The following is a 52292-nucleotide window of genomic DNA, read 5'->3' as shown; positions in this document are numbered from 1 at the left end:
ACAAGGGGCAACCAGTGTCGCGGGATGGAGCAGCCCGGTAGCTCGTCAGGCTCATAACCTGAAGGTCGTAGGTTCAAATCCTACTCCCGCAACCACAGGTCGCTGTATCAAACCGTTCCGGATCATCCCGGGGCGGTTTTTTTATGCTCTTTTTGGCGGATTTGCGCCGTTTCCTGAGATCGCAATGTCGCTCATTGGATCGCGGCAAATCCCAGGACGTCGATTTGCATTTGGGGGTATTTTCTGGGGTAATAGCCTGCGTCCAGCAGGAGATACCCCCATGCCCCTCAAGGAACTCGAGGTCCGTTACGCTACCAAGCGATCTAGAGATTATAAGCTGGCCGATGGCCAAGGCCTTTATCTGCTGGTCCGTCCTACCGGCTCGCGCCTTTGGCGCATGAAATATCGGTTCGACGGTAAAGAGAAGCTGCTTTCGTTCGGACGCTATCCTGAGGTTAGTCTCGCACAGGCACGTCTGCGTCGCGCTGAGGCCAAGCTCGCCATTGCCAGGGGCGAATATCCTGGACCCAGGGCGGCAGTGCCGATCGTCAGCTTTGAGGTTGCCGCACGGGCCTGGCATGCCAATCGGGTGAGCGCGCTGGAGCCTGGCCATGCAGCACGCATCCTTTCGCGTCTGGAGCGGGACGTATTTCCTGTATTGGGGCACCGCGATATCAAGCAAATCTCGGCCGCCGATATATTGGAGATGCTCCGGGCGGTCGAGGCGCGCGGGGCGCTCGATGTAAGCCGCCGGCTGCGTCAGCATGTCAGCCAGGTCTATCTCTTCGCTATCCCGCAGGGCTGGGCCAGCCATGACCCGGCTGCCGGACTGGCGACTTTGCTACGCCCCAAGCCACGGGTGCGCCATATGCCGCGGGTCGGGGCAGGGGAGTTGCCTGCGCTCGTGAGGGCAATCCACGCCTACGATGGTGATGAGAACCCCCGGCGCCGGGCTGTGACGCGCGATGCCCTGCTATTCACTCTGCTGACATGGGCGCGAACCAATGAGACCCGGGTTGCCACCTGGGAGGAATTTGAGGGGCTTGATGGGCCTGCCCCAATCTGGCGGGTGCCTGCGGAGCGTATGAAGATGGGGCGCGAGCATATCGTGCCGCTTGCGCGCCAAGTGGTGGTGCTTTTGAAGACCGTGCGGATCTATAGCCAGGGCCGCTACGTCTTTGCCGGCGATAAGCCGGCACTGCCCGTATCGCAGAACACAATGATCTATGGCTGCTATCGCATGGGCTATCGCGGGCGGCAGACGGTACATGGGTTTAGGGGCATCGCCTCGACCTGGGCGAACGAAGCGGAATGCTATCGGCCTGACTGGATAGAGATGGCCCTTGCTCATGCCGATCGTGATGAGGTGCGTGGTGCCTACAATAGTGCCCTCTATCTCACACCGCGTCGGCGCATGCTGCAGCAATGGGCGGATTATGTGTTGAGCATGATCGAGGTGCCGCAAAAGGCTGCGGCACCCGGTTGATCAATCAGTCTGCAGCAGGGTGTGGGGATGGTCGCTCACAATCCCCACACTCCTTATATCAGGTAGGTTCGACCACCTTCTTGGCGCGGGCAGGGCGGGGCGCCTTGACTGGCGCTGCTTCAACAACGCGCGGCTTGCGGCCCAGGCCAATCTTGTGGGCGAGCTCCTTGCGCTGCGCGGCATAGCTTGGCGCCACCATTGGATAATCGCTCGGCAGGTTCCATTTTGCCCGATAGGCCGCCGGGGTCATCTGATAATGGGTCATCAGGTGGCGCTTGAGCATCTTGAGCTTTTTGCCATCTTCGAGACAGATAATATAGTCCGGCTTGATCGACGCACGTACCGACACCGCAGGTTCCTGCTTTACTTCTTCAGCGACGGCAGGTTCGCCCAGAGCCGCAAGGGCACCATGCACATTGGCAATCAGTGCGGCGAGATCGTTGACTGCCACGCTATTGTTGCTGACATGCGCGGCTACAATATCGGCGGTAAGCGCGATGAGTGTTTCGTCGGCGGACATAGCATGTCTCTCCTTATTTGCGACCATGGGAGATTATCCATTGGCAGCCGGTAGGTCATATTACCAGTACCGGATCTCGCAACTTTAGCCGTCAAGCCGCTGTCGACCCTTGTCGGTCATGCAGAGCTACGTTTCAGCTTCTCGCAACCGGACCTTCACCCAATGGCCGGAACTGGGCCGCTTCCTGACTGTCTGGTATCAGATGAGGATTTTGGGAAAGCTGACATTCGGTCAAGCCAGTGGCCAGGTCAGCAGTCGCCGACAAAGCGGCCGTTTGCTCATGGCATGCTATGCCGGAAACAAGGCCAAATTTACCTCGCCTGTTCCATATCGAGTGCTCGGACTGCGATTGCGGTCATCAAGGCGGTGCTGCCTCTAGAAGTGATGATTTCACTGGAGACTGCAGTGTCTGCCGCGAATTGGCGACCCGGCTATCCGGCGGTTCGAGCATGCCCACCTTGCGCCGCCTCATTCAAAATGCAACCAACGCAGTATTACCAATCGAGAGCGTTCCAGAGACAAGAATGCCAATTCGTCGTCAGTCCAGGCTCGTTTCCGACGCGGAGCTGACCGAATTGCTTGCACGCTTCGAGGCAGGCACGACGGTTGACGAGAACAGGGTCCTTCACTTTCATCACCTTGATTCCGGTGAACTTGAGCGCATTCTTCCCGACGCATTTGAAGCCGATCCCGGATTTACGGGTCGGCAGCTGCGCTATCTCTTGCGCGAAGCCTTATGGACAAGCCGCAAAAATGGTCCGCTCACGAATGACGCGCTCCTTTCCGAAGCGCGCCGCATCGCCAGATTGCGGCTCTCTCAGCCGCCTCGACGCTATGCGATGTGGACAAAATTCCGTGCACGCCAGATGGCCTTCGCTTCCAGTTTTCGCCTGAGCTGGAACGAAGTAAGCTTCCAGAGTGCCAGCGATCTTCCCGTCTATATGCAGCAGGACGAGTATTTCCTGAATGGTTACGGGGATGTCGATCCCAGAATGCCGATCTTCTTCGGCTATTTGATCACCCGCTGCGATGCCCGCGACGAGGAGAATGCCGTCGCGCGGATGCTCGACGCGACGGACATCGTCATGGCTCTCTTCAATATGTACGAGATGCGGGGACGCTGGGCGAAGGGCAATGAACGCTGGGCCGAGGGGAAGCTTTGGCATGGGCCCTATCATTTCGTGTTCGAAGGGCGGCGTTTTCTCGGCGGGGAGCATGTGTGGTTCAACTCCGAGTTCGACGAGGAAGCCTGGGGCGTGCATCCGATCGACATGCCGGCGGTGCTGCGCTTCATTCCTCAGGTGCGCGCGGCCCTTGCCGCACTTACCGTCCATCCGCTTCGCGGCGTGCTGGTGAGGGTGCTGCGCTTGATGCAAAACGCCATGGGTTCGCGAGACCAGAGCTATAGTCTGCTGCGCTACTGGTCGGCTCTCGAACAGCTCTACGGCGATCCGCAGGCGCGCGAGAAAAACTACACGCGGATCATACAACGGGCCGCGTTCGCCGAACATGACCCTCTTATCGCGCGGTGGAAACTAGGGCATATCTCGCGCGTCCGGAACGAATATGTGCATGCGCGCGATCATGACGACGACCTGCGCGTCATGGCCCAGTATCTGCGCATGCTTCTGACCCGGCACGTTCACTATCTCATGCTGCATGCGCCCAACGTACGCAGCCACGCCCACTGGCTCGAGATCGTCGATCTTCCGAGCGATGAGGCGCTCCTCAGAGAGCGCAAGGACGTCATCGATATGCGCCTTGCCATCATCAGTCAGGGGCGCAGGCAGGGCGAAGCGGACGTGCCGTCAGATTAATTTGATAGGCATTTTTGTTGTAATACGACAAATTTAGATATTTTTCTAATTTTTTACTGATTAAAAAGAGTGCCAAATTTGCTGTACGAGCTACAAAGAGGCATGGATTCTAATCTCCGCACTTTAGGGCCGAATGAAGCACGCCTGATGCTGTCGCTGGCAGAGGAAGAGCGTGACATTGTCTCAGCGGCCGATGTGATCGAACTGCTGGGATCAGAAACGACGGCGCGCTCGGTGGTCCGGAACCTCGTGCGAAAAGGCTGGCTCACCCGTCTCGTCGGCGGCCGCTATATGGTGCTGCCTCCGTCGCACGGTCCGGAAAATCTGGGCGAGAACAATGTGATTGCGCTCGCATCGGCCGCCGTCGAGCCTTCTTATGTGGGATGGTGGTCTGCTGCCGCCTTCCACGGGATGACGACGCAGCGTCCACGCTTGACGACGGTGGCGGTGCTCAAACCCCGCGATGCGGTCGCGATCGAGGGCCACCCTGTCCGGTTCGTACATCTCCCGTCACGCAAGTTCTTCGGCTTCACCACCTTCGAAATCTACGACCGAACCGCCCAACTCTCGACACCGTCCAAAACAGCTGTTGATTGTGTCGACCGCCCCTCGCTGGCGGGTGGTCCGTCGGAAGTGGCACGCATCATATTTAGTGCATCACGAACTGTGAACCCCGCCGATCTCGTGACCGATGCGCTGCAGATGGGGTCGAGGTCCATGCTTCAGCGCCTTGGCTTCCTTATCGACCTGGTCGGATGGGATTTCCCCGAAGTCGACCGCAGTCAACTGCGTCAGGCGGTCCCGCTGTCCATGCGGTCGGTATTCGGCCGAAAGGAGCGCCAACCCGATGACATCGGCTATGTCAGCGAATGGGGGCTGTTTGTTCACGCCACGCGCAGCGATCTCCTTGCCGATGTACCCCGGCTGAAACGCGGGGACCACTAATGCTCACAACAAAAGAACTGCGCATGACCGCGCAGCGATCAGGCGCGCGGGATATCGGGAATGTCGAGATCGACATCATCCTGACGCACATCCTCCAGCTGTTCCAGGAAAGGCACCTGCTGGAACATCTCGCGTTCAAAGGCGGCACGATGCTGCGCAAGATGGTCTTCGGCCCACGCGGGCGCCTCTCGACAGATCTTGATTTCACGAAGTGCAGCGACATCGATGGCGACGATCTCCTGCTCGAAATCGCGTCCACCCTGCACGACGCGCCCTATCACGGCATCACTTTTGTCCTTGAGCGCGACAAGGACTGGTATCGGATCGACGACGGTCTCTCCGCCAATCCCATATGCTCGCATGAAGCCAACCCCCGGGGCGTGCGCATCAAGATCCAGGTGAGCACGCGCGAGCTGCCAATCTTGCCGGTGGTGCCTATCGACCAAATTGCCCAGGACTATTTCGGGCTCCTGCCTTTCGCGCCGGCGGCCATCCCTTGCCTGGCCTTCGAAGAGATTGTCGGCGAGAAGATTCGGGCCGCCAGCCAGAGATCGAAAGTGCGCGACCTCTATGATCTATCGGAGATCGCGAAGCGACCAATCAACCGCGACCGCATCCGATCCCTTGCGGTCCTAAAGCTTTGGGGCGTCAACGACAGCTTGTCGTTCGCTCGTTTCCGTGACCGCATCTCGGGTGCGGAATATGATGTCGATGACCTGCGCATGCTGCTGCGCAAGGATGAAAACCCCGAACTGAAAGCATTGGTCGGGCGCGTCGCCGACGGATTTCAGTTCCTCGAGCAATTGACTGAAGCTGAAAAAGTCCTCGTCGCTGACGCGAAGGGGCAGCGACAGGGCGAAGCGCAGGCGTTGATCGAGCAATTGCGCGCGCAGGCTGCCGCATGACCGCAGAGGATGGCGATGAGGCGGAGGAATTGCCGCCCGACCGGATCACATCGCGGAAGCGACAGGCGGCATCGGAACGAGCTACGAGCACGCCACCATCGCCGTCTATTTAACAGCGCTCGTCACGCGAACACATGCTCCCCTGTGTCCTGGGGTAGTGACCAGCGTAGCGGTCCAACAGAGTGCCAATGGTCGACCGCTCGACGATATCGTGATCGAATGGGAGGATGATGCAGACCGACGCGGGACCCTCGACCTCCAGCTGAAACGTCGCCTGCCCTTCAAATCCGGACCGGATGACGACTTCGCCAAGGTCGTCATTGCTGCTTGGTCGACTCTCTTGCTGCCGGACTTCGTCGATGGACGCGATCTTGCAGGCGGCCTCGCTGAATCCGTGTCGAGTGACAATCTGCTCGCCTGCCAGCGCCTCAGAGACCAAGCGCGGCTGGAAGCCGATCCCGAAGCCTTTGTTGCCGCCATTGCACGCCAAATGGGGCAGTCGACCCGCAAGGTGCACGGGACGGTCACGAACATCCTGGAGCGCCATTTGGGAGCAATGCCAACATCGCGGCAGCTTCATCTTTTCTGGCGCAATTTCGTTATTGGTCAGCTTCAGGCAACAAACGACCTTGGCACCGACCGGTTACGCGCGATCGATCAATTGGAGCGGACCAGACCACGCGAAGGCGCTAACGCCACACAAATCTTCGCCGTTCTCGAAGCACTCGCCAAGCAGCTCAATGTGCGGGCGATCCGGGTCGACGTCAGCCGCACCGTGGAGCTGCTGCGCGATCGGTTCGGAACGAGATTGTGCGAAGTGCCCACAGGCGCAGGCGATGCGTTGGCGTCCGGCCGGCGCGGGGCCGAGCTGGAGCTAAAGATTTTTCGCGACCGCGATCAGGCATTTCTCATCGATCCGGTGTTTGCGACGCGCGAAGGCAAAGCAACCGAACGAATCGTTCAACGAGACGGGGTCGAAGCCGAATTGCGGGCGGCCCGCTCCGTCATTCTCGTCGGCGAGCCGGGTGCCGGAAAAACCCAGGCTCTCCATCAAATTGCAGTGACGCTCCTCGCTCAGCCGTCGCTCGTTCCGATCGTGCGGAGTCTGCCGACGTTGGCGCTGCGTCGAGACACAATCGCTGCGGAGATTTGCAGCAAAGGAAGTTTCGCCACATTCTCCGAGGCCGACTTCGCCGTCCTGGCGCATGGTGCCCAGCTCGTGCTGCTCCTCGACGGATGGAACGAACTCAATCCTGACCAACGCGCATGGGCCTGGGGCGAGCTTGAGGCGCTCCGGCGCGACTATCCCCAAATGCTGCTGGTGATCGCGACGCGGGCAGGGGCGGCCAGCCCGTTTGCGCAGGTGCCGGCACTGGACGTCCTGCCTTTTGATCGCAGCCGGCAACTTGATGCTGCTTCACGACTGCTCGGACCATCGGGTCATGATCTCGTCGTGCGCGCGCGTGCGCTGCCCGCCCTCCGTCCGCTGCTGCGCACACCCCTGTTCCTTGCGGCTATTCTGCGCCAGGGCGCCGCCGGCGAGCTACCGACCGATCGCGAGACCGTCATCGCTGGTCTGGTTGCTGATGCCGGCGGTACGCCGGCACGGCGCGAGCAGCTCCGCCTCGCGCTCGATGGACAGCATATCCCTTTCCTGCGGCTGCTATCCGATCGCTTGATGGATGCTGGAACCACCATCCTGTCGGAGGCCGAACTTATTCCTGCCATCGGAGAGCTGGCCGGCGACTTGCGGGCGCGCCAGCTGTTGATGCAGCCGATCGCGCCGCAGGCCGTGCTGGACATACTGATCAGCCATCATCTCCTCGTCGGCATGGGGGAGCCAGGCCAGCGCAGCATCAGCCTTCAGCACCAGTTGATCCAGGAGTGGTTTGCGTCCTTCCGCGTCGCGAACATGATCGAGAATGAGAGTGGGGGTGCCATCGGTGAATCGCTGCGCGCCTTGATCGACGCGCCCTTCTGGTCCGTGACGATCCTATTTGCCGTAGAACGCCTCGCTCATGCTAAAATCGCGCCGAAGCAGCTCCAGGCGCTCGTCCTTACGGCGCTCGGGATTGATCCATTCCTCGCCGCAGACATGTTCCATCGATCGCGCTCCTGTATGGGCAGCGATCTAGATGACGAGCTCATCGCGTTCGCCGAACGCTGGAGCGCCGATGACCTGGCACGGACGAACAGGTTCAGACTCGCAACCGGACTGGAGCAATTTGGCAATGCGCTGTGGGACGCGCTGGAGAATGGCCGGGAGTTTCTGTTCGATCTTCATCGCTCGGGTCGCAGTTTTCCTATCAGCACGCTCGAGCCAGACTGGAAGCGACGCTATCCCAAGCTCAAGAGCGAGACCCGGCGCGTTCTGCTCACCGACCTGGTGGAGCAAGGCGATACCGTCAGTCTGACCCGCGCATTGTCTGCCGCCGTCGGCGACCCGAGCGCCGATGTGGTGTCCAGTGTGATCGACTATCTCGACTTTCGCGATGAGCGCGCAAGTCTGGAACATCTGCTCGACCAGCTGCCGGATAGGATGTGGAAGGCCTTGGCGCGCGGTCGCGAGCCAGACAATGCGACGGACAAGCATCGCGCGCGATGGAGCAAGCTCCGTCGCAAACGCTTCGAAGATGCGGACGGCATCGACTGGCTAAGGCTCGCATTGGAATTCGACTGCGCGACGCCGGAAGCGATCGTCGCGGCCACGCTCGACCTGAAAACGGACAATCATTGGACGAGCCACGAGCTGGAACAGGAAGTATTCCGGAGGTTTCCGACCGTTTTTCAGGACGTGCTAATCACCCGACTGCTCGGCAACCACGCTATCCCGTATCGCGCATCCCAGTTTGTCGTTGGCATGGAGCCGGCGGAACAGTCCGAGCTGATCACGATTGCCACGACGAAGGACCGGACGTTCTCGCGGCAACAGCTCGCCGCGCAGCTACTCGGTAAACAGTCCATTGCCAGCCTCGTCGATCATCTTGTTGTGCGCTCCGGCGACCGGGCAGCACTGCGCAGTGAAGAATCGCAGGCAGTTAGGGACGCTCTGCGCGGCGTCAGGCTCGAGCTGCTCGTACAGGAAATCGCCGCGCGCACCGCTACCGAGCCGCACCAGGCCGCCATCCTTATCTCGATCCTAGCTGACTGGCGCGGCCACGAGGAAGAACGGGACTTCAACATCTCGACCGAGGCGCGCGAGACTCTCATCCAGCTTGCACAGGCCTGGGCAGCCCTTCTGCTTGCGCAAGGGGACGAGTTGCGGCGCTACGACCTGGCGGAGCTGGCGAAGCTGATCGGTCGGCTCGCGAGCGGCGCGCTATGGCCGTCGCTCTTGGCGTTGTGGGACCGTGATCGCGCGCAGCATGCAGAAGAGCGCGCCTTGCGCGCCATCGATCCGAGCAACCCGCGCGCGAACGAAGCCTTCATGGGGTACGACATTCAATATCGCGCTGGGGCCAACGCCATAGCTGGCGATGTCGTGATCGACGCAATGGCCCAGCGCCTCAATGACACGACCTTCGAATTGGACGCGGCACTGGTGCTCGGGGAATTGCTGGAGGTCGATCCCGTGCAGCAGGGGCCGCTGGGCCCATCCCTCGACGATCTGGAGGAACGGCGCGATCGCCTGATCGAACGCCGCGCAAGCGCGCCCCACCCCATCGCTGCACACATCATCGCCCGTATTGGCGAACTGGTCGCGGCGGGAGACAAGGATTCGATCGGACAGGCGTTCCGGCTAGCAGCCCCAGTGACCCGCATGAACTACGGCGATCGGGGTCCAGCACTGCGAACGCTAATCGAAGCGGGCAAGGACAACGGACTGCTTCTGGATTTCTGCAAGACTTTTGCGGAACGCGGCGAGATGTTGCCCGCGCACATCATCCAGCACGGGGTTGCGCTTGCCGCCGCAGATCTCGCAGCGATGAAATGGGTGCAGGAGAACGACTATTGGCGGCTGGACGCCTGGCTTCGCCTGGTTCCCTTCGCAGATGACGCCGAAGCGGCGCTCCCCAGTTTCGACGATTTGCCGGGTGGAGCGCGACGCAGATACCGACTGCACGACCTCGTTCGCGCACTGGGCCGTTCGATCTCGCCGACTGCCGTCCGCGCCCTCGTCGCTCTAGTGCGGCACAGTCCGGAGCTGCTGTTTGAAGACATGCCCCAGGCGCTGGCGAGGATCGGGACGGATGAGGCAGACGAAGCCCTGCTCGACGCTGTCATCGGCGCCGTGGAAGACCCGAAAGGCTGGCGTGATACCTATATGCTGCGCGAAGCTCTCGCATCCGCTCTGGCGCATTCCATCGACGTGCGCAGTCGCGCCAAGACAATGGTCGGAGAGATGAACCACGACGGAAAGCGCACGACCATTGCGGATGCTATCGCACAAACCATGAATGAGGATGACGCGATCCTGTTAATGGAGCTCGGCGCACAGCCCGCGGGAACAGCGATCGGTCGCCTCTTTCTCGACCGCCTCGAACATGCTGCTGTGTCACGGATTCCTGTCGAAGGAATGGCAAATGCGTTCGAACTCGAAGGCGCGCCCCTACCCGTCCTGCGTAAACGTGCATTCACTCAGTGGCGGGCATCACCCGATCAGCGCATTTATCCCGCCTGCCTAAGGGCTATCGACCGCCTTCGCGATCACTATGGCAAGCCGGTCACCGAAACCTATCACCCGCACATCACGTCCGGCCATGCCTGGCCTGCAGCCGCTGAGCCTTTGTGGCTCGCTTTCGGCTATTCCGACGACGCCGCGAACTGACCCCATGGATCCGCGCACCATAAAGGCGCTTGCCGAGATCACGGATGAGGGCAAGTTTGAACAACTGGCACTGAGCATCCTGCAGCACGCAGAACCCCTGTGCGCCGCTCTCTCGCAGCAAGGTGTCAATGCTGCGGGGAGGACACGCGCTTCGCCGGTCGACAATATCGGTTTTGTCCGCGGCGCTACACCACCGCATCTGATCGCGATCCATCACACAACCGCCGCCGAGCGCGATCTGCGAGCGAAATGGATGGCAACCACCGGCACCTCCAAGGCGCGGATGGGTGACATCGCCAAGACGGCGAAAATCGTGGCGGAGGAGCGCGAGCGCACGCCCGTTCTTGCCGCCACGCTGTTCCTGACGACGAACCAGGAACCCGGCGAGCAACTCGTTCGAGACGCCACTGCGCTGGGTGCGACGCACGGGATCACTATCGATATCTGGTCGCGCGTGCGGCTGGCTCGCGTGCTCGATCTCGATCCCGTCGGTCAAACAATACGCCGAACCTATCTTGGCATTGAAGAGGAACTTCTTTCCACCTCACTGCTGGCAAAATTGTCCCAGCAGAGCTTGGCGACAGTGGCGCCACCCGAACTTACGAGCGCCTGGATCAGCCGTGATCTCGATCGACAGCTGCTCAAATCGCGCCGTCCCGTCAGTTTCATCATTGGCGAGTCAGGGTCGGGCAAAACCGTGGCCTGCCTTCGCTCCATGCGCCAATGGATTGCCGGCGGCGGTTTCGCGCTCGTCCTTACCGAGGACATATTGGAGACAGCGGCTTCCCTGCCGGCGGCGGTCCTGGAGGCGCTTCGCCGGCTGCATCCGGCGCTGGCTCAAACCCCCGACGCCTTTTCATTGGCGTCGCCCACCCAGCCGCTGCTTCTGCTGGTCGAGGACATCAATCACGCCGCCAATCCGGCGCGCGTAATCGAGAAGTTGGCCCGCTGGGCAAGCGACACCGGCATTGAAAGCCGGCGCGGCGCTCCTGCCTGGCGGATTATGTGCCCGGTCTGGCAGCGCTTCATCAATGGTCTGCCTGAGCAGGCCCGACGTCTTGCCGAACCAATGCTGGTGCCCCCGAAGCCGTTCGAAGTGCACGAAGGAGTTAAGGCGCTGGAACATAAGGCCAAGCTACTGGGACATCCCATCAGCACTGCTGCTGCCCTGTCGCTTTCCACGGCCCTCGGCCACGATCCCTTGTTGATTGGTCTGCACGAATTTGGGGCGACGTCGACCACTGATTCGGTGATCGCGGATTTTATCGAGCGATCGCTGCATCGCTGCGAAAGCCGCACCAATGTACCGTCGACTGAGCTTCGATTAGCGCTGGAGACACTGGCGAGCGAGATGCTGCAGCGGCGACGCATGTCCCCCGGCTGGGGCGAGACGTCACAATGGCCGGCGCTCACCGCGCATTTGCCCGCATTGCGCGCGCTGTTCACCGTCGGCGAGGTGGTCAGGCTTGAAGGGCGCTCGGCGCACCAGAAGATTGGGTTCCGACATGATCGCGTGCGTGATCAATTGCTTGTGGACGCAGCCGCTGGCCTGCTCAATGCTGCAACGCTTGATGACGCTCTGATCGCAGATCCCTTCCTGGCGGCCGTATTCGGGGCGCTGCTCCTTCGACATATTGACGTACCCGACCTGCCTGAGCGCATTGGCCGCCACAATGCTTTGGCGCTCTTTCATGCCTTGCGAGGGAGCCGAGGCGGCACGCCGGAGCGCGGGAAGCTGACCAATTTGGCTGGACAATGGCTCTCAGAGGAGGCGAACCGGACCGAGAATAAGCGAGCGTTGCGCGATGAGATTGCGGCGGTGCTGATGGAGACCGAAGGCGTCGACGTCATCGCGTTGGCCAAGGCGTTGGCCGAGAACACGCCGCACAGTCGAATGGCCTGCCTTCGCAATGGCGACCTTGAAGCGGGCGTGGAAGATTGCCTCAAGCGTCGTTTGCGCGCGCGCGACCAGTGGCGCGACCGCCAGATCGCGCATGCCAAGCAGGAGCATGCGTTGGCGCTGGTCGAGGCATTGTCATCGCGGCTCCTTGCGAAACAAATCAACGACGATGTGCGGATGGCGCTTCTCGACATCGCTGGAAGCGTCGCGGATCCGCGGCTGCTCCCCGCCCTCCGATCCTGCTGGGCTTCGGACACAGGTCGCGCCATTCGGCTCGACGACTATCTCTGGGCCTTTTCTTTCTGTTGCGACCACGAAACCGCCGAAGAGGTGCTTGGCCCGCTCTGCGCTGAATGGTCGCTGCTGCCCGAAGAACGGGGCGACAAAGTCCGTTCGCCAAAGAATGAGGTTGCGGATCACGAAATCCAGTGGGCCTTCGCCCGCAAGCCGCCCGCACCTGCCATCGACTATCTCGCCAAGCGCGGCCTGGAGGACGATCTGTCCTGGCAGGTCTATTGCTTGTTGCATACGGTCGACCAGCCCACCGCCATCCAGTTTTGCGCGGCGACGATGGCGCATGCACGCGCGCGGTCAACGCAGTGGTATCTTGTCAATTTCCGCCGGGGTCAGGATCACTGGACGCGCTCTGACGAGGAGCATGGCATTCACATGTCGGCTGAGGGTCGCGCCCTGCTGCGCGGCATCTGGCAGGATATTGGACGTACCGAACATGAGCGGATCACCGCTTTCGACCTTTGGGGATCGAGTTGGGGCGAAGCCGATTTAGGCCAGATGCGTAGCTGGCAGGATGATCCTGTCCTGAGCGACGCTATCCTGCGGCGACGGCTGGAGCGAGGCGATACGGATGCAATACCGCTGGTGCTGCTCAAGCTTGAGGGCGATAGCAGGGAATATTGGTGGCAATTTACACGCATTATCTGGTCCGATGATCTTACGGCTGCGCTACGCCGTGCTTTCGACAGTCGTTTCGCCAAGATCGCAGCGTCGCCCGACCGCGATTTCGACATTGACCATACGCTCTGCAATGCGGTCATCCGGCTGCCCCGCGCTATCGCAGAACCTCTGCTGCTGGAGAATTGGGAGAGCATCTCGACCTCGCCCCAAATGGTGCAGACAGCGCTCTATCTTGCCACACCAGACCTCCTGAGCCGCGTCGCAGAAGCTATTGCCGCGGCGAGCGAACCGGCCAAGATGTTTGAATATCTGACGATGCATTTCGGAGTTCGGGAGCGCGGCCATCCGGGTTTGACCCGACCGGAGCAGATCACAGCCCTAGAGCCCTATTTCGACCTGATCGACGATAAGGAACTCGATTGGCTGGCCGATGGCTGCAACACCGTCGGTTGGTTCGATTTGCGTCGGCGATTGCTAGATCCCCGACTGCCTGATTCACGACATTGCTGGAGTGTAGATCGCTTGCCTGGGCTGTTCGACCGGCTTGCCATCGACAGTAGCTTCGCCTTTCTCGATGTTGAGCAGGTGATGGAGGCGGGTGTGGAGTGGGACGCGATTGCCTCCTCGCTCTGCATATGGCTCTGGGCGCGAAATGACGAGGAGGCGCTTCAATTGGCCGCAGACGTTTTGCGCGAGCATGGCCGGCGCATCGATCTCGACATGTTGAACGACTGGCCGGGCGGCTGGAGCGAGCAGACGCGCGCCGTCGTTGCGAATGCCGCCTATGTAGTCCGACATCGCACTGCTGAGTAAAGGTCTTTGGGCCTTGGTCTCCGAAGGGCCCAGCATCAAACTCGCGCGGCAAGGTGTGGCGTCCACCAGTTAGAATTGCAGCTCCTTAGATTTCGCTCCTCAGAAGCAGACATTCCTGTTCGTCCAACATTTCGGAAATTCGGAAAAGCTCATTCAACGTCCGCTTTCAGACGATCGGTGGGAGCGGTTCAACGACCGATTGTGGGGCGCAAAGCGGACACGGCCTCTTTTGGCTGGAATGTCAGGTCTCTGTTGTTCGAGTTTCGGAAGCGGTCGGGCGCTAGGTCCCATCGTCAGCCGTTATCGGACTTGCGGCCACAGGCGTTGGCGAGCGGCAAAAGTAACCCCGCCGCAGATAATATCGACGGCGGGGCCATAGTTCAGGGAGGTGTCGCTCCAAAGGGGGGGAGGGAGCGACAGTCTTGATATGGGTTGTGTCGATGACATTACAATGACTGTACCTTTTGTCGCTTGTCGGCGTCATCGACACTCCAGAACATCGGATTGCGCATCCAGTCGTTGACGGCGGACTCGCGCCAGCCCGTGCAGCGGGTGGCGATGCGGATCTGTCGCGGAAAGGTCCCCGCCTGGACCTTGCGATAAAGCGTCGCGCGGCTGAGGCCGGTGCGATCGAGGACGGTGTTGAGCCGCAAGATGCGGTCGGTTGGCTGAGCGGTCATGGCAATATCCCATATGCTGCGATGTCATTTGTGCGCCCCTGAGGCAAAGGATTGTCAGGCATCTGGACGGCGTCAATAGGCCGAGAATCTATCTAAAATCGTCGATCACACTGTGGCGCATTATGGCAAACATCAGCGTCCTTCGGTGGACTCAAAATAAATTTCGTCGTTCGTGTGGGATACTGGCTGACCTCGCCAGCTTGAGATGTCGTGAGACGGTGTGTTGGCTGCGGAACGCGCGGCAGGCCGCGCGTGCGTCGTGTGATTCGGTGTCTGGACGGCGCTGTGTGCCGCCATGCGGTCATCGCGCCTGGCGGCGCGATGGCGTTAGGCCTCCGGCATCGAACGGTCGGTGTGGGCGTCGCTTGTCCCTAGCCCCGCCTCGCCGTCCTGCAACCCCGGCTACGCCGGGGTCCTCCATTGCATTGCGGCCCTGCGGGTGCAGGCTGCCTTCCCGGCGGCGCTGATGGACCGCTCCTGCCGCCCACCCCGCCCTCCGGCGCCGGTTGCGGTGTGAAGAAGGAGGAAGGATCATGAGCAAGACCGAACGGCAGAGCATCTACGCCGAAGTCACATCCCGGATCATCGCAGAGCTGGAAGAGGGAAGACTCCCCTGGGTGCAGCCCTGGGATGCAACGTCATGTCCCTGCACCATGCCGCAGAACGCAGTCACCGGGCGGCGGTACTCGGGGATCAATATCCTGATCCTGTGGGCTACCGTCATCGAGCGCGGCTTTACCAGGCAGCGCTGGCTTACCTACCGACAGGCGGAGGCAGTAGGCGGTCATGTCCGCAAAGGCGAGAAGGGCACGATTATCTGCTACGCCGATCGCTTCATTCCCAAGGCCGAGGAAGAGCGGGCGGGCCAGGAGGATCGCGAGGCCAGGACGATCGCGTTCCTGAAGCGCTTCACGGTCTTCAATGTCGACCAATGCGAGGGCCTATCCGGCGATCTGACCCAGTTGCCCGAAATGCCGGAGCCGCTGGTTTCGATTGCGGAGGCTGATAGCGTCATCCAACGCAGTGGTGCTGATATCCGCATAGGTGGCGATAAGGCCTATTACGCCCCCGCAGGCGACTATGTTGCCGTGCCCCCGCAAGCGGCGTTTCATGATCCGATCAACTGGTTTCGAACCGTTTTCCATGAGCTAGGGCATTGGACCGGCCATGGCAGCCGTCTGGCCCGCGATCAGTCGGGCAGCTTTGGCTCTGCCCTCTATGCCCGAGAGGAACTTGTGGCCGAGATGGCGAGCGCCTTCACGTGCGCGTCGCTAGGCATCGTCCCCACCGTCCGACATAGTGACTATATCGGATCCTGGCTTGCCGTCCTGCGCGAGGATGATCGGGCGATCTTCAAGGCGGCCAGCGCAGCCAGCAAGGCGGCCGACTATCTGCTGAACAGGGAAGGGGTAGTGTCATGACCGACCCGCTTCCCTTGCGCGTCTTCCTGCGGCGCGGGCGCCGCTCGCTGCGCCGCATGACTGATCTCCAGCGCGCGATCTTCTTTGCCATCCGCATGGAGGACCTGACCTATGCGCAGCTTGCCGAGCGTCATGGCATCACGGCCAGTCAAGCAGAGGCAGAATTTGCCGCTGCGTTGCGCATTTTCCTGCGAACTGTGCAGGAGCCTGAGCCCTGGTGGCGACGCCTGTCCCATCGCCTGTGATTACTTCACCGCGCCCGATGGCTTGCCATCGGGCGATCGGTTCGACAGGGTGCCCCTGACATGCGTAACGATCTCGATCATCTTCCCGCCGACAAGCAGCGTGAGCTGGAGCGCGTGGTGCAGATCATCTTCGAAGAATTCGAGGATGCTTTTGCGCTCTCGCGTCATGAGTGGAAGAAGGCAGGTCGGATCCTCAAGATCGTGCTTTACGGCAGCTATGCCCGCGGCACCTGGGTCGACGAGCCGCACACCGCCAAGGGCTACAAGTCCGACTATGATCTTCTGATCATCGTCAGCGACCAGCGGCTTACCGATCGCGTCAAATATTGGCTCAAGGTCGATGACCGGCTGATGCGCGAATATGGCATTACCGCGACACTCAAGACTCCGGTCAATTTTATCGTCCACACCCTGCAGGAGGTGAATGACGGCCTTGCCCATGGCCGCTATTTCTTCATGGACGTCGCGAAAGACGGGATCGCGCTCTACGAGAGCGAAGATAGCGAATTCCACCAGCCCAAGCCCAAGACGCCTGAACAGGCACTCGCCATGGCACAGGAATATTTTGGAGAGTGGATGCCCCTTGCTGCGTCAGCGCAGAAGGGCTTCCTCTTTTTCAAGTCGCAGCATGAGTGGCGGGACGCAGCATTTATTCTGCATCAGGCCACCGAACGCCTTTATCACTGCGTCCTGCTGGTCTGCACTTTCTACACGCCCCACGTCCACAATCTGGCCTTCCTGCGTACGCAGGCCGAGCGGATCGACCGACGGCTAATCTACGTCTGGCCGGCCGATAGCCAGCGCGATCGCTCTCTGTTCGAGAAGCTCAAGGCCGCCTATGTGAAGGCGCGCTATTCCAAACATTATCGGATCAGCGAGGCGGAGCTGAGCTGGCTTGGCGAGCAGGTCGAGGAGCTGGGCCGCGTCGTGCACGCGATCTGCGCCGAACGCATCGCCGACCTTAAGAAGGCCGCAGGCATCGCCTGATCATTCGGGCTGCGGGTCCGCTTTCCCGAGTGCGTCCGCAATCATCGCGGCCAGCGATTCTTCTGCCCGCCTGCGGACAATCTCATCTTTCGCGGTGAGATCCTGGCGGATCCATTGCGGCGCCCGTTCGATCACGGCGAGAATGGCCGCTTGCATATGTTCATTCATGCCGCCGCCTATGCCTGGTCAGCTTTCGTCAGGCAATGAATCGCTGGCGAACATCCGTTGACCGCATCTGCGCCATAGCAGGAGCAGCCGCTCGTGATCGTCTGTGCGCAGCTGTGCCGCAGCCTCGCCCAGCAGTCCGAGCATGACGGCGCGATCATCATCGGTGAGCGCAACCAGATCGGCCTTTACGACCAGCCCGCCCAGTTCGATCAGATGGCGGGTACGTTCGCGCCGCTTCACCTGCCAGTCCCGCCAATCATGCCGCGCCTGGACTGCCTCCAGCCGGTGACGCGCGATCGTGACCCGTTGCACCGCCGCCCGGCTTGTCGCCAGCGCTGTGGCCAGCTTCGCCTCGCTTGCCTGAAAAGAAGGCCGCGCCCCGTTTGCGCCATGCTTCCTGTTTCGCGCTGTCCGTGGTGGCAACGGCGTCCAGCAGCGCCCCGGCTAGCGCTTCGGCGCTGAGCCCGTCCGCACCGGTCGCCATGACCAGTTCGCCTAGCTGACTCTGCTTACGGCTTTTGAGCTGCCGGGCTTTGTCGGTCAGCGCCTTCAGCTCAGCATCATAGTCGCGTGGTTTGCGCATGGAGAATGTCCTCCTTGTAAGGGTGAGGCCATTCGCGTTATCGACCCTCTCGATCAGTCACAATCTCGTGAAATCCCCTGAGATTGCGTCCTCCCGAGATTGATGAAATCTTTTGAGGGCGCGCTTATACGTCGTGCCGACGTGGCTCTTTAGGGGTAATTGGTATGTCGCCATGGCGATCTACCACTTCTCGGCCAAGATCATTTCCCGCGCCACCGGATCCTCGGCGCTGGCCGCTGCCGCCTATCGCTCCGCCTCCCGGCTGCACGATCAGCGCCTTGGCCGCCATCATGATTTTTCCAACAAGGCGGGCGTCGTTCACAGCGAAGTGATGCTGCCCGACGGCGCGCCAGAACAATGGCGGGATCGCGCGCAGCTGTGGAATGACGTCGAAGCCGCCGAGATCCGCAAGGACGCCCAGCTGGCGCGGGAGGTGGAGTTCGCCATTCCACACGAGCTGACCGAAGCTGAGGGCATCCGCCTGGCCCGCGACTTTGTCCAACGGGAGTTTGTCGATCAGGGCATGGTCGCCGACCTCAATGTCCATTGGGATATCGGCAGCGATGGCAGCCCCAAACCTCATGCCCATGTGATGCTGTCGCTGCGTGAGGTCAGTGAGGAGGGCTTTGGCGCCAAGGTCCGCGACTGGAACAGGAGCGAACTACTCACCCATTGGCGCGAGGCCTGGGGAAACCATGTCAATCAACGCCTGGCCGAACTGGATATCGATGCGCGCATAGATCATCGCAGTCTCGAGGCGCAGCGGATCGATCTCGAACCCCAGCACAAGATCGGCCCGGCTGCCTCGCGCATGGCAGGGCAAGGTCATGAGAGCGAACGGCTGCAAGAGCATCATGCGATTGCGCGGGCCAATGGCGAGAAGATCCTCGCCAAACCCGGCATCGCACTGGACGCGATCACTCAGGCCCAAGCGACCTTCACCACCCGCGACCTTGCCCTGTTCGTTCACCGGCACAGTGAGGGAAAGGCGCAGCTCGACGCGGTGATGGCGGCGGTAAAGGCCTCGCCCGATCTCGTCGCCCTGGGCAAGGACGGGCGCGGCGACGCCCGGTTCACATCGCGCTCGATGATGGAAACCGAGCAGCGGCTCGAACAAGCGACCGCCACGCTCGATGCGCGCCGCCATCATGGCGTGGCCGAACGCCATGTCGAGCGGGCGCTGGCGCAAGCGGCCAAGCGCGGCCTCGACCTATCGACCGAGCAGCGCGGCGCGCTCGAACATGTGACCAGCGCCAAGGGCTTGAGCAATGTCATCGGCTATGCCGGGACCGGCAAGAGCGCGATGCTGGGGGTCGCGCGCACCGCATGGGAGGATGCTGGCTATGAAGTGCGCGGCGCGGCTCTGTCCGGCATTGCCGCAGAAAATCTCGAAGGCGGATCGGGCATCGCGTCGCGCACCATCGCCAGCCTCGAACATCAATGGGCGCAGGATCGTGAACTGCTCACGGACAAATCCATCCTGGTGATCGACGAAGCCGGGATGATCGGCACCCGGCAGATGGAGCGGGTCGTCAGGGAAGCGGAAAAGCGTGGCGCCAAGATCGTGCTGGTCGGCGATCCCGAGCAGTTGCAGGCGATCGAGGCTGGCGCTGCGTTCCGCTCGGTGACCGAGCGCCATGGCAGTGTCGAGATCACTTCGATCCGGCGGCAGGGTGAAGAATGGCAGCGTGTGGCGACCCGGGCGCTGGCTACTGGCCGGACCGGCGAAGCGATCGACGCGTATGCCCAGGCAGGCCATGTCCATGCCGCCGAGACCCGGCACGACGCGCGGCGTGATCTGATCGATCGTTGGGACAAGGATCGCGTCGCAGACCGCCAAGCCAGTCGCATCATCCTTACCCACACCAATGACGAGGTGCAGGCGCTGAACATGGCTGCGCGCGACCGGCTGCGTAATGCTGGCGCGCTGGGCGAGGACATAAGTCTAACCGTCGAGCGGGGCGAGCGTAAATTCGCGCCCGGCGACCGGGTGATGTTCCTGAAGAATGAGCGTGGCATGGGCGTCAAGAACGGCACGCTCGCCACCGTGCAGCGTGTGAACCATTTTCGCATGGCGGTGATGCTCGATGATGGTCGGGCCGTGGCGTTCGACATCAAAGATTATGCCGCCATCGATCATGGCTATGCTGCCACCATCCACAAGGCGCAGGGCATGACCGTCGACAAGGTGCATGTGCTGGCGACGCCCGGGCTTGACCGTCACGCCGCCTATGTCGCGCTCTCGCGCCATCGCGGGACGGTCGATCTCCATTATGGCCATGATGACTTTGTCGATCGGGGCAGGCTCGTACGCACGCTGACCCGCGAGCGGGGCAAGGACATGGTGTCGGATTATGCCAAGGCCACTGAGCAACAGCGCGAACCGCAGCCCGTATCTACCGCTCCTCGGCGCGGCATGTTCGACGGCCTTAAGCTCAACCGCGCACCCATTCCCATTCCCGAGCAGCCCAGTCCGCTGGATCAGGCGGTGCAACGCTATGGCCAGGCGGCGGCGGACATCATCCGCATGAAGGAACAGGGTTTTGATCCGCTGCCCCATCAGCGGCAGGCGTTCAGCCGTGCGATCAAGGATATCGACACGCTGCGCCCCGGCGGCGCGGAAGACATGCGCCTTGCCATGAACAAGGACCCGGCCCTCATCGGTGAGGCGGCTAATGGCCGGACAAACCGCGCGATCCAGGCGATGATGGCTGAAGGTCAAATCCGCGCTGATGGCATCGACCGCGCCGATCGCTTTGTCACCACTTGGCAGGACAAGGCCCGCCATTTGAAGGCGCTGGAGCGCCATGGCGATTCCGACGCTGTCTGGACCGCGAAGCAGGACATGCACGCCATGGCCAAGGCGCTGCATCGTGATCCCCAGCTCGAGTCGCTGCTGCGCAATCGCACCAAAGACCTTGGCCTCGGGTCTCAGAAGGGCGCGTCCATTTCTCAGGGCCTCCAGCAGTGGTTCGACCGCTCGCGTAGCCGTGGAATCGGATTGTAGGGTCCGATCCCATGACCGACATCCCACCCCAATCCGCCATTGCCGATGATCCAACGCAAGCCTTTGAAGGGCTGCGGCAGGAGATATCACTGCTCCACACCGCCATTCAGGGGCTGACGGCTGCGCGGGAGAAGATGCCCGACTATAACCCGACGCTGGGTGCAATCAGCCAGCAGCTCGCGACCTTGACAGAAAGCCTCGAGGGTATTGCCCAAGCGCCAGCCGTCAAGCTGACGCCGACCGACATGGTGCGCGAGCTTGCCAAAGCCGCCATCGACGTGCGCGCCGATGACAAGCGACAGATGGATGAGGCGCGAGCCACGATGCACCAGTCGATTGGTCAACTCGACGGGATTGCCCTGCGCGCGCAAGCTACGAACCATCAGCGCAAACGGGAAATGGGTATCTGCAGTGCCGCCTTCTTCGCCGGCATCCTGCTCTGGTCGTTTGTGCCGGGGGTGATCGCCAGGTCTCTACCGGCAAGCTGGCATGTGCCGGAATGGATGGCGGCGCGGACTCTGAAAATAAAGGAAGTAGCTTTGATAAAAATGCGCGACACCCATGCCGATGAGTTAAATACTGAAATAGGAAAGGACGGAACTTATTAGCAATAATAAAGTCAAAACTACCTGTTTTTGTGCGAAATTACTGATCATATTAACGTAAAATACAATCGGATATGATGAACAATTGATAATTGTAGTTATCACATGTCCATAATTGACGCCCCTTTATAATGTGCGCTACAGATCGCGACGATGGACCAGCCCGCGCGCCTCGACGAAAACGCACTGATAGCGGGGGAAACGACGCCAACGCCGATAGAGCAGCAGGTCTGCGATCTTTCCTGGGCGGTGGTGAAGATGCACGCGGTCGAGCGCATTATCGTTAACGAGCCGCTGATCGCCGCGTACCAGGCGGCGTCGTCTCCGCACAGCATACGCGCACTCAGGTCCGATCTCGAGGCATTCGACCTCTGGTGCCGGCGCCACAATCGGATATCGCTGCCGGCAATCCCGGAGACCGTGGCCGATTATCTCGATGCGCGCGCTGCGCAAGGAAGCAAGCCCGCGTCGCTCGGCCGCTACAAGGCGTCGATCGCCAGGATCCACCTGCTGCTCGATCTCAAGGATCCGACGCCGGCCTCGCTGGTGAAGCTGCGGCTGCAGGCGATCCGCCGCCGGCTCGGCACGGCGCAGAAGCAGGCGCGACCGCTGCGGTTCAAGGGGCCGGTGCGCAATGTCGAGCGCGACGAGCCCCGCGGCCTGAATGTGCGGGCGCTGCTCGAAAGCTGCGCTGAAGATCTGCCAGGCCTGCGCGATCACGCGCTGCTCTCCGCTGGCTATGACACCGGGTTGCGCGCCTCGGAATTGGTGGCGATCGAGGTCGAGCACATGATCGAGGCAATCGACCCCGATGCGCGGCTGCTCAGCATCCCGCGCAGCAAGGGCGATCAGGAGGGGGAGGGGGCGACCGCCTATCTCAGCCCGCGGACGGTCCGGGCGATTGCGGCCTGGCTAGCGGCGGCCGGCATCGAGAAGGGGGCGGTGTTTCGGCGCGTGAACGTGCGGCGCTACAAGGTTAAGGCGGCGGCGCGTGGTCGGTCGATCGACAGCATCTCCGGGCGCGAGGCTTGGGATCTGCGCAAGACGCTGCCGAAGCGGGCTGTGCCGGGGCGGGTGGAGTACGACTTAGGGGAGGGGGCTCTCCATCCTGCTTCTGTCGGTCCGATCTATCGTTCGATGATCCAGCGGGCATTCGATGCTGGCGCGCTCGTCGATTTGACGACGGATGATCTGACCCGCCTGCTCAAGGGAGTCAGCGCGCATTCGACGCGGGTCGGGCTCACCCAGGATTTGTTTACGAGCGGTGAGGATCTCGCCGGTATCATGGATGCGTTGCGCTGGAAGAGCCCTCGCATGCCTCTGGCTTACAATCGCAATCTCGCCGCAGAGCAGGGGGCCGCTGGGCGGCTCATGGCCAAACTTGGTTGAGATAGCGTGTTGCACTGGCTCTATCGAAGCAGCGGGCCTAACTGTTCGTGAGGCGGCGGCCCAGCTCAAGATCGGGAAAACCGCCCTGTACAAGGCCTTGGAAAGCGCATGAAGCCATTGCCGATCAAGACTCGTGGGTGCTGGTTACAGGCGCCTCAACCGGTCTGGGCAGGGCGTCCGCCCTCCGTTTGGCGGCATCGTACCAGGCCAAGCCCCTGATTGTTGGGCGAAGGCTCGACAACTTGCGGGAGCTACAAGCCGAAATCGGCAAGCGGTTTAGTGTCCTGTGCGAGATCATCGTGGCTGATCAACGTGAAATCGTGAGCAGGGAGAAGATCGCAGCCAGGGATATAGAATTGGAAGTCAACGCGGCTTTCTTAGCTGCCGGACTGACTAACGTCGGTTCGTTTGATGCTGACCGAGCCTATGCCTATTCCGAGGTGTTCGAAACAAACGTACTCGGTTTCACGGACCTGCTGGGGCGCCTCGTCGCGATCTTCAGGCAGCAGCCGTTCGAATCCTCAATAATCGCGGTGTCGAGCTTGGCGGGCGAAACATCCGTACCCTTTCAAGCGGTCTACGGCGCGTCGAAAGCCTATGTGAGCACCCTTATGCGGGCGCTTTCCGTCGAGTTTGCCGGTACGGGAGTGAGCGTTGGGTCTTTTGCACCCGGTGGCATCGACACCGGCATGGCTGCCCTCAGCGATTTGACGTGAGGGAAGTGGGTTTAATGGACGTGGATCGGTGCGGCGCCCATGCGGTCCACGCTCTGGTTCATCGGCGATCCTTCGCCATACCAGGGGTGGGCAACCGGCTCACATATTGGGCGAGCAGGGTTCTACCTCGATCGTTGTGAGCCGACTTGCGGCCCTCTCATATCGGCGCCCGCAATGACTGACACATGCTCAAAGGATAGGTTGAACACGCCGTTGAGTGCCCACAGGTAGCCTCTGTTGGTATCGTACCGGATTTGTTGGCCCTTAACATGCAGATACGTCACTTTCGTGTAGTCGCTTCTGGTATCTGAACGCGAGATTCATGCCGTAGGTCGCGGGCACTCATCGCTTGGCAACAGGGCCGATCGACCCCCACGGCAGGCCGTCTCCAAAAACTCCACGGTCGGGGAATTATTATTGACAGTGTTCCGTTGTATGGCTTAGGTGGCTGCAGCCCTGACTGCGGCTCTAGGAGAGATATTCGATGGATTATGAAAAGAAGCCCATCCCCACGTCGATCGCCGTGTTCGGCGCCACTGGGCGTGTGGGGCGTCCAGTCGCTGAATATGTGAGCTATGCTGCACCCGAGGTGAAGCTTCGCCTCATCACCCGTTCCAACGCTTCAGTGGCGGGCCTGCGCGAGAAGTTTCCGGACGCAGAGGTGGTCGTCGCCGACTATCTCGACGCGGCTTCGCTTGATGTCGCGCTGAAGGATATCGAGGGCATCTTCGTCGTCACACCTCCTGGGATGAACGAGGAGCGCGCCATGGGAAACCTCGTGACGGCCGTGCAATCGGCGGGGGCCGCCAAGCATATCGTCCGAATCGTGGGCTACGAACCCGAGTCTTCGCCTGAGAACGTTCCTGAAGATCTAGCTAAGCGCGGCGGCGACGGCAGCCAGCATTTCATTGCGAAAGCGGTCCTGAAGAAGAGCCAACTTCCGGTGACCTATTTGAACAGCGGCGCGACGTTCATGGACAACTTCCTGCTGGCCGCGCAGGGGATAAGTCAGCACAACCTGTTCATCTACCCGCCCCGCTTCGTTCCGTTCGTTGATGCCCGCGATCTGGGCGAAGTGGGCGCGCGCCTGCTGCTCTCCGATGACGCGCGGCACATCGGGCAGTTCCATACGATGAATAACGGCCAGGACCAGCTTGAGCCAGGCGCGGTCGCCGAGATGATGAGCGACGTTTTCAAGCGCAAGATCTTCCATGACGGCAGTCGTGAGACCTTCATGGCCGTGTTGGGCCCGATATTCGATCAAATGGCGGGCCGCCCTGGGGAAGGCGAGTATCGTTGGGATTATACGATGTGGGAAAATCGCAACTGCGTCGTGTGGTCGCTCAACAATTTCGCCGAGCGGATGCTCGGCCGGAAGCCGACGTCCCTGCGCGCCTGGTTCATGGAGCATAAGGCGTTCTTCGAGCCTGTAATGGAGCGTGCCTGAACTGACGCGGAGGCCGCAAGCGTCTGCAAGGCAAGCCAGCCGAGCGGATGCTTCCGGTCCAATGCTGGTCCAGTATGTCGCATCATTATTAGTAATCGGCGCCGACGATCAACGGCTCGTCGAGGATGTGCAAGCTGTTTGATCCATCCCTGATCAGTTCAGTGGTGCATGTCTTGCGAACTAGTGCGCCTTATTAGCGAGAGGCAAGAATAGTAATGACCTCGCCTAGTGTAGCCAGGTACAAGGACTTTCCGAAAGGTATTACGTTCGACGCCGATCCCGCTCGTCGGGCGTCGTTCAGCAGTGACCGAAGCGGTCGACTTGGCGCCTGTCCGATCGGCGTGGCGAAGCCGGGTTCGGTCGCGGAGGTGCAGGCTGCGCTCAGGTGGGCCGGCCGGCGCGGTACGCCCGTCGTGCCGGTCAGCACGACGGCTGGGCCGCGTCGTCGCGGCGATACGGTCTGCGTCCAAGAAGCGCTGATCCTTGATCTTAGCGGGATGAACCGGATCATCCATATAGACACGCAGGACGCCCTTGCGATTGTGGAGCCCGGTGTGACCTTCAATCAGCTCGATGATGCCCTGGCGCCGCATGATCTGCGCGCCTTTCGTCCGCTGTTCGCCCGGCGCTCCAAATCCGTGATCGCAGCGTTCCTCGAGCGTGAACCGATGACCGTTCCGGGACTTCATTGGGATTCGGCCGATCCGCTTGCCGCGATGGAGTGCGTCTTTGGCACCGGCGATATCTTCCGGACGGGAGGCGCTGCGCTCCCCGGGACGCTCGAGCAGAATCTGGAGCGTGGGAACCGGCCGCTGGTCGGGGTCGGGCCGATGCATACGGATATCGGACGTGTCTTGCAGGGTGCTCAGGGCGCGCTCGGTGTCGTTTCCTGGGCCTCGCTTTACTGTCAGAGGCGCCCCGCGCTCGAAGTGCCCCTCTTCGCGACGAGTGACAGCTTCGATGCGATCGCGGAGCTTTGCTATAAAATGCTGCGCCGGCGGTCGGCGGGGCAGATGTTCATCCTGAACCGGGTGCAGTTGGCGCTGATGCAGGCGGACGACCCTTCGCGCTATCGAGACATGCTGGGGTCGCTGCCGGAGTGGATTTTGTACGTAGAGCTCAGCGCGCCGGCTTATTTCCCGGAAGAAGCAATCGCCTTCCAACGAGCTGATCTCGAACGTGATGCGGCCGCGCTGAACGTCGCGGTCATCTCAGACACGGCAGGTATCACCGCCGCCGATATTGCAAAGTCGCAGCGGATGGCAGGAGACGAGCCTGCTCCCACGCTGAGGGGCCTAGCCGCTGAGGAGATATTCTACCTCACACAACTCGACCAGGTGCAGGAGCAATTCCGGCGTTCTGGCGTGCTGGATACCGGCGATGTCGGCATCTACCTCCAGCCGCTCGCCCAAGGCGTCAACGCCCATTGCCAGATCACCCTGCTGGCGCCTGCGCAGGAGGCCGCCAACCTATCCGGCCAGGCGGTGCGCACCGCGGAGACGCTTGCCGAACAAGGCGCCTTTTTCAGTCGCCCCTATCATCCCTGGGCGCATGTCCCATTCGCGCAGGACAAGAAAATCGCTCCACTTCTGGCGCGCGTGAAAGCTTTGCTGGATCCCGGCGGCGTTCTTCAGCCCGGAGCGCAAAGTCTCGGAGTTTTTGCATGAATCACCCATCCAGCCTGTCCGACCTCGGCGGCAACATGGCGCATTGCTGGCGCTGTTCGCACTGCAAATGGGTGCCTTCCCCCAAAAGCCATGACTTCGCGCACGCTTGCCCGAGTATTCAATGGGGCGGCTTCCACGCTTATAGCGGCGGCGGCAAGGTGATTACGGCCTATGCCGTGAGTTCGGGCGATGTCGAATGCACGGAGGAAACCGTCGAGACGGTGTTCGCGTGCAGCATGTGTGGTGCCTGCGACATCGCCTGCAAGAATAACAATGGCGAACTGATCGAGCCACTGTCGGTGCTTTATGCGCTGCGGGCGGATGTGGTCGCGCGCGGCGCGGGACCCCTTGTCCATAACGAGCTTGTTCAGAAGCTTCGCCGATTTGGCAACTCGACGGGCAGGCCGCGAGAAGACCGGTCAAAATGGGCCGACGGGCTTAAGCTTGCAGATGCGACCGATGCTCAAGTTGACGTGTTGCTGCACATCGGGTGCGAGAACGCGTTTGACCCTTCCCGGTGGGGCGAATTGCGGGCGATCACCGCCTTGCTGATCGAAGCTGGCATACGGTTCGGGATTGCCTATGACAAAGAGGCGGCGACCGGCGAGACGGCGTTCGATCTCGGCTATCAGGACGACGCCAGGGCGCTCGCCAAGGACATGATCGCGCTCATCGGCGCGACCGGGGCCAGGACGGTCGTGACATGTTCGGCGACCAGCTATCACGGGATGGTCAATATCTGGCCGCGCCTCGGCCTGGCTTGCCCCACATCTGACGTTCGTCATGTCACTGATTTCATCGACGATCTTTTCGAGAGCGGTGCGCTCCGGATCGACGCGCATTGCGATGCGACCGTGACTTACCACGATCCCTGTAAGCTCGGCCGGCTCGGCGAACGGTTCGAGCCTTCGGATGCAGTTTGGACCAAGGTGCTCAACACGTTTCCTGTTCGCGACAAGCCCACCCAGGTCCTGTTCGGTAATGACGGCGTATACGAGCCACCCCGCAATCTGTTGAGGCGAATCAATGGCCTGAAACTGGTCGAAATGGAGCGGACGAGAGAGGCGGCCTATTGTTGCGGCGCCGCTGGTGGCGCGAAAGAGGGCTATTCGAATTTCGCAGGCTTTGCGGCGCAGAATCGCCTCACCGAAGCCTTGGCAACCGGAGCATCGATCGTCGCGACATCTTGCGGCGCCTGTCGCGGTCATCTCGCTCAGGTTGCTGGAGAAAATAGCGTGCCGCTGGAGGTCATGGGCGTATTCGAGTTGCTCATGGCCAGTGCCTCCAAAAAGAAGGCAATCTGATATGGATTTGGCCAGCGCTAATGCGGGAGGTGGAATCAGACCAGCGAACTTTGCCGCTCCCGAGGTGAAGGGAGGCTCGAAATCCAGGTCGCGCCTGTCGGGGGCAGCCCGCCAAGAGCTGATCGAAATTCTCGGTCCGCGGGGCTTCTCCGACGACCCGGCAGTGATCGCCGGCTATGCATGGGTGACGACCACCGGCGGCACGCCTTCATCCAAGCAGATCTACAAGATAAGGCCCGAGGCGATCCTGCTGCCTAACTCCACCGAGGAGGTTCAGGCCATCGTGCGGGCATGCCTGCGACATGGTGTCAAATATCGCGCGCATAGTACCGGGATGGGCTCATTCTCAGGCGTCACGCAAGAGGGCGTGGTCAGCCTCGACCTACGCCGCATGGACAAGATCGTCGAGATGGACCAGCGTAATCAACTGGCCGTTATCGAACCCTATGTCACCGCCGCGCAGCTTCAGGCGGAGGCGATGAAGGTGGGCTTGACGCCCCACATCATCGGCGCGGGATGGACACATTCCCCCTTGGCTTCGGCGACGTCCGGAGGCGGAATCGGGATCACCGGTAATCATACCGGGTACAATGCGCGCAATCTGATGGCTTGGGAGTGGGTGACGCCCGAAGGCGATGTCGTCCGATCTGGTTCCGCAGGGGCGGGCACGGGCTGGTTTGCTGGTGAAGGACCCGGACCGGGTTTCCGAGGAATGATCCGAGGTCAAGCTGGCGCTTTTGGATCGCTCGGCGTCTTCACCCGCATTGGCTACAAGCTTCATCCCTGGGCGGGACCGACCAGCCTCGATCATCGGGGGCAACACCCGCAGCTTGGCATCCCATTATCCGATACGCTGCGCCTTTATCAGGTAGCGTGGCCCGACTGGAAGGGGCCGCGCGACGCAGCCTACGAACTCATGGCGTCCAACGCGGCGACGTTCATCGTCCGGCTGCCGCCTGACCAGTACGGATGGATCCTTTATTCGACCAACCGTGAATATTACGAACATGTGAAGAATGGCACTCTTCCGGAGGTCGCTCGGACCGAAAACCGGATATCCTGGACGCTGGTCGCGGTGTCGGGTTCGCAGGCGGAAGCGGAGTGGCGTGACCGCACAATCCGCTCGATCGTCGAGCGGACCGGGGGGCGCGAGCTTGACCTCGCGCCCGAACATGCTGAGATCATCGCGCGAAACTCGATTACTTCCTGTTATTCGCCGCGTGCTTACCGGTCGGGGCCGAGGCAGGTGCTTACCAGTGTCGGCGTCTATAATTCAGTAGGCCTGCTTCCGCAGGTCGTACAAACGTCTGAAAGGCTAATGGCGCCTTATAAGGAAAAGCGTCATACCTTTTCTGAAGGATCCCCTGAGGAGTTCTGGCTGTGGCTTTCCGAGGGGCGGCATCTGTGGGGTGAGAACATTGTGGCGTGTGACAACGACACGTCGCGATCAGGGGGTGACGGGTTCGCCTTCGTGCTTCAGACGATGGATGAAAACAGCCGCTCGCCGCTCGGCACCGCCGCGTTCGCCTTGGGTTCATTGTTCGCCGACATTTATGGCCAACGCTTCGGCCTCAACCGACTGATGCGCAAGATCAAATCGGAATTCGATCCACATTCGGCCGCCGACGGCATCTATCCTTCCGGAAAGCCTGAGATGACGGCCCGCATGTGGCCGCTCGCCCGGCTATTGCTCTTTGGCATTCCAGCGCTGTTGCGCCTCGTGATGAGAATACAATTGAAACTGGGGAAATAGCCGGCCGACGGCCATGGAGAGAGATATGAGCGATATGTTCGAACGCACCTATACGATGACGATCGATGGTCAGCCGGCGGTGGGCACATCCACGTTCGACGCCATTGATCCCGCTACGGAAGAGGTCATCGCCAGCGTTCCCGAAGCGAGCCGGGAGCAACTCGACGAAGCTGTAGCCGCCGCGAAGCAGGCGTTTCCCGCATGGAGCGCCCGGCCGGTTGCCGAGCGCCAGGCATTGGTGGCGAAGATCGGCGACGTCATCGAAGCGCATGCTGAGGATTTCATGCGGCTGCTCACCCTGGAGCAGGGCAAGGCGCGCAAGGGCGCCGAATGGGAAATCTTTGGTTCGGTCATCTGGTGTCGCGAGATCGCCACGCAATCGCTTTCATCGGAAGTTGTCGAACAAAGCGAAGGACGCAAGGTAGAGGTCCACCGCGTACCACTTGGCGTCGTTGCGGGCATCACGCCGTGGAACTTCCCGGTTCTGTTGGCCATCTGGAAGATCGCACCGGCTTTGGTCGCGGGCAACACTATGGTGCTCAAGCCGTCGCCGTTCACGCCCTTGTGCACGCTCAAGCTCGGCGAATTGCTGCGGGACGTGTTGCCCGCGGGTGTGCTCAACGTCGTGTCGGGCGGCAATGAGTTGGGTGCGTGGCTGACCGGACATAAGGATGTCCGCAAGATCAGCTTCACCGGTTCGACGGCGACCGGGCGCAAGATCATGGAAAGTGCAGCTGGCGCGATACGGCGCGTCACGCTTGAGCTCGGCGGGAACGATCCCGCGATTGTGCTTCCCGATGTCGACGTCAGGGAAACCGCCAAGCAGCTGTTCTGGGCCTCCTTCCAGAACAGCGCACAATTCTGCGTAGCGGCCAAGCGGCTCTACATCCACGCCGATATCTATGACGAACTCGCGAAGGAACTGGTTGATTATGCCAAGACTGTAACGGTCGGCAACGGCGCACATCAGGGCGTCGACCTAGGGCCGATCCAGAACCGGATGCAGTTCGAAAAGCTCAAGGAACTACTCGCTGACGCCAAGGAGAACGGCCTGAACTTCCTGCTGGGCGGCGAAGTTTCCGACCAGCCCGGCTTCTTCGTGCCCATCACTATCATCGATAATCCGCCCGAAGACAGCCGGGTGGTAGCCGAGGAAGCGTTCGGTCCGATCCTGCCGTTGCTCAAGTTCGATGACATCGACGATGTGATCGCTCGCGCGAACGACACCGACTACGGTCTCGCAGCCTCGGTTTGGGGCAAGGACGTGCAACAGGCCGAAGCCATCGCTCGACGGATCGAGGCGGGCACAGTGTGGATCAACGAGATCCACAGCTTTTCACCGCATGTCGCATTCGGGGGACACAAGCAGTCGGGCCTCGGCATTGAGAACTCCCTCGATGGCCTGGCCGAATATACCAACACGCAGACGGTTGTGACGCGTGATCAGCTCGCGGCTCTTGCCTGACATGACGCAAATGCAGCAACCAAGCCTCGTGACAGGGGCATCCGCGCCTGCGCTTCTCGATGGCTGCATCGGCGAAGCGCTGGCTGCTGCGGCTCGGCGATGGCCGGATCAGGATGCCTTGATCGTCCGCCACCAGGACATTCGCTGGAGCTATGCCGAACTTTTCGATAAGGTGGAGCAGCTAGCCGCAGCGCTGATCGATATCGGTCTTGAGCCTGGTGACCGTGTCGGCGTCTGGTCGCAGAATAATTCCGAATGGGTCCTGGCGCAATTCGCGACCGCGATGGCCGGGATTATCCAGGTCAATATCAACCCTGCCTACCGCACGCATGAATTGGAACACGCGCTGAAGAAGACGGGGTGTCGAGCTATCATTCTGTCGCCTTACTTCCGCACCAGCTCGTATGTCGACATACTGCGGGAGTTGGCCCCGGAGATCGCCGCCAGTAAGGCCGGAGAGCTTCGATCGCAAAAACTGCCTGATCTCCAATGGGCGATCTGCCTTGGCCATGACGTTCCGGTGGGGATGATCGCCTTTCCAGACCTCATGGCATCGGCGAGCCAGCATGGGCGCGAGCGAGTGCGGGCGATCGCTTCGACCCTGAGGCCGGACGATTCGATCAATATCCAATTTACGTCCGGCACGACCGGGACGCCGAAGGGCGCGGCGCTTACGCACAGGAATATTCTCAACAACGGCTTTTTCGTCGGCCAAGGGATAAAGCTCAATTCCAGTGATAGGCTGTGCCTGCCGGTCCCGCTCTATCATTGTTTCGGGATGGTAATGGCCAATCTGGCATGCATCACCCACGGCGCCTGCATGGTGCAGCCGGCTGAGCATTTTGACGCCCAATTGACCCTCGATGCAGTCGCTGCCGAGCGTTGTACGGTCCTCTACGGCGTGCCGACGATGTTTATCGCTATGCTCGATCATCCGTCATTCGAGCAATATGATCTCTCGAGCTTGCGCACCGGCATCATGGCCGGCTCGCCCTGTCCGCCCGCCACGATGCGGAAGGTCATGGACCTGATGAACATGAAGGAAGTCACGATCGCCTACGGCATGACGGAGACTTCGCCGGTAAGTTTCCAAAGCTCGACTGAGGACCCTGTAGAGCTTCGAATCAATACGGTGGGACGGATCCACCCTCATCTGGAAGCAAAAGTCGTCAACAATCTTTTTGAGACGTTGCCAGTCGATCAGACCGGCGAGCTTGTGGTTCGTGGATATTCCGTGATGGCTGGCTATTGGGGTGACGATGCCGCCACCCAGGAAGCGATCAGGGACGGGTGGATGCATACCGGCGACCTGGCCTCCATCGACTCCGATGGCTACTGTCAGATCGTCGGTCGATCGAAAGACATGGTCATCCGTGGAGGAGAAAACATCTACCCCGCCGAAGTCGAGTCATTCCTGCACAGCCATCCCAAGATAAGGGACGTGCAATGTATCGGCATCCCTGATGATCGCTTCGGCGAGGAGCTGTGCGCCTGCGTCATTGTTCAGCAGGGAGAGGTTCTCAATCCCGAAGAGATCGTTTCCTTCTGCAAAGGAAGAATATCCCATTACAAAATCCCCCGATACATCGAATTCGTCGAATCGTTTCCACTGACCGTCACGGGAAAAGTCCAGAAGTTTCTCCTCCGAGAAACTATATGCCGGAAGATCGGAATATAGAGAAAGTGCCGATAGATCAAGGGCAACTCATAGAAAAGGCTAAAAAGAAAATGTAGAAGGGGCAGTGATGATAAAATATATGTTCACATTGAAACGTAAGACCGGAATGTAGAGAGAGGAGTTCGGGATTATTATGAAAATCATCACGCGCCATTGGCAATGCAGGGTTCAAAGCTGTTAGGATATAGGCGCAACTATGTCGTATCGGGCGGGTTTTCGTTTCAGCATTCGGATAAGGCGGCAGAAGAGCCAGATTTTGATGTCATCTCCGAGATCTGGTTCGGAAATATGGCAGATCTTCGGGAAGCGGAGAAGAGGTTGGAAGGTGATTTCGGCCGGATTCTCGGCGAGGAGGAACGCAAGCTCTTCGACATGACACCTAAAAATATCAATTCGTTTTTGACCGAGGAATACATCACTTCGGATAGCGAATTAGGGAGAGCAGCCAGGGTCTCTGTCTAACGCTGCCGGATCTTGCGCTTGCCAGTGAATTAACGCGATGCCGTGAAGGAGGTATTCCAATGAGCGAGATTCCCGGGGGGTTCGCAAGCATTCGTCCGCTTGATCCAGAAATACAGGAGTTATTGGCGGTAATGGCGCGGGAGTCTGTACCGCCCGGCGCCTCTGTTACAGAAATGCGTGACGCACAACTAAAGGCGGCGCGCTTGATTCCGCCCGGGCCGCCGCTTCTTGATGTCGTGGACGTCGATATCGGCGAGGGCGACACCCCGTTGCGTGGAAGACTGTATTTTGGAAGCGACAAGCCCACTATCCTGATGGTGTTCCTGCATGGTGGCGGCTGGACGCTGGGCGGCGTGGAGGTCAGCGATGCCCCGTCAAGGCGGATCGCGGCGGGCACGGGCGCGATTGTGCTGAGCGTCGATTACCGTTTGGCACCGGAACATCCGTTTCCGGCCGCCTTTGAGGATGCCCATCAAGCCGTCCGCTGGGCTGCCAATAATGCAGCACGCCTGACCGGATCGGACGAGGCAAAGATCGTGATTGCAGGCGAAAGCGCTGGTGCGAATTTGGCGGCGGCAGTGGCACTGCTGGCCCGTTCAGCCGGTCCTGCGATCCATGCGCAGATACTATCCTGTCCAGCGCTGAGCGCCGACCTCGACACACCGTTCATCCGCAACATGCCGGCACCATTCCCGCCTAAAGATCTGCTGCCGCTCCTTTTCAAAGGTTATGCTCCCGATGAACGCGTCCATCGAGATCCACGCTTTGCGCCTCTGCTCGCCGAAAACGTGACTGGCCTGCCCCCCGCCCTAATTCTCACGGTCGAACTCGATGCCTTTCGCGAACAGGGCGAGATGTACTTCGAACGGCTGAAGGGAGTTGGCGTCCTATGCGAAATTCTCCGCTACGACGGGACTGTCCACGGCTTTCTCGAACTTGATAATGGCCATCGTCAATCGAGAGAGGCCATAAGCGCTATGGCGGGCTTTCTTCGACGGCACGTCCGCGACCGACCCGACCGATCCTGATGCGGGGTTGGCCCGTTTTTTCGGTGAAGGACGGATAATCTTCCGCTTTCATCCAAAGGTACAGACGGCTTGACGTGCGCCCGCCCTCAGGAACGCGATGCGATCTCGACTGGCGGGGACCGCGCTCTCGCCTGCAACTTCGCCGTGCATATTCGTAAGGCGACCGATTCCCGCTGTGAGGGGCGAAGGCGAGCTGAACGTAGGGGTGCAGCGCCCACGCGTCGTCGGAGAACCCCAATTAAACTTTACGGTCGTGTAGTTTGTCATTGACATAACCTACATTTCGCCTTTACGGTTGCCCAGCAAGTCAGGCTAGGGAGGGCGCTAACGCTGCGGTCGAGCCCAATCATGGCACATAATGATCCCGCGACGACGTGGGACGGGCGAATAGTGGAGGATGTAAACCCGATGAGATTGACCTATTTCCAACAAGTTCCCTATCGCCATCTACCTCCAAATTTTGAGCACGAGTACTCATCGGTCGTCACCACACCCTATCGCAAGCTCGTCGACGATCGCCGTCTCGTTGCGGATTACAGGGATGCTCTCGATGAACTCCTGTTTGCTGCGCGGGAAGGCTTTGACGCCGTCGCGGTTACCGAGCACGGCCAGAGCAGCTACGACATGGTGCCCAATCCGGACCTTATTCTTGCGGCAATAGCCTATGCCACCGCTTCCGAGGGAATTGACGTCGGCATCTATCCCATCGGCCGATCGCTCGGCAAAACGCGGGAGCCGCTGCGGGTGGCCGAGGAACTGGCGATGATCGACTGCATGAGCGATGGTCGCCTCATCGCGGGTTTCCCCGTGGGCCTGCCTTATGATGCTTCGATCAACAACGGCGTCCCGCAGATCGAAACGCGTGCGCGCTTCGACGAAAATCTTCGGCTGATCACCAAGGCTTGGACGGCGGATGACATCTTCGCCTGGAACGGGCGATATGCGCAGCATGCGGTGGTAAACATCTGGCCTCGGCCGGTTCAATCCCCCACACCGCCGATATGGATCACGGGCTCCGGCAGCCCGAAGACAATGGAGTTTGTGCTCAAGCAGGGCTACGGGTTCAATTCCTTTGGTCAGATGGGCCGCAAGGGGGCACAGGCGACGTTCGGGAAGCTTTGGGAAACGGCGGATCGCTCCGGAATAGCTGTCAACCCCAATCGCGCCGGTCTCGTTCAGTGCATCTGCATCGCCGAAACCGACGCCGAGGCGGAACGGCTCTACGCGCCGCATGTCGAATATTACTTCCGGAAGGCATCAGGCGCGCTGGGCAACGATGCGATGAATCTCCCCGGAGGGGTGGAACTTGATGGTCTGAAGGCGGCGATGCGCGCGCCCGGCGGCTTTAGCTGGGATATGCTTAAGGGCATCACCATGAAGCAGCTTATGGGTATGGGATCGGTCATCTGCGGCAGTCCCTCGACTGTGCGGGAACAGCTGCGCGATCTCGTCGATGCGCTAGGCGTCGCCAATGTGCTGGCGATGCTGCAGATCGGATCGATGCCGCGGGAGCTGACCGAACACAATATCCGGCTCTTCATGCGGGAAGTGGCCCCCTGTCTGCGCGCTCATTCAAAGGGGTCGACGATGCCCAATGACTGGTGGCCCGAGCGGCTTAAAGCGACGGAGTCGTCCGAAGACTCCCCGGTCCGGGAGACGGCGCAATGAACGGGAAAATGCAGCGCGTCCCCCATTCCGTCTGGGGCGGAAAGCTCGACATTTATGTAACGACAAGCGGGAGCGGCCCGGACGTCGTCTACTTCCCCCCAACGGGTCTCGTCGCGTCCGATCCCTTTGTCGAAGCGCTTGCCTCCCGTTTTACGGTCCATGCGGTCGAATTTCCGGGCACCAGTCCCGAAGCGCCGGATGCGGGAACGGTACTTGGCACCCTCTGGGATCTTGTGCTGGCTTTGGAAGAAGTCGTTCTTCAGCTTGGACTGGAGCGGCCTGCGGCAGTCGGCGTATCGATCGGAGCGATGCTTGCAGCGGAACTCGGCGCGAACTTTCCGCGGCTGTTTGCGTCTCTGATCCTTGTCGGTCCGCTCGGCCTGTGGCGCGAGGACGAACCGCTCCCGAATTGGCAGGCCGAACCCAGCCACTTGCCGGGCCTGCTGTTCGCCGATCCGCTTTCGTCGGCGGCTTCGGCCGCGATCGATCCGCAGGGCAAGGCGGACGAAGTCATTGCACTCCGGGCTGGCCAGATATGGGCGCTGGGCTGCATCGGCCGGTATATTTGGCCTATACCGGAAAAGGGCCTAGCCGGACGACTCCACCGCGTGGCGGTGCCGACGCTGGTTATCCGCGGAGACGAAGATAGCATCGTCCCACGCCTTCATGCCGAGGATATGACGCGCGCCATCCAGGGCGCACGCCTCATGTCGATCCCCAGCGCCAGACATCTGCCGTCGGTGGAACACGCGCAGGCGGTGCTCGCACTGATGAGTTCCGGTAACCCATAAGCATATCGGCCCAACGAGGTAACGATAGACAGGAAAGGATTCTGCGATGCCGCTAACCCACGTGTTGGAGCCGATTACGATCGGTGGTATGGAAATCAAGAACCGGATATTCCGGTCGGCGCACACCACCGGCTACGGCTGGACGTTTGGCGACCGCCTGATCGCCTATCATGAGGCCCGAGCACGGGGGGGCGTGGGCCTGACGGTCATCGAGGCCGTGCCTGTTCATCCAAGCGGCACTTCCACCACGCCCACGCCGAACTTCTGGTCAGGCGTGGAAAACGGAGATGGCTATCGCCGCCTGGTCGACAGCTGCAAACCCCACGGGATGACCCTGTTCCAGCAGATCGGTCATGGCGGCAGCGCCCTTATACGTGCGGATGGCGATCCCCCCTGGTCGGTGTCCGACATACCTGGCGCACGAGCAGGCATTGTTCCCGTCAGCATGACCAAGGGCATGATCGACGAGGTTATTGCTGGGTTCATAGACGCCGCCGAAAAGTGCGCACGCTATGGCCTGGACGGGGTCGAAGTTCACGCGGCGCACGGCTATCTTCTCAACGAATTTCTGTCGCCGAACACCAACAAGCGTACGGACGACTATGGCGGGAGTTTCGAAAACCGATCCCGCTTCGTGCGGGAGGTCCTTTCCGCGATCCGGACCGCGGTCCCGCGCGATTTCGTTGTCGGCGTCCGTGTCGGTGATGACGTGACCCCCGGCGGGTTCCATAGCGCGGATGCTCTTCGGCTCTGCAAGGATCTGGAGAAGGGGGGACTGATCGATTACGTCAGCGTCAGCCTGGGCAACCAGATCAACATCGATCGCCTGTTCGGCGGCATGTATGAACCGGCGGGTTACGAGCTGCCATATAGCGAACAGATCACTTCCCACGTCGATCTGCCTACGTTGGTCATCGGCCGCTTCCGCACATTGGAGGAAGCGGACCAGACGATCCGCAGCGGCATTGCCGACATGGTCGGAATGACCCGCGCGCACATAGCCGACCCGGACCTGGTGAGAAAAACGGTAGAGGGGCGGGCACTCGAGGTGCGGCCGTGCATCGGCTGCAACCAGGTGTGCGTCGGTCGTGTAACCATGGGCGCCCCGCTCGGCTGCGCGGTGAACGCCGGCGCTGGTCTTGAGGAGAAGATCGGCGATGCGCACGTGACATCAGCGGCGACAGCGAAAACGGTCGTCGTGGTCGGCGGAGGTCCCGCGGGGCTGGAGGCAGCCAGGATAGCGGCTCTGAAAGGACATCGGGTCATATTATTTGAGGCGCGCGCGGTCCTTGGCGGCGCGCTGCGCTACGCCGCCATGGCTCCGACCCGTCACGGTATCGCCGACATCGTCGATTGGCTCGAGCGTGAGATCTATCGGCTTGGCGTCGATGTCCGCCTGAGCACCTATGCAGAGATCGATGATCTGACCGCCGAACCGCCCGATGTCGTGATCGTTGCCACCGGTTCCGCTCCGCGCATGGACGGCGTGCAGGTTCTCACGCCGGGCGAGCCGATCAAAGGGGTCGAACAGGCCCACGTCCTCTCCTCGGCGGACGTGTTTGAGCGGCAGGACGTCGAGGCCGGCAAGCGTGCCGTCGTTCTTGACGACCTTGGTCATTATGAGGCCATAGCGACCGCCGAATATCTGTTGAACAAAGGCCTCGACGTGACCTTTGTTTCCACGAAACCCTCGTTCGCTCCGCAAACGGAGTGGTCGCTGATGGGCGAGCCGGCGCTCAAACGGATGCTCCCGAAAGGGTTAAAGGTCCTCACGCGGATGCGGCTCACGGAAATCACGCGCAACAGCGTGATCGCCATGCCCACCGTACTCGGCAGCTACTCCAACATGCGGGAGGACATCCCGGCCGATTATGTGGTGCTCGTCTCCCACAATCGGTCGATCAGGAACATTGCGGACGGTCTGGCCGCGACCTCGCTAAAGGTGGAGCTGGTCGGCGATGCTTTGTCGCCTCGTTATCTCCAGGCCGCGATCCGCGACGGCCATCTGGCAGCCCACGGCATAGAATAGGGGCCTCGCTGCCCTTGATCATTCGGAATAATGGCCATCGGTTTCCATTATGAGAACGCACCGGGCGTCGCGCCGGGTGGCAAAGGAAGGAGAGGTTATGATCAAGCTCGTCAATCTGCTGCACAAGAACCCCGACGTCTCGTGGGAGTTCTTCGTCGACTATTACAACAACAATCATGCGCCGCTTGTTTTACGCACCGTCCCTGAAATCGGTAAATATGTGCGGAATTTCATTCGTCGCGACTCCGGTGTGGATATGGCGCACGCCGAACATGAAAACAGGGTCGCCGATTTTGACGTGATCACCGAATTTTGGTTCGCAGACCAGCAGGCTTTCGACGCGATGATGGAAAGAGTTAAGGACAAAGCGGTTGCCGATCTTCTGGCCAAGGACGAAGCAATCTTTCTCGACAGAACGCGCGCTCAGGTGTTTTTCGTTGAGGAGAATGTCTCAGCATAGCCCGGATGCTGCCGGTTCGCCGGTCGTCGGTTGATGAGCAGCCATGTGGCGCATGACAGGGCGTCCGGCGTTCCCCGTCCGCATCCGTGCCGGCTGGTTGCGACGCCTTCCGGCGACGGTCGTTCCCTACGGGAGCACTTTTTCCGAAGCGCCGGTGGGGTGTGCGATGTCGGCCCGCGACGATTGCAGGCGACGACGGATCATGGGCGGCGTTTGCGGCATCCGGCGCGGATGTGTTACGGACAAGCGGCAGAATCCCCGATCGGATGTGGATGGACGTGACGACACTGGAAAAGGACGGACCAAAAGCGGCGCGACGGAGCACCTCCGATGCCAAGAAGTGCACTGGCGACGCAAGCAAGGTCAGACGCGGTGGGCACCGCTTGGTTGTCCAAGAGGGAGCCGAGGATCCCCCTGCGGTCGGCCGGAAACGCACCAGAAAAGCGGCGGCAAATTTCGCCAGGGACGCGGCATCGACCGGTGAGCACATAGCGTCACAATCCGAACCAGAAGGGACGCCTCGCCGGCCACGGCAACAACAGCGGGCGGTCGAAACCAGGCGCGCCATCCTTGGCGCGGCTTTACAGGAATTCGCGAAAAAGGGTTTTGACGCCGCAAGCATTCGTGACATTGCCGACCGTCTCGGCATCCAGCATCCGCTGATCACCTACCACTATAAGACCAAGGATGCGCTCTGGCAGGCGGTCGCGGAGCAGGTCGTCGGTGAATTCCGCGAAGATTTCGATGCCCATACCCGCAGCATGGTGGGCATGGAGCCGATCGATCGTGTCCGGGAGCTTTTCCGTTCGATGCTTAACATCGAATATAAATATCCCGACCTTCATCGCTTCATGTTGAACGAAAGCCGTGAAAATGGCCCGCGCCTGCGGTGGATCGCGGCCAATATGCTTGCCCCCGTCGTGAATACCAACCTGCCCGATATCCGGCGCGCGCAAGCCACGGGAGATCTGCCCGCCGGTGAGCCGATCCTGCTGCATTTTATGCTCATCGGCATGACGACGGTGCTTTTCTCCGCCGGAGCCGCAATCGAGGCCGTCACAGGCCTATCAGTTAAGTCTCCTGGCACGAAAGAAGCCTATTTCGATCTGATCGAAGCGGTGATGTTCGGTCGCAAGTTCGACGCGAACAGGTCGTCCCGATCGGCCAATACGTCCAAACGCGGTTCGCAGCCAACTGATCCATCAGCCGCCTAAATCGATATGTGAAACGGTCGTCTCAGTATGCGGCGGAGAATGCTGGTCATCTGGTCGCGCTGTTACGCGATTGAGTGTTTTACGGGCAGCAATGACCAGCTTCGCGGATCCTTCCATTATAGCAGCCAACAGCGCGAGGCGCCCGCCGATTAGCGCGCATCTGAGGGACGGCGATGAACCGCCACATTATACTTGACGACCGTAAAAAGAATCTGACAACGCTACCGCGAACGCTGGGCCGGACTGCACGTCCAGCGAGCCGAGGAGAGAGTTAGCAAAACCCAGATCAGAGTCAGTCCGCACTTCATTTCGCCGAAGGCCGAATGAGGCGGTCATGGCGACGTTGGTGCCAGACTCGATTATTGTGATGGGGCGGATCGACGCTATTCGCCTGCTCCCCCCGAGTACCATGAAGGCGGCACCATGAGCATTAATAAAGGATATCGATGATGACTCGCAAACCGTCCTCCGGCGACAGGCTTGCAGGCAAGACTGTCATCGTTACGGGCGCCGGAGGCGGCATAGGAGCGACCATCGCTTCACTCTGCGCGGCACAGGGTGCGAATGTGGTGCTGGCCGACATCGGATTTGCGGGCGTGGATTCTAACGTCGAGTTCATCCGCGAATCGGGCGGTAACGCCGTATCCTGTGTGTTCGATCTGGATGATGAGCGTACAGTCGCCGGACTGTTCGAGTTTGCCAGCAACGAATTCGGCGACCTTCACGCTCTGGTCAACAACGCGGCGAACACCAGCCTCATCGCGCGCGATCCCGGGGTTGAGAATATGGACGTCGACCTCTGGGACGAGACGATGCGTGTCAACCTGCGGGGAACAATGCTGGCGTGCAAATATGCCATTCCTCGCCTGCGCAGTGCAGGCGGCGGTGCGATAGTCAACATTGCCTCGCTTTCGGCGCTTCGAGGTGCGCCGGCGTGGACCGCCTATGGCGTCGGAAAAGCCGGCGTTATAACTCTTAGTCAATATGTAGCGGCTCAACACGGCCGGGAGGGCATTCGCTGTAACGCTATCGCGCCCGGCGTCATCCTGACCCCTGCTACGGAGAACGGATTGGGGGCGCACCAGGACGTGGTCGTCCAGCACTCGCTCGCACCCCGTATAGGCCGACCGGAAGATATCGCCGGGACAGTTCTGTGGCTCATTTCGGACGAAGGAGCCTATGTAAATGGCCAGTGCATCAGCGTGGACGGTGGAATGACATCCCATCTAAACGTACTTTTCGAAAATATTGCGCGAAGTGCGTCGGGCGGGTGATCCATAACCTCCCCGTCAGCGCTGCTCTGCACTAACCAAACTGCGAGGCTTGGACGCGGCGCAGTTAAGCGTGCGACCTTCCCGAGACAAGATTAAGTTCCACGGCCGTGGAGTTATTGTTGACAGACGTCCCGTGGCCGGGTTTAACTGGTGCCAGGTGGCAAACCACGGGAGAGACTCTGTTGGACTATGACAAAAAGCCCGTCCCCAAGTCGATCGCCGTGTTCGGCGCGGCCGGACGTGTAGGGCAGCCACTCGCGGACTATGTGCGATATGCGGCGCCCGACGTCTGCCTGCGCCTTATCACTAGCTCCGCAGCGGCCGTGAGCGGGTTGCAGAACGGCTATCCGGCGGCAGATGTGGTCGTGGCGAACTATCTGGATCCGGATTCCCTCAAACCGGCTCTTGAGGATATGGAGGGAATCTTCGTCGTCACGCCTTCGGGTTTGGACGAAGTGCGCGCGATGCAAAACCTCATTGCCGCAGTCCGCGCGGCGGGAACGGTCAAGCACATCGTCAGGGTGGTCGGATACGGCCCCGAGTCGACGCTCGATCAAGTTCCGGAAGAGCTTGCGGCGCGCGGCGGGGATGGCAGCCAACATTATATCGCGAAGGCGGAGCTTGCCCGAAGCGGGCTTCCCGTGACCTTCTTGAATTGTGGCGCCACTTTCATGGACAATCTCCTGCTTGCATCGGGGGGCATACGCGATCGCGACTTATTTATTTATCCTCCCCTGTATGTTCCGTTCGTTGACGCGCGCGATGTCGGGGAGGTTGGGGCGCGGTTGCTGCTCTCCGACGATGTAAGGCATATCTCGCAGTTCCACACCATGAACAACGGACAGGATCAGTTATCGTCCGAAGAAATTGCGGAAATGATGAGCGATATTCTCCGGCGGCACATTGCCTATGACGGTAGCCGTGAAACCTTCATGAAGGAGCTGGGCCCGTTGCTTGACCAGCGCGCGGGCCGAGCAGGAGAGGCCGAGTATCGCTGGGACTATGTGCAGTTCTGGGAGAATACGAATTCCGTCATATGGTCGCTCAACAACTTTGCCGAGCGAATGCTTGGCCGGCGGCCCACAACCCTGCGCGCATGGCTGATGGAGCATAAAGGCTTTTTTGGAGCGGCGCCGGATCATGGGTGATCGCCTTACGACAACTGGCGTTTTGCGGCGCGTCGATCGAGCGAAGTAGGCGGGTTTGGCGTACTTACGGATGTGACACTGGTTCTGCATATTTGGAATAATAACGATCGCCGAATTTGGGAGAAAAATCATGCTAGATGCCAATTGGGCCGAGAAGGTGTTGACGATGATCGCCGGCGACACAGACCAATTTCTCCAGAATTTGAATGACGATATCGTGCTGGAATTTCCTTATGCGCGATTGGTCAATTTGCCGGTCCGCATCGAAGGAATTGAGACGGTCAGAGAATATATCAGGAATGTGAACGGTGTCCTGAAAGGGCTGACGTTCACCAACATCGCTGTGTTGCCGCTGAAGGAGGAGGGCGGCTTCATCCTGGAATATGAGGGCAGCGCGCCGGAAGTGCACAAATATGACCAGACCTACATTGCTGTGATGCGTTTCCGGGACGGCAAGCTCTCTTTGTTTAAGGAATATTATGATTCCACAGAAGTTGCGCGCGTGACGAAATTGGCCGCAGCCGCAAACTGACCCGATGTCGAACGCGCTCACAGGGCGGGCCGTTTTGCGCAGTTTTAATGAACTGGCCCCATGAGCAGCTAACGCCGTCGTCGGCTGACTTGCCCTGTTGCAGCAGGCGCATCACGTCAGCAAAATTGCAGAAACTTTACAACTGTAAGAAGATTAATTGACCTGCCGCCGCGAGAGAAATAGGCTGCGGCCAAGCGCAATCAAAAAAATGCGCGTGACATGGCGAGGATGCGGCGGGACTGCCGAAACGGCGGCCTGCACAAAGGAGGGATTATGGTAAGCATAAATAAGCGGACGATCTTGCTGACGTCGGCAGCCATGGGCTGCATCATCTGGGTCCTGCCTGCGCAGGCGCAGACCGCCTCTCCGGGGGATGCCGGCCAAGCGACACGACCCGTTTCGGAAGCCGAAGTCGGGGAAATCATCGTCACCGCGCAAAAGCGTGCACAATCGGTTAACAATGTCGGTCTGTCTATTACGGCGGTCTCCGGTGACGTGCTTGCGTCACGTGGCATCAGCGATCCGTCCCAGCTCACCAAGCTGGTCTCGGGTTTCAACTACAACGAAACGGCTAATGCGAGCCCGGTCTATACCATTCGCGGGGTCGGCTATCAGGACAGCAGCATCGGCGCCAGCCCTGCGGTGACTGTTTACGTCGACGAGGTGCCGATCTCATATTCCGGCGGAACGCTCGGAGCGGCTCTGGATATCGAGCGCGTTGAGGTTCTCAAGGGTCCTCAGGGAACGCTATTTGGCGGTAACGCGACCGGTGGAGCGATTAACTACATCGCGGCCAAGCCTAGCGATACATTCACCGCGGGGGTGAATTGGGACTTCGGCCGCTTCGCAACGAGCAACCTCACTGGCTTTGTCGGAGGCCCCGTCTCCGATACGCTTTCCGTCCGCCTGTCGGGCCGTTGGCTGAAGAGCGGAAGCTGGCAGGAAAGCTATACGCGCAACGACAAGATTGGCGAGAAGGACCAGCTCTTCGGCCGCATCATTGCGGACTGGGAGCCGACCGACAAGGTCAAGATCCAGCTCAACGTCAACGGATGGCGCGACCATTCGGAATCGCAGGCGCCGCAGCTGATCGACAAGGTGGGCACTATCCCGGGCGTGCCGCTGGATCCAGCCTTTGCTGCCTATCCGTTCGCGCCCGAGAAGGCACGGGCCGCAGACTGGGATCCTACCCGCGACTACCGCAGGCGCGACAGCTTCAAGCAGGTGAGCGGGCGGCTGGATTATTCGGCCAGCGATGACCTTACACTCACGTCGATCTCCTCCTACCAGGTGTATAAGCGGTATAATCCTATCGACTTCGATGGCACCACCGTGTCCGTCCAGGCGGTAACAAGCAGCGGCACGGTTAAATCCTTCTATCAGGAGCTCCGTGCCAGCCTCACACTGGCCCAGACCGGAAACATCACGGCCGGTGTCAATTACCAGTCCGACAAGATCGATGAATCTGCCTTAACCGAATTTCCGGCGGCGGTTGCGCAACTGCTCGCCGGCAACGGATTTATTGCCGAGAACCGTCAGGATGCGAAGACCAAGGGCGTGTTCGCGAGCGCCGACATCCCGATCCTTCCCGGGCTCAGCGCCGTGGGCGGGATCCGCTACACCGAGGCAAAGCGCAGCTATTCCGGCTGCACGAGGGACACAGGCGATGGCACGGCTGCAGCCGGGTTCAATGCCTTCCCTCCGTTCGCTCCGCTCAATCTCAACATTCAACCAGGTGAGTGCTTCACGATCCAGCCGAACGGACAGCCGGGACTATTTGTCAGCAGCTTGAACGAGGATAATGTTTCATGGCGCGCAGGGCTTAACTATAAGCCCGATCGCAATCTCCTCGTCTACGCAAACATCAGCCGCGGGTACAAGGCCGGAGCCTATCAGTCGCTTGGAGCCATTTTCTCGAATTCTTTGTCCCCTGTGGTACAAGAACAGCTCACGGCCTACGAAATCGGGTTCAAGGCTGGCCTGTTCGATCGTCTGCTCCAGCTCAATGGCGCGATATTCCACTATGACTATGTCGACAAGCAGATCCGAGGTGTCATCACTGACCCAGTATTCGGCCCCGTTGAGGCTTTGGTCAATATTCCGAAATCGCGGGTTCAGGGTTTCGAGCTGAGCGCATCGCTCCGTCCGTTGAGTGGTCTCTCGCTTTCGTCAGCGATCACGCTTGCCGATACAGAGGTGCGCGGATCCTTTATTGGTGTAACGCAAACAGGCGCATCCAGCGACTTCAACGGCGAGGCCTTCCCCTATACGCCGAAATGGTCCGGCAATGCCGACGCCGAGTATCGCTGGGCGCTCAATGATCGTCTGGAAGCCGTGGTTGGCGCGACCGGGTCGTATAACAGCGCAACCAATGGCGGGTTCGGCGGGGAAGCGCTGTACCGCATCCGGGGCTACACGCTTGTGGACGTGAGGGCCGCGATCGAAGGAGATGGCGGCAAGTGGCGTGCCGGCGTCTGGGGGCGCAACATAACGAACGAATATTACTGGTATACGGCCACGCGCGCGTCTGACGCGGGAACGCGCTTTGCCGGAATGCCCGCGACCTACGGCATCAGCCTCACGTTCCGATACTAAAAGGTAAGATGATAATGTCTCAATTGACCGACCGCGTGATCGTGGTAACGGGCGGCGCCGGCGGGATGGGTTGGGCAACCACACGCACGCTGGTTGAACGGGGTGCTTGGGTGATCGCGACCGACCTGCGCGAATCGCAGGAGCCGATCGAAGGCGCGTTGTTCGTCCGGCATGACGTGACGAGCGAAGACGATTGGGACAGGGTGATTGCCACCGCGATCGACCGGTTTGGCAAGTTAGACGGACTGGTGAACAACGCCGGCATTGGCGAACTCGCGAGGCTCCTCGACACCAGTCGAGAGCTGTTCGAGAACATGCTGAGCGTGAACCAGATGGGAACTTTCTTCGGCATGAGGAAGGCGGCCGAGGTGATGAAGGACAAAGGCGGCGCAATTGTCAACATCGCCTCCTGTGTCGCGACGCGGGGGGTGGGCGGCCACTTCCCCTATACCGTCAGCAAATGGGCGGTGCGCGGCATGACCAAATGTGCCGCGCTCGACCTCGCGCCTTATGGCATTCGGGTGAACTCCATCAACCCCGGCACGATCGAGACCCCGATGATGGTGGCCGGGTTTTCGGAAGAACAGGCCGCCCAGATCAAGAACTCAATCCCGATGGGGCGGTTCGGCCAGCCGCATGAGATCGCGGCGGTCAGCGCATTTTTGCTGTCCGACGAGGCCAGCTATCTGACGGGCACCGAGATAGAAGCGGACGGTGGCATTTTTGCGTGACGGAGCATGCGGCGAGACGGTTCATCCGCCCCGCCACATCGCCGCCATAACGCTCTAAGGCTGCTACTTCCATTTGCAACGCGAACGGTCCTGCGGAGATGCGAGGCAGGGGCGGTCACCGACACATGAATCCGGTGCCTGGGACGGCCCCACGGTCTCCAGGCACCGACAGTAACTGAACCTCAGCTCCAGAATGCCGGCGGGGGGATAAATGTACGACTTTATTGTGGTGGGTGCCGGTTCGGCCGGGTGCGTTGTCGCCAACCGCCTGTCCGAAGACCCCAACACCAAGGTGCTGCTGCTGGAAGCGGGGCCGAAGGACAACCACCCCCTCATCAGCGTCCCCGCTGGCGTGATGTATCTGATCGCCAGTGGAAAATTCGACTGGGGCTATGCGACCGAACCCCAGCCGGAGACCAATTCCCGCGCCATTCCCTGGTTCCGGGGCAAGGTCTGGGGCGGCACGAGTTCGCTGAACGGTATGGTCTATATCCGCGGCAATGCCGAAGACTACGATAGCTGGCGGCAGTTGGGCCTGAGCGGATGGGCCTATGAAGATGTGCTTCCCTATTTCAGGCCCGCCGAAGCTTTCGCCGGCGGCGCGAACCGCTATCATGGCGGCATCGGGCCGCTGCCCGTCATCGGTCAGGACATTGAACATCCCTTCGCCAAAGCCTTCATAGAAGCCGGGCTATCCCTATAATGAGGACTTCAATGGCGAGACTCAGGAAGGTTTTGGGCCAAGCCACGCGACGATTATCAGAGGGCGGCGAGCAAGCACCTCGGCCTGCTATTTGCGTCCGATTCTGAAACGGCCCAACTTTTCCGTGATATCCGAAGCCCATGTGAACCGGATCATCATTGTAAACGGCACGGCGACCGGAGTCGAATATCAGCAGAACGGGGTGACCAAGATCGCGCATGCGGCGCGCGAAATCGTGTTGAGCGCCGACGCGATCAATTCACCGCAAATCCTGATGCTGTCAGGAATTGGTCCCCAGGCGGAACTCGAAAAACATGATATTCCGGTTGTGAAGGTCTTGCCGGGCGTCGGCCGCAATCTGCAGGATCATCCTTTTGTCCGGGTGAATGCGCTTGCTTCGCGACCGATATCGCTGATGAAATACAATACGCTGGTCGGAAAATGTGTCGCGGGGCTGAGCTATCTCTTCAGCCGTCGTGGGCCGGTATCGCGCAACGGGCTGGAAGCGCTGGCATTCATCAAATCGAGGCCCGATCTTACCAACCCGGATGTCCAGTGCCATTTGTTCATGCTCTTGATGGACGAATTCTACCTGAAGTCCCCCCGCCACGGATTTTCATTGCAGATGAACATCAGCCGGCCGGAAAGCTGCGGCTATGTGTCTCTGCGCTCGTCCGATCCCGCAGCTCCGCCTGCCATGTATGCCAATTATCTGACCGCGGAAGCGGACATGGTGGTGCTGCGGGAAAGCATCCGGGTTTCGCGGCGCATTCTGGCCCAGCCGGCTTTCGCACCGCTGGTGGACAGAGAGATCGGGCCGGGGCCGGAAGTGCGGTCGGACGATGAACTCGATGCTTATATCCGCGAAACCGCGAGTCCGACATATCAAATGGCCGGTACGTGCAAAATGGGCGATGATGACATGGCTGTCGTCGATTCATCGCTTCGGGTGCACGGCATCGACGGCTTGCGCGTGGCGGACGCCTCTATCATGCCGCTCTTGGTCAGCGGCAACACGAACGCGCCCGTCATCATGATCGCTGAGAAGGCATCCGACATGGTCCTCGGGCGCCTTCCCTTGGCGCGAGACCATTGAAGCATGGCTCTGGCACCCGGCCCCGATCGAAGCGCTTGGGTGCCCGCGACCTCTGGACGCAAGAGCGGCGCAGCAACGACCAAGCACTAAACTCCACGTTTGGGGAATATTTATTGACAGCTCCGGGCCGCCCCATAAGATCGGCGTCACATCGGCGATCGACTCACCGCTGTGCCGCGCAAGTTAAGGCGATCACGGCAACCACGATATGACAAAGGGAGGGTTCATGACTACAATTCGGTTCGAACGCGAAGGCGCCGTCGGATACATCGTCCTGGCCGCCGCACCGTTCAATCGCGTGGATCGAGACTTCCCCGTCAATCTGGCGGCCGCCATTCGCGCCGCCAGCGAAAGCGACATCCGCGTTTTGGTGGTTCGCCCGGAAGGACCAAATTTCAGCCTTGGCGGCGACGTCCGTCAGTGGCCCGGCAAAGACATCAACTGGTTCCGCACCTTCGTGGCTGAAGTCCACGCCGCCTATCGCGCGATCGAGGCCCTGCGGATTCCCACCATCGCTTCGGTCCGGGGGATCGCCATGGGGGGCGGCTTCGAACTGGTTCTGGCCTGCGACTTCGTGGTAGCGTCCGAGCAGGCGCAATTTCAATGCGTCGAGGTGATCGCCGGTCAATTGCCGCTTGCGGGCGGCATTCAAAGGCTCGCCGATGCAATCGGACGCACGCGCGCGGTTAAGCTCGCCATGCTCGGCGAGCCGATCTCCGGCACGGCCGGCGCCGAGATGGGTTTCGTCACCATGGCCGTTCCTGATGACCAGCTTGAGCAGGCGACGACCGAACTGGCGGAGCGTCTGGGGTCGGGGCCAACGCTTGCCTATGCGGCGATCCGCGCGCTCATGAAGATATGGTCGAGTGGCGGAACGCCGGCGGCAGACGCCGCGATGATGGACCTGACCACGGAATTGTTCAGGTCTCAGGACACGACCAACGCGTTCGCTCAAGTAGCGGAGGCGCTCGAAGCCGGCGAAGAAATCCCGCCAAAGCCGCTATTCGTCGGATCGTAGAAGATCGGGTGCGAAAGCGCATTAGGGACGACGACAGCTAACCGTAAGCGACCATGGTACAGCTGGTTAGCCTACTTCTGTCGATCGCCATCGAGAAGTGCCCCGGGGTTTTCGTCGAGAAGTGACCCACCCTGTGATTATGTTTCGGATGTCAGGGGTGGGTCAAGGCAGGGACTTCTCCTTTCTGGTTTTGAGCTACTGAGCCGAGTTGTTCGTGAACCGGAGGCTGTTGTTGCCGGCCTCGAGAATGTCACAGTGATGGGTGAGCCGATCGAGGAGCGCACCGAAGACGGTGGTGGTGATGATGACGGAATTGTTCAGATCGCAGGATACAACGACAGCGTTCGCCAAGTGGCAGAAGCGTAAGCGGTGTCCGCCGCATCCATATCTACGCTTTTGAGCGGGGAGAATATATCGTGGATTACGACTTTGATCTGTTCGTCATCGGTGCGGGGTCAGGCGGGGTTCGGGCGGCACGGGTGGCGTCGGCACATGGCGCGAAGGTTGCGGTGGCAGAGGAATATCGGGTCGGCGGGACCTGCGTCATCCGCGGCTGCGTGCCGAAGAAGCTGCTGATCTACGGCGCGCATTTCGCCGAGGATCTGAAGGATGCGCGCCGCTTCGGCTGGAACGTGCCCGACTGTGATTTCGAATGGAAAGCGCTGCGCGACAATGTGCTGGCGGATGTCGACCGACTGGAGGGACTCTACACCAATACGCTGAGCAGCCATGATGTCGAGGTGATCCCGGAACGCGCCGTCATCACCGGCCCGCATGCGGTGAAGCTAGCGAGCGGGCGCGAGGTCACGGCGAAATATATCCTGGTCGCAACCGGTGCCTGGCCGGTCATCCCGGAGATCGACGGCGCCGAGCATGGGGTGACGTCCAACGAGTTGTTCCTGCTGGACGAGTGCCCGAAGCGGATCGCCATCGTCGGCGGCGGTTATATCGCCAATGAATTCGCCGGCATCTTCCACCAGTTCGACAGCCATGTGACGATCATCAATCGCGGCGGCGATTTGCTGCGCGGCTATGACGCGCAGATCCGCGACCGGCTGCTGCAGATTTCCGTGACGAAGGGCATCAATTTTCGCTTCCATGCGAAGATGCGCAAGATCGAGAAGGACAAGGACGGCACCTTGTGCGTCCGATTCGAGGAAGGCGAACCAGTCGCCTGCGACCTGGTGGTGTTCGCCACGGGGCGCAAGCCGCATATCGATGACCTGGGCCTCGAGAGCGCGGGCGTGGAGATCAATGACAAAGGCGCGATCAAGGTCGATGATTACAGCAAGACCAGCTGCCCCAGCATCTATGCCGTCGGTGACGTCACCGACCGACTACAACTGACCCCGGTTGCGATACGCGAGGGTCATGCCTTTGCAGACACCGTGTTCGGCGACAATCCACGCACCGTCGATTACGGCTGCGTGCCCTCCGCCGTGTTTAGCCACCCGCCGCTCGCGGGCGTCGGCCTGACCGAGCGCGAGGCGAAAGAGAAATATGGCACGATCAAGATCTATACTTCCGACTTCCGGCCGATGAAGAATGTTCTCGCCGGTCGCGATGAGCGCGCGCTTTACAAGATGGTGGTGGATGCGACCACCAACCGCGTCGTCGGGCTGCACATGATTGGACCCGATGCGCCGGAGATCCTGCAGGCGGCGGCCGTCGCGGTCAAGGCGGGGCTGACCAAGCAGGAGTTCGACGACACTGTCGCTCTGCATCCCAGCATGGCGGAGGAATTGGTATTATTGAAATAGCGAGACGACGACAGGACCTGCGCGGGGCGTTGGCTGCATTGGTCAGAGGGTTCGTTCAGCAGATGACCGGCATGACCATCGCGTCGCGATCTACGAAAGGAACAAATACCGATGGAAATAAGTGGACTCTCCGCGATCGTGACCGGTGGCGCGTCGGGTCGGCGGCGTTGACGCCATGCAGCTGGTAAACGTGCTTTGACGTGTCGACGCCAACTCGGATAAGGTGTTCCACGGACGGTCTCCTCCTTGAGATTTGCAACAACCTCAATCTAGCACATTGTGATGCCGTTTGGAGGCCGTCCACACCAACATGTTTGAACGACGGCCTCGGGAAACACGGCTGTGAGCGCATCTGGAAAGCCTTTGAGGCCATCGACGACAGCGAGCAGGATATCTTCCTGTGCCACGGTTGCGCAGCTCGTTCATGACCCGCAGCCAGAACTTGGCACCCTCGTTTTGCTCAAGCCACAGCCCGAGCACTTCCTTGGCACCATCGGCGCGGACGGGACTGTCAGGATTTCCGTGTGTGGCCGGGCATAATGGGTAACAAGGAGTCCCACTATGTCACGACGCAAAGAGCCTGCCATACCGAATGAGCT

General features: G+C 60.4%; 38 protein-coding genes, 1 tRNA gene and 5 pseudogenes. 36 read left to right on the top strand and 8 right to left on the bottom strand.

Annotation, left to right across the window (positions count from 1 at the left end):
- Window positions 1-18: 18 nt before the first annotated feature.
- Together J2W40_RS18275 and J2W40_RS18270 are read left to right on the top strand one after the other, a co-directional pair.
- Window positions 19-95: transfer RNA gene (locus tag J2W40_RS18275), tRNA-Met, on the top strand.
- Between the two features lie 185 nt (window positions 96-280).
- Window positions 281-1486 (top strand): tyrosine-type recombinase/integrase, encoded by a 1206-nt coding sequence (locus J2W40_RS18270; protein ID WP_310227388.1) that lies wholly within the window; start codon window positions 281-283, stop codon window positions 1484-1486.
- Window positions 1487-1544: 58 nt separating this feature from the next.
- Here J2W40_RS18270 and J2W40_RS18265 read toward each other — a convergent pair whose 3' ends face one another.
- On the bottom strand, window positions 1545-2006 hold the full coding sequence (locus tag J2W40_RS18265) for a Ros/MucR family transcriptional regulator (protein WP_310227387.1): 462 nt from the start codon (window positions 2004-2006) through the stop codon (window positions 1545-1547).
- A 449-nt stretch (window positions 2007-2455) separates the two neighbouring features.
- On the opposite strand from J2W40_RS18265, the gene J2W40_RS18260 reads away from it, so the two are divergent.
- The 5 genes from J2W40_RS18260 to J2W40_RS18240 all read left to right on the top strand — a co-directional run bounded on the left by J2W40_RS18260 (window position 2456) and on the right by J2W40_RS18240 (window position 14069).
- A complete protein-coding gene (locus J2W40_RS18260) occupies window positions 2456-3823 on the top strand; it encodes a hypothetical protein (protein ID WP_310227386.1) in 1368 nt (455 codons plus the stop codon).
- Between the two features lie 147 nt (window positions 3824-3970).
- Window positions 3971-4768 (top strand): type IV toxin-antitoxin system AbiEi family antitoxin domain-containing protein, encoded by a 798-nt coding sequence (locus J2W40_RS18255; protein ID WP_310227384.1) that lies wholly within the window; start codon window positions 3971-3973, stop codon window positions 4766-4768.
- Entirely contained in the window at window positions 4768-5673 is a 906-nt protein-coding gene (locus tag J2W40_RS18250; protein WP_310227383.1) for a nucleotidyl transferase AbiEii/AbiGii toxin family protein, read from the top strand. The genes J2W40_RS18255 and J2W40_RS18250 overlap by 1 nt, the downstream gene beginning before the upstream one ends.
- A gap of 157 nt (window positions 5674-5830) precedes the next feature.
- The gene (locus J2W40_RS18245; RefSeq protein WP_310227382.1) at window positions 5831-10441 is read left to right on the top strand and encodes an NACHT domain-containing protein; all 4611 of its coding nucleotides are present in this window, start codon (window positions 5831-5833) and stop codon (window positions 10439-10441) included.
- Window positions 10374-14069, top strand: coding sequence for a hypothetical protein (locus tag J2W40_RS18240; RefSeq protein ID WP_310227381.1), 3696 nt, complete (start codon window positions 10374-10376; stop codon window positions 14067-14069). The genes J2W40_RS18245 and J2W40_RS18240 overlap by 68 nt, the downstream gene beginning before the upstream one ends.
- Window positions 14070-14515: 446 nt before the next feature.
- Here the strand turns inward: J2W40_RS18240 and J2W40_RS18235 are convergent, their stop codons facing one another.
- Complete coding sequence (locus J2W40_RS18235; RefSeq protein WP_310227380.1) at window positions 14516-14749, bottom strand: helix-turn-helix transcriptional regulator; 234 nt, start codon at window positions 14747-14749, stop codon at window positions 14516-14518.
- Window positions 14750-15282: 533 nt separating this feature from the next.
- Between J2W40_RS18235 and J2W40_RS18230 the strand changes: the two genes are divergently transcribed.
- Genes J2W40_RS18230 through J2W40_RS18220 form a run of 3 tightly spaced genes read left to right on the top strand, consistent with a single transcriptional unit; the run spans window position 15283 to window position 17402 of the window.
- Window positions 15283-16170 (top strand): ArdC family protein, encoded by an 888-nt coding sequence (locus J2W40_RS18230; protein ID WP_310227379.1) that lies wholly within the window; start codon window positions 15283-15285, stop codon window positions 16168-16170.
- The gene (locus J2W40_RS18225; protein ID WP_310227378.1) at window positions 16167-16415 is read left to right on the top strand and encodes a sigma factor-like helix-turn-helix DNA-binding protein; all 249 of its coding nucleotides are present in this window, start codon (window positions 16167-16169) and stop codon (window positions 16413-16415) included. The genes J2W40_RS18230 and J2W40_RS18225 overlap by 4 nt, the downstream gene beginning before the upstream one ends.
- A gap of 60 nt (window positions 16416-16475) precedes the next feature.
- The gene (locus J2W40_RS18220) at window positions 16476-17402 is read left to right on the top strand and encodes a nucleotidyltransferase (RefSeq protein ID WP_310227377.1); all 927 of its coding nucleotides are present in this window, start codon (window positions 16476-16478) and stop codon (window positions 17400-17402) included.
- Here J2W40_RS18220 and J2W40_RS18215 read toward each other — a convergent pair whose 3' ends face one another.
- Genes J2W40_RS18215 through J2W40_RS18205 form a run of 3 tightly spaced genes read right to left on the bottom strand, consistent with a single transcriptional unit; the run spans window position 17403 to window position 18153 of the window.
- On the bottom strand, window positions 17403-17570 hold the full coding sequence (locus J2W40_RS18215; protein ID WP_310227376.1) for a DUF6771 family protein: 168 nt from the start codon (window positions 17568-17570) through the stop codon (window positions 17403-17405).
- A gap of 18 nt (window positions 17571-17588) precedes the next feature.
- Window positions 17589-17810, bottom strand: coding sequence for a conjugal transfer protein TraD (locus tag J2W40_RS18210; RefSeq protein WP_310227375.1), 222 nt, complete (start codon window positions 17808-17810; stop codon window positions 17589-17591).
- Between the two features lie 16 nt (window positions 17811-17826).
- A complete protein-coding gene (locus tag J2W40_RS18205) occupies window positions 17827-18153 on the bottom strand; it encodes a conjugal transfer protein TraD (protein WP_310227374.1) in 327 nt (108 codons plus the stop codon).
- Window positions 18154-18325: 172 nt separating this feature from the next.
- On the opposite strand from J2W40_RS18205, the gene traA reads away from it, so the two are divergent.
- The 25 genes and pseudogenes from traA to J2W40_RS18075 all read left to right on the top strand — a co-directional run bounded on the left by traA (window position 18326) and on the right by J2W40_RS18075 (window position 49933).
- Entirely contained in the window at window positions 18326-21160 is a 2835-nt protein-coding gene (gene traA / locus J2W40_RS18200; RefSeq protein WP_310227373.1) for a Ti-type conjugative transfer relaxase TraA, read from the top strand.
- Window positions 21161-21171: 11 nt separating this feature from the next.
- Window positions 21172-21768: a DUF6118 family protein gene (locus J2W40_RS18195; protein WP_310227372.1), complete on the top strand. Its 597-nt coding sequence runs from the start codon at window positions 21172-21174 to the stop codon at window positions 21766-21768.
- 255 nt (window positions 21769-22023) lie between these two features.
- Window positions 22024-23154: a tyrosine-type recombinase/integrase gene (locus J2W40_RS18190; RefSeq protein WP_310227391.1), complete on the top strand. Its 1131-nt coding sequence runs from the start codon at window positions 22024-22026 to the stop codon at window positions 23152-23154.
- A 47-nt stretch (window positions 23155-23201) separates the two neighbouring features.
- Window positions 23202-23870, top strand: coding sequence for an SDR family NAD(P)-dependent oxidoreductase (locus J2W40_RS18180; protein ID WP_476470236.1), 669 nt, complete (start codon window positions 23202-23204; stop codon window positions 23868-23870).
- A 484-nt stretch (window positions 23871-24354) separates the two neighbouring features.
- Window positions 24355-25317: an NmrA family NAD(P)-binding protein gene (locus J2W40_RS18175; protein ID WP_310227369.1), complete on the top strand. Its 963-nt coding sequence runs from the start codon at window positions 24355-24357 to the stop codon at window positions 25315-25317.
- 215 nt (window positions 25318-25532) lie between these two features.
- Window positions 25533-26984, top strand: coding sequence for an FAD-binding oxidoreductase (locus J2W40_RS18170; protein ID WP_310227368.1), 1452 nt, complete (start codon window positions 25533-25535; stop codon window positions 26982-26984).
- Window positions 26985-27019: 35 nt separating this feature from the next.
- Window positions 27020-28288 (top strand): (Fe-S)-binding protein, encoded by a 1269-nt coding sequence (locus J2W40_RS18165; protein WP_310227367.1) that lies wholly within the window; start codon window positions 27020-27022, stop codon window positions 28286-28288.
- A gap of 1 nt (window position 28289) precedes the next feature.
- Window positions 28290-30041, top strand: coding sequence for an FAD-binding oxidoreductase (locus tag J2W40_RS18160; RefSeq protein WP_310227366.1), 1752 nt, complete (start codon window positions 28290-28292; stop codon window positions 30039-30041).
- Between the two features lie 34 nt (window positions 30042-30075).
- Window positions 30076-31506 (top strand): aldehyde dehydrogenase family protein, encoded by a 1431-nt coding sequence (locus tag J2W40_RS18155; RefSeq protein ID WP_310227365.1) that lies wholly within the window; start codon window positions 30076-30078, stop codon window positions 31504-31506.
- Window positions 31507-31516: 10 nt separating this feature from the next.
- On the top strand, window positions 31517-33184 hold the full coding sequence (locus J2W40_RS18150) for an AMP-binding protein (protein ID WP_310227364.1): 1668 nt from the start codon (window positions 31517-31519) through the stop codon (window positions 33182-33184).
- A gap of 135 nt (window positions 33185-33319) precedes the next feature.
- Window positions 33320-33646, top strand: a pseudogene (locus J2W40_RS18145) (EthD domain-containing protein); the annotation flags it as partial.
- Window positions 33647-33705: 59 nt separating this feature from the next.
- A complete protein-coding gene (locus J2W40_RS18140) occupies window positions 33706-34674 on the top strand; it encodes an alpha/beta hydrolase (RefSeq protein ID WP_310227363.1) in 969 nt (322 codons plus the stop codon).
- 408 nt (window positions 34675-35082) lie between these two features.
- Complete coding sequence (locus J2W40_RS18135; protein ID WP_310227362.1) at window positions 35083-36342, top strand: LLM class flavin-dependent oxidoreductase; 1260 nt, start codon at window positions 35083-35085, stop codon at window positions 36340-36342.
- Window positions 36339-37133, top strand: a complete 795-nt coding sequence (locus J2W40_RS18130) for an alpha/beta fold hydrolase (protein ID WP_310227361.1) — start codon at window positions 36339-36341, stop codon at window positions 37131-37133. The genes J2W40_RS18135 and J2W40_RS18130 overlap by 4 nt, the downstream gene beginning before the upstream one ends.
- Window positions 37134-37179: 46 nt before the next feature.
- On the top strand, window positions 37180-39162 hold the full coding sequence (locus tag J2W40_RS18125) for an oxidoreductase (protein WP_310227360.1): 1983 nt from the start codon (window positions 37180-37182) through the stop codon (window positions 39160-39162).
- A 97-nt stretch (window positions 39163-39259) separates the two neighbouring features.
- Window positions 39260-39622 (top strand): EthD domain-containing protein, encoded by a 363-nt coding sequence (locus J2W40_RS18120; protein ID WP_310227359.1) that lies wholly within the window; start codon window positions 39260-39262, stop codon window positions 39620-39622.
- Window positions 39623-39888: 266 nt separating this feature from the next.
- Window positions 39889-40836, top strand: a complete 948-nt coding sequence (locus tag J2W40_RS18115; RefSeq protein WP_310227358.1) for a TetR/AcrR family transcriptional regulator — start codon at window positions 39889-39891, stop codon at window positions 40834-40836.
- A gap of 446 nt (window positions 40837-41282) precedes the next feature.
- On the top strand, window positions 41283-42110 hold the full coding sequence (locus tag J2W40_RS18110) for an SDR family NAD(P)-dependent oxidoreductase (protein WP_310227357.1): 828 nt from the start codon (window positions 41283-41285) through the stop codon (window positions 42108-42110).
- Between the two features lie 182 nt (window positions 42111-42292).
- Window positions 42293-43258: an NmrA family NAD(P)-binding protein gene (locus J2W40_RS18105; protein ID WP_310227356.1), complete on the top strand. Its 966-nt coding sequence runs from the start codon at window positions 42293-42295 to the stop codon at window positions 43256-43258.
- 130 nt (window positions 43259-43388) lie between these two features.
- Window positions 43389-43790, top strand: coding sequence for a nuclear transport factor 2 family protein (locus J2W40_RS18100; protein ID WP_310227355.1), 402 nt, complete (start codon window positions 43389-43391; stop codon window positions 43788-43790).
- A 273-nt stretch (window positions 43791-44063) separates the two neighbouring features.
- Window positions 44064-46385: a TonB-dependent receptor gene (locus tag J2W40_RS18095; RefSeq protein WP_310227354.1), complete on the top strand. Its 2322-nt coding sequence runs from the start codon at window positions 44064-44066 to the stop codon at window positions 46383-46385.
- Window positions 46386-46399: 14 nt separating this feature from the next.
- Window positions 46400-47116, top strand: a complete 717-nt coding sequence (locus J2W40_RS18090) for an SDR family NAD(P)-dependent oxidoreductase (RefSeq protein WP_310227353.1) — start codon at window positions 46400-46402, stop codon at window positions 47114-47116.
- 211 nt (window positions 47117-47327) lie between these two features.
- Window positions 47328-48132: pseudogene (locus J2W40_RS18085) on the top strand (GMC family oxidoreductase); the annotation flags it as partial.
- Window positions 48133-48234: 102 nt separating this feature from the next.
- Window positions 48235-48915: a GMC family oxidoreductase gene (locus J2W40_RS18080; RefSeq protein ID WP_310227390.1), complete on the top strand. Its 681-nt coding sequence runs from the start codon at window positions 48235-48237 to the stop codon at window positions 48913-48915.
- Between the two features lie 226 nt (window positions 48916-49141).
- The gene (locus tag J2W40_RS18075) at window positions 49142-49933 is read left to right on the top strand and encodes an enoyl-CoA hydratase/isomerase family protein (RefSeq protein WP_310227352.1); all 792 of its coding nucleotides are present in this window, start codon (window positions 49142-49144) and stop codon (window positions 49931-49933) included.
- A 137-nt stretch (window positions 49934-50070) separates the two neighbouring features.
- Here J2W40_RS18075 and J2W40_RS20615 read toward each other — a convergent pair.
- Window positions 50071-50245 (bottom strand): annotated as a pseudogene (locus tag J2W40_RS20615) (ATP-binding protein); the annotation flags it as partial.
- Window positions 50246-50346: 101 nt separating this feature from the next.
- On the opposite strand from J2W40_RS20615, the gene gorA reads away from it, so the two are divergent.
- The gene (gorA, locus tag J2W40_RS18065) at window positions 50347-51693 is read left to right on the top strand and encodes a glutathione-disulfide reductase (RefSeq protein WP_310227389.1); all 1347 of its coding nucleotides are present in this window, start codon (window positions 50347-50349) and stop codon (window positions 51691-51693) included.
- A gap of 127 nt (window positions 51694-51820) precedes the next feature.
- On the opposite strand, the pseudogene J2W40_RS20610 reads toward gorA, so the two are convergent.
- Both J2W40_RS20610 and J2W40_RS18060 read right to left on the bottom strand, forming a co-directional pair.
- A pseudogene (locus tag J2W40_RS20610) lies at window positions 51821-51925 on the bottom strand (IS110 family transposase); the annotation flags it as partial.
- 76 nt (window positions 51926-52001) lie between these two features.
- A pseudogene (locus J2W40_RS18060) lies at window positions 52002-52197 on the bottom strand (transposase); the annotation flags it as partial.
- Between the last annotated feature and the right edge of the window lie 95 nt (window positions 52198-52292).

This window comes from Sphingobium xenophagum (genome assembly GCF_031457465.1).
Classification (GTDB): Bacteria; Pseudomonadota; Alphaproteobacteria; order Sphingomonadales; family Sphingomonadaceae; genus Sphingobium; species Sphingobium xenophagum_A.
This window is presented reverse-complemented; position numbering and strand designations above follow the sequence as displayed.

Coding starts and splice junctions, on each gene's coding strand:
- J2W40_RS18270 (WP_310227388.1), top strand. CDS start 281: ATGCCCCTCAAGGAACTCGAGGTCCGTTACGCTACCAAGCGATCTAGA.
- J2W40_RS18265 (WP_310227387.1), bottom strand. CDS start 2,006: ATGTCCGCCGACGAAACACTCATCGCGCTTACCGCCGATATTGTAGCC.
- J2W40_RS18260 (WP_310227386.1), top strand. CDS start 2,456: ATGCCCACCTTGCGCCGCCTCATTCAAAATGCAACCAACGCAGTATTA.
- J2W40_RS18255 (WP_310227384.1), top strand. CDS start 3,971: ATGCTGTCGCTGGCAGAGGAAGAGCGTGACATTGTCTCAGCGGCCGAT.
- J2W40_RS18250 (WP_310227383.1), top strand. CDS start 4,768: ATGCTCACAACAAAAGAACTGCGCATGACCGCGCAGCGATCAGGCGCG.
- J2W40_RS18240 (WP_310227381.1), top strand. CDS start 10,374: ATGCCTGGCCTGCAGCCGCTGAGCCTTTGTGGCTCGCTTTCGGCTATT.
- J2W40_RS18235 (WP_310227380.1), bottom strand. CDS start 14,749: ATGACCGCTCAGCCAACCGACCGCATCTTGCGGCTCAACACCGTCCTC.
- J2W40_RS18230 (WP_310227379.1), top strand. CDS start 15,283: ATGAGCAAGACCGAACGGCAGAGCATCTACGCCGAAGTCACATCCCGG.
- J2W40_RS18225 (WP_310227378.1), top strand. CDS start 16,167: ATGACCGACCCGCTTCCCTTGCGCGTCTTCCTGCGGCGCGGGCGCCGC.
- J2W40_RS18220 (WP_310227377.1), top strand. CDS start 16,476: ATGCGTAACGATCTCGATCATCTTCCCGCCGACAAGCAGCGTGAGCTG.
- J2W40_RS18215 (WP_310227376.1), bottom strand. CDS start 17,570: ATGAATGAACATATGCAAGCGGCCATTCTCGCCGTGATCGAACGGGCG.
- J2W40_RS18205 (WP_310227374.1), bottom strand. CDS start 18,153: ATGCGCAAACCACGCGACTATGATGCTGAGCTGAAGGCGCTGACCGAC.
- traA (WP_310227373.1), top strand. CDS start 18,326: ATGGCGATCTACCACTTCTCGGCCAAGATCATTTCCCGCGCCACCGGA.
- J2W40_RS18195 (WP_310227372.1), top strand. CDS start 21,172: ATGACCGACATCCCACCCCAATCCGCCATTGCCGATGATCCAACGCAA.
- J2W40_RS18190 (WP_310227391.1), top strand. CDS start 22,024: ATGCACGCGGTCGAGCGCATTATCGTTAACGAGCCGCTGATCGCCGCG.
- J2W40_RS18175 (WP_310227369.1), top strand. CDS start 24,355: ATGGATTATGAAAAGAAGCCCATCCCCACGTCGATCGCCGTGTTCGGC.
- J2W40_RS18170 (WP_310227368.1), top strand. CDS start 25,533: ATGACCTCGCCTAGTGTAGCCAGGTACAAGGACTTTCCGAAAGGTATT.
- J2W40_RS18165 (WP_310227367.1), top strand. CDS start 27,020: ATGGCGCATTGCTGGCGCTGTTCGCACTGCAAATGGGTGCCTTCCCCC.
- J2W40_RS18160 (WP_310227366.1), top strand. CDS start 28,290: ATGGATTTGGCCAGCGCTAATGCGGGAGGTGGAATCAGACCAGCGAAC.
- J2W40_RS18155 (WP_310227365.1), top strand. CDS start 30,076: ATGTTCGAACGCACCTATACGATGACGATCGATGGTCAGCCGGCGGTG.
- J2W40_RS18150 (WP_310227364.1), top strand. CDS start 31,517: ATGCAGCAACCAAGCCTCGTGACAGGGGCATCCGCGCCTGCGCTTCTC.
- J2W40_RS18140 (WP_310227363.1), top strand. CDS start 33,706: ATGAGCGAGATTCCCGGGGGGTTCGCAAGCATTCGTCCGCTTGATCCA.
- J2W40_RS18135 (WP_310227362.1), top strand. CDS start 35,083: ATGAGATTGACCTATTTCCAACAAGTTCCCTATCGCCATCTACCTCCA.
- J2W40_RS18130 (WP_310227361.1), top strand. CDS start 36,339: ATGAACGGGAAAATGCAGCGCGTCCCCCATTCCGTCTGGGGCGGAAAG.
- J2W40_RS18125 (WP_310227360.1), top strand. CDS start 37,180: ATGCCGCTAACCCACGTGTTGGAGCCGATTACGATCGGTGGTATGGAA.
- J2W40_RS18120 (WP_310227359.1), top strand. CDS start 39,260: ATGATCAAGCTCGTCAATCTGCTGCACAAGAACCCCGACGTCTCGTGG.
- J2W40_RS18115 (WP_310227358.1), top strand. CDS start 39,889: ATGTGGATGGACGTGACGACACTGGAAAAGGACGGACCAAAAGCGGCG.
- J2W40_RS18110 (WP_310227357.1), top strand. CDS start 41,283: ATGATGACTCGCAAACCGTCCTCCGGCGACAGGCTTGCAGGCAAGACT.
- J2W40_RS18100 (WP_310227355.1), top strand. CDS start 43,389: ATGCTAGATGCCAATTGGGCCGAGAAGGTGTTGACGATGATCGCCGGC.
- J2W40_RS18095 (WP_310227354.1), top strand. CDS start 44,064: ATGGTAAGCATAAATAAGCGGACGATCTTGCTGACGTCGGCAGCCATG.
- J2W40_RS18090 (WP_310227353.1), top strand. CDS start 46,400: ATGTCTCAATTGACCGACCGCGTGATCGTGGTAACGGGCGGCGCCGGC.
- J2W40_RS18080 (WP_310227390.1), top strand. CDS start 48,235: ATGAAATACAATACGCTGGTCGGAAAATGTGTCGCGGGGCTGAGCTAT.
- J2W40_RS18075 (WP_310227352.1), top strand. CDS start 49,142: ATGACTACAATTCGGTTCGAACGCGAAGGCGCCGTCGGATACATCGTC.